This is a genomic window from Nostoc sp. UHCC 0252 (assembly GCF_034931145.1).
Taxonomy (GTDB): domain Bacteria; phylum Cyanobacteriota; class Cyanobacteriia; order Cyanobacteriales; family Nostocaceae; genus Nostoc.
The window spans coordinates 32,786-90,456 of the sequence record NZ_JAYGHE010000004.1; the positions used below are offsets into that span (position 1 = coordinate 32,786).

Consider the following 57,671-nt stretch of genomic DNA (forward strand, 5'->3'; position numbering starts at 1 on the left):
TGCCCCCTGCCCCCTGCCTCCAAACCCATAGCCTTGTACTTCATGCAAAAAAACTGCTCTAATTCTCCTGACTTGTCACCTCACCTTGCGAAAGCTGATTGCAGACAATTAGCGATCGCAATACATTATCGTTACCCAAGTCCTCATTAACCAGATCAACTTTTTAGGATTATCAGTTCCATTATGCCCAGTTCCAAAATCTTAGCCCAATCTTTCGACTATTATGGAGTTTATCCCTGCCCAGTCTGTCGGATAGGTAAGATTTCTCACATGCCATTGATGGAAGCGATGGCTTGTGACTTTTGCCAAGAGATTTTTACAGTCAATTTAGAACTACAGCAAATCAAGATGCCTTCTAGACAACCACCGTTAATTTGGCGTTGGAGTGGTTTTAGTTGGACTGAAGGCCAGTTGGAAGGTGTAGAGTTAGGTTGGGGTTATGGAATAGCAGCAGCAGTTTTTGTAATTCTTCCCACTACTCTGATTGGCATAGTAGCTTACTATTTCCCTGCTGATATTAAGGAACCTATTACCTGGATGCCATATATTTGGACGATATTAACTTTCCTATCACATTTATCAATTATTGTTTGGATTGTTATTGAAATTTATCAGATTCCAGTTGCAGCATATTTAAGAGCGATCGCTCGATGGAGAAATCGGGAGATGGGAAGATGAAGAAACAGGGGAGTGGTAAAAGATGCAGCGAATACATGGCTTCATCACTCATAATTAAGTTGATTGTCCACCAAAATATCGTATGAGCGATCTGGAGCGGTACTATAGAGTTTTGGAATTAGAGCCTGGGGCAACACTTGAGGAAGTGAACCAGGCTTACAAAGATTTAGTCTTTGTTTGGCATCCCGATCGCATTCCCAAAGAAAATCTCCGTTTACAGCAGAAAGCACAAGACAAGCTGAAAGCCATAAATGAAGCTCGTGAAAAGTTGCGTTCTCTAAAAACCAAACATCAAACCACATCTCAAACCAAACATCAAACCACATCTTATTCACCTTCACCCTCACCTCAATACCAAACACCATCTCAACCAACCCAGCCACCACCGAAGCAAAACTCAGACTTGAGTGGCAAAGACTATAGTCGGGCAAATTTGAGCAACAAAGATTTATCTGGCAGAAATCTGAGTTATGCCAACTTGAGCGGCGCTAATCTCAGCGACACTTTTATGCACAAAGTCAACCTCAGAGGGGCGAATTTATCTGAAGCAAATTTATTTCGGGCAAACCTCCTTTTAGCGGATCTTAGGGAGGCGAATTTACGTGGTGCTAATTTAATTGGTGCGGATCTCAGTGGAACCGACTTACGAGGAGCCGACTTAACAGGAGCGCGGATTCGTTCTGGTGAGCGCCTTTTGGTTAAATTAATTGGTGCTAACTTAGCTGGGGCAATTATGCCTGATGGGGAAATTTATCAATAACCGATGTTGCACTACGACACATCAGGTAGCACAGGTGTGCTACCTAATTTTTTGAGTATAAGTACCAATACATTTCAGAGAACACCAAAACACTTGTAGAGACGGCGATTTATCGCGTCTCGAAAACCAAAAATTTCTGCCAATAGCCCTTAACTGAACCCTATTAGTATGGGTACTTAGATTGACATGCACAAGTAATACTGTGCCATTGCTTTGCGGCTAAATAATTAATTGCGATCGCCTAGTCAGTTCTACGGGAACACAATAGAAAATATTTAGTCATTAAGCAAGTACAGATTCAATATCTAAGGCTTGACTAAGAAGTTAGAAGTCAAAAACTAGAATTAATTCGCGCAAAAAATATCGCTAATTGTAGATTGCTAAATATTTTATTTAGTGAGGAAAAATTTTGTCTTTTATTTAGCAATCATACATCAATTAGATATTTTTCTGAATAACACTACTGAATTTATTTTAGAGACTTCTATAAATAATTCAGTTAAATTCTAGTTGCCTAAAATTCAATACGCAGATGTAGATTCGGTAGGTTAAATAGCTAACTTTTCGGTAGTTTTGAGATATGAAAAATTACTTTAATAGTCTATTTTTCGACTTTCTGAGCTAATTAGTCCAGTTTGCAAATTTATACTTGCCCTATTAATGCGTTAATTATTTCACCGGAAATAAGTTGATTAGGAATTCTTTATCCATATCAGGAAGGCAGAAAAGGTTATAAGTTATACATGGGTTTTATTTCCAGCTTCAAATATAGTTGATACTGATTTTTTTAACGATCAGTTTTCCGAAATCAGCCGCAACCAATTTGGAACTAACATTATCCAAAATACTCAAAACAGGTGAGTTATGAATAACCAAAATCTCAAGACAACATCTATCAACTCTATCAAAGCTTTTTTGGCTGCAACAACACTAATAACAGCTTCTGTCGGCCCTGCGTTTGCTAACGACAAAGTGGAAATTATCAGTGCAAAATATGGTGGTAATGGCTGCCCTGAAGGATCTGCTAGTGTAAGTGTCAGTCCCGATGGTCAAGAGTTAAGTATTCTATTTGATAAGTTTATAGCTTTAGGGAATCAAGCAGAAGAAAGACGCAAAAACTGTAACTTAAGTATTCCGATCAAAGTCCCCCAAGGCTTTCAAATTTCCCTATACGATGCCGATTATCGGGGTTATGTTGCTCCTGCTACAACTGGCAGACTAAGGTCAGAGTACTTTTTTGCTGGTCAGCGTGGCCCCGTTTTTTCTCGGACATTTAACGGCGAAAGTGATTACAACGTCCGCGATCAATTAGTTACTGTGGGTGATGTTTGGTCACGCTGTGGTGACAGTGTAAATATGCGGGTGAATGCTGCGATGACCGCCAGTGGTAAAGGAATGGCAACTGTTGACTCCTTCGACCTAGCCCATCGCGGGTTAGTTTATCACATCAAATATCGCCAGTGTCGTTAAGTCTTTTCAAAGCGAGAGCAACAAACTCTTAGGTTCAAAAAAATCTAAGCCTCGTAGGGGCAATTCATGAATTGTCCCTACATTTCATACATAATTGATGCGTAATACCAATTTTAAAAAACAATACGACAAATAGACCTTTGTAGAGACGCGATGCATCGCATCTAGGTCATAAGTATTATGTCCCGGCGAATAGAATTCACGGCTATACATACAAAACCCACCTCCGTGGGTTTCAAACTCCTACAGTCTGCACAGGCGGACTTGCTTTGTGTAGCCGCGATTGATATCGACTTTATACGATGGTAATTACGAATTACGAATTATTACAACCTAACTGTAAAATTAAATATGATACTTTAAGACTTTTAAGCTCTGTGAACTTTTTTATCGGTTGTGCTGTTTGGGCATATAAAAGTTGGGTGGGCGAACTCTATCCTCAAGGTACTCGCGCTACCGATTTTCTCCATCTTTACAGTCGTCGCTTCACTACTGTAGAAGGTAACACCACTTTTTATGCAGTGCCTAACCAAGAAACTGTAACCCGTTGGGCTGCCGAAACACCAGCAGGGTTTGAATTTTGTCTAAAATTACCGCGAGATGTTACCCATCAAGGATTGTTGCAACCTAATATTCCCACCGCTTTAAAATTTCTGGAAGGGATGCGCCCATTAGGTAAACGTCTTGGCCCAATATTTGCCCAGTTACCACCCAGTTATGCACCTGTATTACTTGACGATTTGACCAGTTTTCTGGAGGCTTGGCCGCGCACAGATGCACCCTTAGCCCTGGAAGTTCGCCATCCCGACTGGTTTAGGGAACCTCATACTAGTAATTTGACGGCGCTTTTAGAAAAGTTAGGTGTAGGACGGGTACTGTTAGACTCCCGCCCTATTTACACTGGAGATGATGACCCCCAGTTGCAATCAGAACGGCGTAAACCCAAATTACCGTTGCAATTGAGTGTGACAGCACCTTTTACTATGATTCGATTTATTTCCCATCCAAATTTATCAGTGAATCAGCCGTTTATGGAAGAGTGGGTAAGGCAGATTCAGCACTGGTTACAGACGGGAGTGCGAATTTATTTCTTTGTTCATTGTCCAATAGAAGCGCGATCGCCTAACATAGCGCGTCATTTCCAACAGCTACTAGAACAGAATGATACGCCAGTTCCACCCTTACCTTGGAATAATCTTGAGTATCCCCCTAATCAGCTAAGTTTATGGTCTTGAAGCAGTTACACCAAAGGAGGTTAACATGAGTCGTCTTCTTTATGAAAGTTCAGTCTCATACAAAGGGTATCTCATTATTCCATTCGTTTTTGGAAAAGTTGATAATCACAATATTTATTCGTATAAATTGCTATCTGAAATTGGGCACAAAAGCCAATTTCATAAAGCAGAAAATCCATCAACAATTTATGGATGTAGCATTAGTAACATTGTTGATATTGCTAAAGAACATCTCGATCAAAATTCCGAATTTATTAGCCACAGGGATTGTTTTAAGTCTCGATATGTTTACCGGAACCATTTGATTATCATCTCTCAAGAAGGAGACAAATGCTTTTACGATCATTATCCACCAGAGTTATTAAATAATATTGCAGCACCAAAATTATTTAAATCTGAATATGAATGCCTGAGTTGGATTAAACAAGGGCTTGATGGGCAGCAGATGCGGCAAAGAGCTATTTAAGACTAATTAACGTTATACCAATTTGAAAGAAGAATGTGGCAAATAGACCATTTGTAGAGACGCGATGAATCGCGTCTTTACCCAAGAACGTGTTGCAGTCACTAATTGAATTGGTATTAAATGGGCGGTTAAAAAGCGCATCTACACAGACGAAATCCACGGAGGTGGGTTTCGAACACTCAATTTTTCTTTAGTCCGCGCGGGAAGCCGCAAAGCATCTATGTTTATGTAGCTGCGAATTCCATTGGTTGGGGCTTACTATTGTTTGTGTAAATCCCAATCCGGTTGGGTTGAGGGCTACTGGCAAAATTTTGGGTTTTTGAGACACGATAAATCGCCGTCTGTACAAGTGTTTTGGTCTTATTTGACCTGTATTGGTATAAATTCTGGAGATGCAAAATAATAAATCATATTTTATTTGTAAAACATTAGTTTTAAATACTTTTATCAAATAGTCAAAAGTATCTATCTGCACAAATTAGCTATGAACAATAATTTCATTAACTGGTAACTTATGAGCGCGTAACTTATGACTATTAAAGATTCTAAGGATAATACTATGGTGAGTAAATAAATAATTTGAGATTAGGCAAATAAATCGCTGAGATGTATGTTATGGTTTTTATAGGAATCAAAACAGTGAAAACACAAAAAGACTTCAAGACAATTTTGAGGCAAGCTCAATAAAGTTTTTTTGATCTGGTAAGTCTCCTTCAATTCGCTACATCTTTCTGTAACAAAAATCTAAAACTAGATTGAGTTGGATAGTAGCCTTTGTAACAACTTGAAGTCAATCGAAATTTATCTGGGTATGAGCCAATAAGAGTTGGCTAACCTAGCTAGAGCATTACCCAAGAAAGGCAATTACTCTTGGAGTCTGGGAAGAAAGACTCTTAGTACAGCCTGACAATTTCATAGAAATACAGAATGTTTACGAACTTAGTCTTGCGGAAGCGAATATTTTCAGCCGCAAACTAAGGTGAAGCAGTTGCTGACTTTTGGAACGAAAATTTCCAGCAGAATGGTATCATTCCACAATTTTGAGGAACTTAACCATACTGTCAAAGTTCACGAAGATATTATCTAAGTGAGAGTGTTAGGGATTACCTGTGCAGGCATTATACTGCACCTATAACTACCACTTTGATCCTGGGATTTATCCTGCTGCATCAATCACGAAACAATAAGCGCTATTGAAGTTTTTGGTAATTTGACATCAGCAAAATCAAAGAAGTTGCAGTAACCATTTAGAGTGGATTGCAATGTGGTTGGTTGTGTGGTTCAAGGAACAAATCTGCGTTCATTTGAATTCCTGCTGCAACCACTCTGAGGCTTGAGCAACCATTTGGGATTCTGTTGCTACAACTGACAATGCTGAAGTCAAAGCTTTTAAGGCTTCGTTATGAGGAGATGGAGATTTCTCTATCCCTTGAGCGATATCTGAGGATAAGTAGCTCTACGTCTACGTTTTGTGTGTAAATCTGTTCTGATTTTAACTGTTTTTGTCGGGGTGCAATGTTTAGCGACAAGTTGCTACACGTTAACGCCAATAGGCTTTACTTCCCTACGTTCCAAGAGTGAATATTTTCTATCAAGCTTCCGACCCATCAATTAAATCATTGTAGGAAACACAACCATGACTGACGAAAAGATTAGACAAATAGCTTTCTATGGTAAAGGCGGTATTGGTAAATCTACCACCTCTCAAAACACCCTGGCAGCTATGGCTGAAATGGGTCAACGCATTCTAATTGTCGGTTGCGATCCTAAAGCTGACTCTACCCGTTTGATGCTACACAGTAAAGCTCAAACAAGCGTTTTGCAATTAGCTGCTGAAAGAGGCGCTGTTGAAGATATTGAACTTGAAGAAGTAATGCTGACTGGTTTCCGTGATGTACGTTGCGTGGAGTCTGGTGGCCCTGAACCCGGTGTCGGTTGCGCTGGTCGTGGTATTATCACTGCTATCAACTTCTTAGAAGAAAACGGTGCTTACAAAGATGTTGATTTTGTAAGTTACGACGTTTTGGGTGACGTTGTGTGCGGTGGTTTTGCTATGCCTATCCGTGAAGGCAAGGCACAAGAAATCTACATCGTTACCTCTGGTGAAATGATGGCGATGTATGCAGCTAACAACATCGCTCGTGGTGTTCTTAAATATGCTCATACTGGCGGTGTGCGCTTGGGTGGCTTGATTTGTAACAGCCGTAACGTTGACCGAGAAATCGATTTAATCGAAACCTTGGCAAAACGTTTGAACACCCAAATGATTCACTACGTTCCTCGTGACAACATTGTTCAACACGCAGAATTGCGCCGGATGACTGTTAATGAGTATGCACCTGATAGCAACCAAAGCAACGAATATCGGATTTTGGCTAAAAAGATCATCGACAACGATAAGCTTGCTGTTCCTACCCCTATTGAGATGGAAGAGTTGGAAGAATTGTTGATTGAATTCGGTATTCTCGAAAGTGATGAAAATACTGCAATGCTTGTTGGTAAAAGTGCTACTGAAGCACCTGTCAAGTAGTACTAATTAAATAATGGTTTAGGGTGGGCAATCAGCCCACCTTTTTTGGTTTCACTCCAATTAACGGGACTTAAATAATAATTAAGACCAAATAAGGCCCAAACTGGCTTTATAAGCAGCAAATACGTCACAAGGGTCAACCAATCGAAAAATCGATAAGACATAGCCCTTCTAAAGGCTTCCAAGGCTTCAGTAAAGGTGTTCAAAGGTTTTGCCAAGGTTTCGATTTGTAAGATTGAGTGGTCAATGTCAAAATGAGCATGAAGTGCTTCACAGGTGTTGGTGAGAAAGCGATCGCTGTTGCTCACTGTGCAAACTCATAGTTAATCTCTGCAATCTTTCCCTGGAAATAGAGCCGAGTGCCTTCTGGATGCTCCCATCCCACTTCACCTTCTAAGGGAATAAGCATCCCATTCTGAACTGTATAATCCCAAAACCTACCATTCCAGGGCATGGCAGTCAGCTTGTCATCATCCATTCGATAACGAGCCTCAGCCCGAATAGTAGCGATCGCTCCTTCAGTATTAAACTGAAATACTAGCGAGACAGTGGTTGCACCATCAGTCAGAGTACCACGAGCAGAGGTGTCATCGATTGCTTCCCAGCATACGCCCTGACTGGGTAATAGAGCAGTGGGATACCAAACTGCTTCCGCAAATAACCTTAATAATTCACCTTGATTTAATTCAGGTGTAACGCTCGTTTTCATAACAGTGAAAAGACCGAGTAATGATGCGTGCAAATTGCCTTCTCCTAACAGATATGTATCATGAACAAATGCATTTAGTCCTGGAGCCATTTGGATACGTGCATCCCAATCAAAACCCAAACGTTGAGTAATCACAAGTTGGGTGGCAGTAAATGGACTCCACTTAGCTTCCGTTTCACTCATATTGAACTTTCCTTGCTGAGAGAATTTGACCGCAGCCACGATTGCTTGTCCATCCTTAAGTACTGTCTTGAAAAATCGCTGTACAGGGTCTGGTAAGCCTTCAATTTCTTTTTGATCGTAGATTTGGGGCTTAATTGTCCGCCGTCCATTTGTTAATTTGGCGCGTAATTTATCAGTATCCAACTGCCACCGATAGCCACCATAAATGGCAGCAATTCCCAGGCAGACTATAATAAAAATACCTATAATTGCAATCCATTTTATCCACATAATACTTACCCATATTTGTTAATTCATAGTTTGATAGATGCTGATTGCTTCAATTATCAATAAATGGTATTAGCTAACGTTTCTTGACTGACCCCACGCCCCGCCGAGATTCCCGAACTTGAGGAGAGCCAATATACTCTATTGAACCCACGCCGGATACAGTCGCATCTAACTGCTGAGTGACATTAACCACAGCACTCCCCACGCCGCTATTGCGAACCGTAGCCTGCTTAGTCTTGAAATTCTCACCTTGGAAACTTCCCACCCCGGAAAGATTGAGTTCCAGCACATCAACACTTCCGGCGATCGTCATGCTACCCACCCCATCAAGGGAAATCGACAACTGTTTACCTTGGATATCCTTTACCTCAACACTACCAACACCATCTATATTCAAGCTTTCTAGGCTCTTCACCTCCACAACGAACTCAATGGGCTTGGTGGGATTCATATTGGTATCTTTCATGATGGTGAGATACAGAACATTGTCAGCTACACGACTTTCTAGCAACGGCAGAATGTTATCGTCGGCGGTGATCGTGAGGGACTCTTTTCCCGTCTGCTGTATCGTGATTTTACCTACGGATTTACTAGAAATGGATGAGAATCGACCTACTTCTCTAGATTCGGTCTTAACTATTCCAGAGCCTCTAAGCCCACCCAAACTGAGAGAGCAGCCTGTTAATAGACTCAAAGCTGTTAAACACGCAACCAAACCGTATAGCTTCGATCTCATTGTTTTGCCTGCTATATAAATCCTGATTCGTTCACTTTTCATCCAAAAGATTTCTGGAAAGCTTCTGGCTTAACACGAGGCGATTCTTGTATTTCGTATAAGCAAAGTAACTAGCAATAATCATCAGAAATGCTGGAGCCGCAAGCCATAACCAGAAACCAGGAAGTAACTTAGTTAATAGAAGATGACTATAGGGATTACTACCATTGGGTAACGCCAGCCAGTATGCTGATATTGTTCCTGTAAAGCCGACAATAATTGCAATAAAAGCAGAAACTATTGAGAATTTGTATTTTTTCTGTACAAACAATTTAAAGGAAAACCAATAAAGGGGATTGGCTAACCAGCCAATAGCTGGAATTTGAAGAAAGAATAATCCAAGTAGTCCCCAAATTGTAACTTCAGCCCCCTTCATAACAGAAATAAAACTTGTCTGCTTTGTCTGGTTGTCAACTATATCAAAAGCAAGTGCTGGCAAGCTCAGTGCTATTATGTAGAGCAACAAAGATATTCCCAATAGAACCAAGCGTTTATCAAATAAAAGTGGTTTTTTCATGGGTGCATTTTGATTGCGATAGCTGCGCTCGCCGAAGGCATCGCGTCTTTCTATTAATTCAACATCCTTAACACCAAGATTGCTCTCCCGAAGGATTGTGCAGTAACTCCCGGATATTGGCTTCGATGACCCGATAGCCCACATTACCGTTGAGTTTCTGCCGTCCTTCATTAAAAATCAGGGTGGGGCTGACTGTAACTGTATGCTCTTTAACTAATTCAAAATCCTGGGATAGCTGGGCATAAGCCTCACCGCTATCGATTTGAGCTTCGATAGCTGCGATCGGTAGTTTTAACTCCTCTGCAATTCCAAATTGCACCTTGCGGTCAGAAACATCTGCCAGTTTGGTAAAAAATGCCTCCCGAAATGCCCAGGTTGCTTTTTCAAATACCTGTTGATTTCGCTCTACTAAACCCTTCGTTTCTAGTAGTTGAATTGCATGGAGAAACAAATGACATGATGTGGATGAAAATGGTGTAACGTGAGTCCAAATATCAGGATGAACGGTGATGTGATCGAACTTTTTCGCAACTTCTTGGACATGATCGCTGTATCCTTGCAATCCCCCGCGATCGCGCCATCGGTTTTCCAGTTTTTCACGAGCAACACCAAAGACGGGGACAAAGTGCTGTGCGATCGCAATCTTGTCTTCAAAGGTTGTTTTTAACTCATCCAAACGAATCTGAGCAATATAAGCCCAAACACAGAGAACATCGGAAAAGTAAAAAATACGAATCGGTTCCATATCACTTCATCCTTAGACCCACCAGGGCTTCTTTCCAGTGCGAGGATCAGTTTCCGTCCACGGCGAGATTAAAATGCTGTTATCGATCACTGCAACCTGGACAATCTTAAGCGGTAGAGGAGCCGGGCCACGCATCACCGACCCATCAGGGGCATAGCGAGAACCATGACAGGGACATTGAAACTGCTGATCTAGGGCGTTCCAGGGGAAGGTACAACCAAGGTGAGTGCAGTTATCAACAAGCCCGATATGATCCAGGGTGTGATCTTCTTTGACAATCAGATAAGTGGGTTCTCCTGCCAAACCTGCAACCAGGGCGCGGGTTTCGGGCGGTTCAGCCAGAATTTGCGAGGCGGGGATTTGTTTCCCTAGAATATCTTTAGCAAGAATAGCACCTCCCACTCCTGTTTTTTCTGCTGGAGCAATAAAGAATTTGCCCGCAGGATAGAGCGCAGTACCCGCAGTGGCAGCAATAGTTGCTCCGGTAATAAAGTTAAGTAGCTGCCGCCGTGATAGGGATGGACTTTCGATTGGAATACTATTGTCCATTATGGATCTCCTTAAAAGTTGATGATTAAAGTTGATTGTTGATCTGGCTGGTATGAATTCCCATGAGGCGATAAAGACCGCAAAATCCTACTAAAGCTGTCACCAGCAATACGCTACCTGCAACGACAAGACCAATACCCAATCCTGTACTGCTGTAAGGGAAAAGTCCTAGATAAAATAACGCCGAAGCCAACAACAAACGGATCAGGCGATCTAACGAACCAACATTCGTTTTCATAACTGTAATCTCCAATATTGAATGGGCTACAAAACCCTTGAAAAAATCTTTAATGGGCTGCAAAACCCTTAGAAATCCCTTGGTGCAATTATGCAAGAAGCAACTATCAAGGGATTGCATTTTTTTATCTTCTCTTTCATTATAACCTCTAAATAGCTGGGAATTTTTAATGTCAATATTCATATATTTTTATGACAATTCATACAGTTTATCCAGTATTAAAACATGATTTCAAACAACAGGATGTCATACTTTTTTTGTGATTAATTCTCTATAGCTAATTTGGAAATACCTGTTATGAGTTCAGAAACTTTAGCGGCTCTCAAGCCCTACCTCAGTTTTTTTCACCCTGTTACTATGTGGATCTTGCTGGTCGTTGCGCTCTATGCCATGTACCTGGGTGTGCAAGTCAGACGGACGAGGCTGGCAGATGGCGATATCAAAAAAGAAATGGTCAAAGGTCGATTCGCCATCCGCCATCACCAAATTGGCTCTATCCTCTTGGCATTGATGGTAATGGGTGCGATCGGGGGAATCATTGTTACCTACCTCAATAATGGCAAGATTGTGATTGCCCCCCATTTGTTTGCTGGCTTAGGGATGGTGGGGTTGATTTCCACTTCTGCGGCGCTGGTTCCCTTTATGCAAAAGCATGACTGGGTTCGCAGCGTCCACGTTTCGCTAAACCTGATTCTGTTGGGATTGTTTGGCTGGCAAGCTGTGACAGGGGTGCAAATTGTACAAAAGATTGTTACCCAAATGATGAAGAATAGTGCAGCGTGAGAAAGTTCTATCGGATATCGGTATAAATCTTTATCAATCTACTATCACACTGAGTTAAAACACCTGCGAGTGCTACCCACGTTAGGATAAATTTATGAAGTTTAAAAAGTCAATCCAAAATCTACTGCTCGGAATTGTTTTATTGTTCTGTTTCTTTTTAAGCATTCAACAAAACTTGATGGCATCGGAAATTTCCACCTCATCAGACTTAATGGTTGAAACCGCTATTCAGTCAGATCAGAAAGGATTTCCTAAATTGGAATCAGCCGTAGATCAGTATCTCATGTCAATACCATCGGGATATTACACGATCGCTAAGGTTGAAGACTTAAAAAGTTTGATGGCAAACCGTCAGCCGTTATTAGTTGATGTGCGAGAGCCATCAGAGTATCGGTCTGGTCATATCCCTGGCGCAACCAATATTCCGCTCCGAACGCTAGCTCGTAATTTAAGTAAGATTCCCAGCGATCGCCCTGTGGTGATGTACTGTTCTACTGGCTATCGTTCTTCTATGGGAGTGATGACGTTGCATCTGCTTAATTATGATAATGTCCAGGGTTTTCCACCTAGCTTTGCAGGTTGGAAAGCTTCAGGGGAGGCGATCGCCAAGTGAAGAGAGGCAAATCCGATCGGGACATAATTACTCAACCTTAATAAATCCATGCCGATTAGCTAACAAGTTCCTTAATTAATTCTGCAACAGACATCATACATTCGGCGCGTCCAGCATTACTGCCGGCAAAAACTAGACCGTTTTCCACATCACCACGAGCAGCTTTATCTAATGCCTGAATAATACAATAGGTTTCTTGATGATCTCGGCATTGGCAAACCTCTAAGCAGTTAGCGATACAGCGTTTTTCTAAATCTGGAGAATGAGCGATCGCTTTTTTCACAAAACTATTTTTTAATGCCCTTCCCGGCATTCCCACGGGAGAAGGGACAATTACCACATCTTCGGGACTGGCATGAAGATGAAACTCTTTATAATTAATATCTGCATCACATTCATCGGTGGTAATAAAGCGAGTCCCCATTTGTACCCCTTTCGCACCCAAAGCCAACATCCGATCAATATCAGCACGGTTCCAAACTCCACCTGCTGCAATCACGGGAATATCTTTACCCACTTCCGAACGCAGATATTCTACCAATTCTGGAATTACTTGCTCTGCATTTAAGGCAACATTACCTAATTCTTGGTATTTTGCACCCAAATGACCCCCTGCTGTATTCGGATTCTCCACCACAAAGGCATCAGGTAAACGTCCATAATTACGTTCCCACTTCCGGCAAATCACCTTAGCAGCGCGGGTACTGGAAACAATCGGCACTAATGCCACATCTGGATAGCTCTCTGTATATTCCGGTAGATGCAATGGTAAGCCAGCACCAGAAATTACTAAATTCACACCATGTTCCACTGCTGTACGTACCAGAGTTTCATTATCTCGCGCTACCACCATCGAGTTAATCCCAATCACCCCATTTGGACTGATTTGACGAGCTTTCTGGAGTTCATCAATTAATGCCAAGCGATTTGCTTCAAATAACTGATGTTTTCGCTGTTTAAGCGCAAAATAAGGAGAATTAAGTCCTAATCCTACGGCGGATACAATACCAATCCCACCTGCATTAGCCACAGCCCCAGCCAGATTCGCGCCAGAAATTCTGATTCCCATTCCCCCTTGAATAATCGGGTAGCGGGCAATATGTTTACCAATAAGTAGCGATGGAAGTGTTGTCATATTTGATTTTTAAGTTCTTAACTATAAATACCGATTTTCGGCGCTCAGAATTTATCAAAACAGAATTCAGGAGTCAGGAGCCAGAATTCAGAATGAATTTTGAATTTAGCGGATGAATCAAGGGCGTTTTTGCACCCCCACTAAATCGAAGATTTAGTGGTCTTCAATCAGTGGCGGGTCTGAATCCCCCACTGATAGCGAAGCGTTAGCGAGTCATCGAGCGTCTTGATTCTGACTCCTGAATTCTGACTTCTGAATTCTTCTTTAAATTCCCGTCTAGCTTCCGGGGTAGGAATCTGTTCAAATTCATGCATTGCAGTGCCGCGATCGCTTGGTAAATTCATTGCCGAACGCGCAATCTTTCTCAATGCTTGCCCACCCGATAAATCTCCCATATAGCGAGTATAGGCATGAGCAATCAGTAACTCCGGTTGTGTGTTGGCAACTTCATGAATACGGTTAACATATATCTGTCCTGCTGGAGAGGGAACAATCTGCGATCGCCAATTTTCACCGTAATAAAAGGCTAAATCTTTCTCTAAACTTGCCTGACGATGCAGTTCGGGAAAATATATCATCCCAATGATCGGATGATGTTGATACCACTCTAGTTGTTCTTCTAAAGCACTGTAAACAAAGTAGAGATCCGCCAACAACTTCCGAAAATAGCTTTTTTCTACTACACCTTTGAGAAAGCATTTCATAAATGCAGTGTTTTCCGTCATTGTGTGAGAATGTTTAGTGCCTTCTCGCAAGCGAACATCTAAATGGCTGCTCATGATGAATACCTTGTTGCTAAAAATGTTGTTATTTTTGGACAAAAGTCACATTCGTCCAATCGTGGGGCTGGAGAAAAATTTCGGTGAGCCGTGCTTCGGGTGTACCTGGTTCTGGCTCATAGCAATATTCCCAGCGTGCTAGAGGTGGTAGAGACATTAGTATGGATTCTGTTCTCCCATTGGTTTGCAGACCAAAAACCGTTCCCCGGTCATAGACCAGATTAAACTCTGCGTAACGACCCCGACGGTACAGTTGAAACTGACGTTGGCGATCGCCATACTCTATTCCCTGTCGCCGTTCTACAATGGGCAAATAGGCGGGTAAAAATGCTTGACCGCAAGACTGGACAAAGGCAAAGATATCTTCCCAGTTCCGAGATACCGTTCCTACTTGCTGACTGTAGAGTGCTGCGGGACTATCTGTTTGAGAACCAACATAAAGCTGGCCACTAGCATCCTGATAATCAAAGAAGATGCCGCCAATACCCCGTTGTTCTTGGCGATGCTTCAAGTAGAAGTATTCATCACACCAGAGTTTAAAGGCTGGGTAATATTCTGGATGGTGGACATCACAGGCATTTTTGAGAGTCTGATGAAAGTGAATTGCATCCTCGGCAAAGGGGTAGTATGGAGTTAAATCAGCCCCACCACCAAACCACCAAATTGGGCCTGCCTCAAAGTAGCGATAGTTAAGATGTACTGTTGGTACATAAGGATTACGAGGATGTAATACCATTGAGGTTCCCGTAGCAAAAAACTCATGTCCAGCTGCTTCTGGACGTTGAGCCAAAATTGCCGGCGGGAGGCTATTTCCCCAAACTGCGGAAAAGTTTACACCACCCTGTTCAAATACCCGCCCTTCCCGAATTACGCGAGTACGCCCTTCTCCGCCTTCTGCTCGCTCCCAGTGGTCTTGTTGAAAGCGTGCTTTTCCATCAAGCTGCTCTAAGGCTGTGCAAATTTCATCCTGTAAGTTCTGCATGAATTGCTGCGATCGCTCCCGTGAATCCTGGGGTATTGTGTTGATGGATGATGCCAGCAATGTTGTATAGTTTCTAGATTCTTGCAGAGAATTATCCCAATGACGACCCATTTTAAAACCTCTGAAACTTTCAGTGAGTGCAAATAAACTCGTTATATAACCATATAGCGATGAAGAAGTTTTGGATAGAGAAGTTTCAAAACTTAATATATTATCTAAATCCAAGTCCTCAAATGCTCTTTGTTTGTACTTTAGTGCTTAGTCCTATTTGTACACGGTGCATTCTCTCATTTATTGAAGGGTTGTAAAGAGGTCTAGACAAATAACCATATCTGTTTTAGCTTAATGACTATATAGTTATTTATTCTGTTACCGCATTACAGATGGTTAATACTCTACCAAAGCCAGAAATTAAAACCCCCAGCAAAGAAACTGTACTTACGCCTCGGTTTTACACTACAGATTTTGAAACCGCAGCCAACCTGGATTTATCTGCCCAGGAAACTCAGTTGCAGGCGATGTTAGCAGAAATGCGGACAGACTACAACCGCCACCATTTTGTGCGTGATGAAGCGTTTGAGCAGTCTTGGGAACACATTGAGGGTGAAGCAAGGCAGGCATTTATTGAGTATTTGGAACGTTCTTGCATTTCTGAGTTTTCCGGTTTCTTGCTATTCAAGGAATTATCCCGCAAGCTAAAAAATCGTAGTCCAGTGCTAGCGGAAATATTTCAACTGATGGCGCGTGATGAAGCCCGCCATGCCGGATTTCTCAACAAAGCAATGGGCGATTTTAAACTCTCCCTTGATTTAGCGACTGTTACTAAAACGCGCACCTATACGTTTTTCCCCATTGAGTGGGTACTTTACACCGTTTACCTCTCAGAAAAAATCGGCTACTGGCGTTACATTATTATTTTCAGACATCTAGAAAAGCATCCAGAAAACCAGTTTTACCCGATCTTCCGCTACTTTGAGAGTTGGTGTCAGGACGAAAATCGCCACGGAGATATATTCAAAGCATTATTGCGTTCTCAACCGCAACTATGGAACACCTGGAAATCTAGGCTGTGGAGTCGCTTTTTCTTGCTATCGGTATTTGCTACCCACACCCTGACAGTTCATGAACGTTCCGGGTTCTACAAATCATTGGGACTTGATGCCACAGAATTTGATTTCCAAGTTGTCCGCAACACCAATGAAACTGCGGGACGGGCTTTTCCGGTGATGTTGAATACTGAACATCCCAAATTTTTCCCACGGCTGCAACGCTGTGCAGGTTATAACTTGAAAATTGCAGAGATTGAGGACAGTTCTGCGCCCAAGGTTGTGAAGGTGATTCGCAAACTACCTTTGATTGCGGCAATTGCTTGGAATCTGCTGTTAGTTTATCTCATCAAACCCATTGATACTGAGGCTTTACGGGGAACCGTGCGTTAGCTATTAAGTAATAAGCATTAGGGACTTCCAAAAAATAAATTATCCCAAATTATTTCTAGTAGGGGCGCGATATCTTGCGCCCCTACTACGTTTGCTGACTTGTTGAGCGATCGCTTATCCCGCATTTCTCACAAGCTGCTTTGCGTATAAGTAATAAGTAATGAGTAATAAGTAATAAGTTAAGAATTTTACTCATTACTCCTTACTCACTACTCATTACTCCTCCATTCGAGGTGTGGTGAGAAATCCGGGTTATGGATTTGTACCCTTGGTAGCTTAATTCATCCCGCAACTATGCAATCCCATATATTTCCTCACAAATTCCTCACATTTTTAGTTAAAAATACTTGTCAGTAAAGCTCGAACTGAAATTCCTATGGAATGTCACAAATGTAGATCACACAGTCAATCGTGTAAAAAACAATCATACAAGTTGCCATTCTTTCGCAAAAGTCAGCAATTTTTAACAAAGGAAGTTTCCTCAAATCCCCCAATTGCTCTGGTAGGAATGCCCAATGTTGGTAAGAGTGTATTGTTTAATGCCCTGACCGGAATTTATGTCACAGTTTCCAATTATCCAGGTACGACTGTAGAAGTCAGTCGGGGAGTGGCGCAGATTGGTACACAAACCATAATGGTAATTGACACACCAGGAATGTATTCACTGCTGCCAATCAGTGAAGAAGAAAAAGTTGCCAGAGATTTATTGTTAACAGAACCGGTCACAGCCGTGATTCATGTAGTAGATGCCAAGAACTTGGGACGAATGCTGCCTCTCACCTTTCAACTGATCGAGGCTGGACTACCTGTTTTACTTGCCGTCAATATCATGGATGAAGCGCGTCGTTGGGGAATAACTGTACAACCAGATGCGTTGGAGATGGAGTTAGGGATTCCAGTAGTCTGCATGGCGGCAGCTTTAAATCAAGGTTTAGACGAATTACGACACAGAATTACTCCATTCTTGCCGAAGCAGCCAGTCATGATCCCAGTGTAAGTATTTGAATGAGGCAAGGGCATGATTAGCCAAGTTACTTATCCAGAACCAATTGAAATTGCGATCGCCCAGCTAGAATCTTGGGGACAAACATTAGGCGATCGCTATTTATTTAGAAACTACTCACTTTCACCCCGCAGTCTGGCTCTGTTACTTTTGCAGAAAGACCCGACGTTATGGCAGACTTTGGAACAGGATCGAGAACAGTGTAGTTATCTAGAGATATTGATTACTGTTACTCAGAACCAATTAAAACAGCCGATTGGATTAGCGATCGCTAATACTCGTCAAAGTCGGGCTACTGCTATAGAAAGAGCAGTTGTGCATGAAACCAAACAGACTCGATCTTCACTTGCAGAAACACTCCACCAACTTACAGTCAACCCGATTACCGGATTTCCTATTCTTGTAGTCATCCTTTACTACGGAGTTTACAAATTTGTCGGTGAATTTGGCGCAGGGGAACTCGTCGATCGCATCGAAACGTTTTTTGAGGGACAAATCAACCCAGTCGTCAATTACCTCACTGCTCAAGTCATTCCCTGGAAAGCGATACAAGACCTCATTGCTAATGACTACGGCATTATCACCTTGGGTATTCGTTATGCTACAGCCATTGTTTTACCCGTAGTTGCTACCTACTTCTTGATGTTCTCATTTTTGGAAGATAGCGGCTATCTTCCTCGTCTATCTTTAATGCTCGATCGCTTATTCAAATCCGTTGGCTTATCAGGTAGAGCAGTGATTCCGATGGTATTGGGCTTAGGATGCGACACGATGGCAACAATTGTGACTCGCACCCTAGAAACTAAACGCGAACGGTTAATTGCCACATTCTTACTATCCCTCGTTATTCCCTGTGCAGCACAGTGGGGTGTAATTGTGGGACTATTGGCACAAAAACCCGCCGCCTTGCTTTTTTGGGGAGGCTTTATCACCCTTATCTTCTTAGTCGTTGGCTATCTCACAGCCAAATTTCTACCTGGTACTTCCGGCAGTTTTTACATGGAGGTTCCCCCTTTACGTCTCCCCAAATTGCGGAACATACTAACCAAAACCTGGGTGCGGATGAAGTGGTATTTTGTGGAAATCTTGCCTTTGTTTATATGGGCATCGGTTTTGATTTGGGTAGGACGGTTAACCGGATTATTTGACTTAATTATTCGGGCAATTGAACCTCTAACCTTGGCTTTGGGAATGCCGAAACAAGCAGCACCGATATTTCTCTATGGCTTCTTCCGACGAGATTATGGTGCAGCCGGACTGTTTGATTTACAGCAACAGGGAAGCCTGACGGGTAATCAGTTGGTGGTGGCTGCTATTGTCTTGACTTTGTTCTTACCCTGCATCGCCCAATTGCAAATCCTAATTAAGGAACAGGGAAGTAAAATCACTCTGGCAATAGTAATGTTTGTTTTTCCCTTCGCCTTCCTCATGGGATATATCGTCAACCACGGTTTAATTTTATTCGGAGTGAACTTTTAGTGTGAACGCTTTATCAACAGTCAAAATTGGTCAACCGCAAACAGTAGTGAGTTTAGAAACTCAAGATCATGCAGTGTTACAAAAACTCATGGCATTCGGCATTTTACCTGGAAGCAATTTGGTGCTGGAACAACGTTTTCCTTCTTATATCATCACAGTTGGGAGAACCCGCGCTGCCTTAGATCGGGAAACAGCACAAAGTATTTTTGTGGAATCGCGCTGAGTAATTTGTAATTGATTCCCAATGCCTGGAAAACTCTACAACCAAGCATGAACATCAATCTTTTCTCTTCTCTAGTTTCGATTTTCAAGACATTATTCCGAATTATCTTTGTCACAAATTAAAAAGGAGTCAGAAAGATGCTATCAGCAGCCATCATTGAACGATTGAACGAGCAAATCAACCTGGAAATGTATTCTTCACATCTTTATCTACAAATGAGTTCTTGGTGTGCCTACAAAGCTTTGGAAGGATGTGCTACCTTTTTGAGTCAACACGCAGATGAAGAGATGATGCACATGCGTCGCTTGCTCAATTATTTACATGAAACAGGTTCGCTAGCTGTGATAACTGGAATGCAGGCTCCACCTAGTGATTTTTCTTCTCTGAAGGAACTATTTGAACAAATCTATGAACATGAACAGTGTATCACTCACAAGATTAATGATTTGGTACATTTAGCAAATACGGAACCCGACTATTCCACCCTTCAGTTTCTCCAGTGGTACGTTGCTGAACAACATCAAGAAGAGTTTCTGTTCAAAGGGATTCTTGATAAAATTAATTTAATCGGGACAGAAGGACAGGGTATCTTTTTTATTGATCGAGAAATTTCCAATTTAACAGCCACGAAGGGAGTTCCAAAAAATCAAACAATCAAAGAATAAAGCATCTCGTAACGAGGGATAGCAGCTTGCTAGAGAGACTTAACGGGAATCAGGTGGATTAAAACATCTGGTGAAATTAAATACGCGTTATCTAGAATCCTTGTAGAGACGTAGCATTGCTACATCTCTACATTCATTTTTGGAGATGTCTAATACGGTTCGGTTAACATATTTATTCCTTTAATGCATATTTAGTATTTATTATCAATGCGTAAATCCTAAAAATTTGCACACAATATTTTACTTATACTTATCAACAAACTCAATCATGAACTGTACCATCGGGCATGATTGCTCCCTGAAAATCAACGTTAGTGAGAATAGCTCCGGTTAAATCTGCTCCTTGCAGATTAGCGTTTCGCAGAATCGCACCATTGAGGTCTGCATAGCTCAAGTCTGCTCTTTGCAAACTGGCTCCACTAAGATCCGTTGCCAAATTTCCCCACTGGATGCTTCGACTTAGGTCTGCCCGACATAACTTCGCTCCATCTAAGTTGGTATGATGCATACAAGCCGCTCTCAGGTCAGCGTAGCTCAAGTCTGCCCCAGTTAAAACCGCATATCCCAAATCTGTGCGTTGATTGGAACTAGGACGTAAGTCTGCTTGAATTAGTAGAGAACCAGAGAGTTTTGTACCATTTAAATTAGCACCACATAAACTAGCTTTGATTAAGTTGGCTTCATCTAGGCGTGCCTGAACCAGCTTTGCACCAGTCAAATCAGCTTCACGAAGAATGGCGCGATACAAGTCTGCTTCACTTAAGTCTATTCCCCAGAGAATCGCTTCACTCATGTTTGCCTCTCGCAAACATGCTTGGTTGAAGTTGGCTTTACCAAGTCGTGTCTGACGTAAATCGGCATTGCTAAAATCTGCACCTCTGAGGTCTGCATTCGTTAATTCTGCTTCTTGCAGATTCAGTCTTGGGAAGCTCCTTTCTCCAGCAGCATAAGATTTGAGAATTTCATTTATATCCATGTTAGAAATTTTAAGTTCAGGAGAGGGTTTTTCAGGCGATCGCTGTGTAATTCTTCATACGGAGTTTTGGGATGCAATCTGCAATTAAATTAAGTATAGGTGCTTGTTTCTGGGTCAAAGATTTGTCGAAATAACATCATGGCTAACTCCAAATAAAAATGTTTGATTAATCAATAGCATAACTATACAGTAATATAGTGTCCACACTGGAGTTAGTTTTTTGTGGCAGTTGCGATCGCCTACGATGGGCGCTTTGTGCGATCGCTTCCATCGGGGCATAGCCCATCGCCAAACAATGATTCTTCCCTAATAAAAACACCGTTTTGAGAAAAAAAGCAACCCGAAGCATTTTTTACTTGGGCTGCCTATACTGTTTTTGAGGAATTACAACGAACTGAAATTTAGAATTAATTAACCGTGAATAGCAGGAGCAACCAAAGCTACAGATTGAATATCTCCAGCAGCTAAATCTAAGGGGAAATTGTGAACGTTGCGTTCGTGCATTGTTTCCATTCCCAAGTTAGCGCGGTTTAAAACATCAGCCCAAGTATTAATTACACGACCTTGAGCATCAAGAACAGAGTTATTAAAGTTCAAACCATTGAGGTTAAAGGCGAAAGAAGATACAGCTAAGGCAGCACACCAGATACCAATTACTGGCCAAGCACCCAAGAAGAAGTGTAAAGCACGACTATTGTTAAAAGATGCGTATTGAAAGATTAATCTGCCGAAATAACCGTGAGCCGCAACAATATTATAAGTTTCTTCTTCTTGACCGAATTTGTAACCGTAGTTTTGGGATTCAATTTCAGAGGTTTCCCGAACTAAAGACGAAGTGACTAGAGAACCGTGCATGGCAGCGAATAAAGCACCACCAAAGACACCAACTACTCCCAGCATGTGTAATGGGTGCATGAGAACGTTGTGTTCCGCTTGCAGTACAAACATGAAGTTGAAAGTACCACTAATCCCTAAAGGCAAACCATCAGAAAAGGAACCTTGACCCACAGAGTAGACTAATAGTACCGCAGTGGCAGCAGCAACAGGTGCGCTGTAGGCGATAGAAATCCAAGGACGCATCCCTAAGCGGTAAGATAATTCCCACTGCCGACCCATGTAGCAGAAAATACCAATCAGAAAGTGGAAAATAATCAACTGGTAAGGGCCGCCATTATATAACCACTCATCTAAGCTAGCCGCTTCCCAAATGGGGTAAAAGTGCAAACCAATAGCATTGGAAGTAGGCACAACCGCAGCAGTAATGATGTTATTGCCATAGAGTAAAGCACCAGCGACAGGTTCCCGAATACCATCTATATCTACAGGTGGTGCGGCAATGAAAGCGATGATGAAACTTATGGTTGCTGTTAATAGTGTGGGAATCATCAGTACGCCAAACCAACCAATGTACATACGGTTGTCGGTACTGGTAATCCAATTGCAGAATTTCTCCCAAAGATTGTTACTACTTTGGCGTTGTTGCAGAGAAATAGTCATAATTTTTAATTCCGAGGTTAATCGTTGTTCAAGGCAAGTTAACCTTATGCTTTATATAACCATATAGTTATATATATTGTCAAGCAAATTTTCGTCTTGTTTTAAAGTTATTTTGATAGACAGTGAGTTTGAGGGGTGACAAACGGGCTGTAATCTAGGCTGGGCTTTCACTTTAATGACTGCTGAAAAGATGAGAATTAATTTTAGGGAACTCCAAAAAATAAGTTCTCCCAATTTCTGGACTTAATACGACTATTCCTCCCCCCTGCTCTTTTTCCTCTTGTTGACCCTGATTCAGCCTGCTTTTCCAAAAGTGATTACTGCTTATAGCGAGAACATACTTGTACCCTCTGCGGGAAAACAAAAGCAGGAACAGAGTCATGTTTTAGAAAAATTTAACAACTAATTAATTAAATTACTAGTTAGTAATATAGTAGAGTAGTAAGTAATGTTTCCTGAATCAAAACATTAACCAAGGCACTCAACACCTATCCTGAAACTAAGAGGTATAAAATCATGACAGAGAGTCTTCCTTTAGAAAGTCCCTCAATGTCGAGGCGACAATTGCTCAACTTTCTCACAGGTGCAGTTGTTGTCACTACAGCCAGCAGCCTACTGTATCCTGCGGCTAAATTCTTTGTTGCCCCCACAGAAGCGGGTGAAGATGGTTCTATCCTCGCTAAGGATATTAACGGAAATCTCATTCCTGCTAACCAGATTTTGGCTGAACCCCCTGGTACTCGTGCTTTAGTCGCAGGTTTGGGAGCAGAACCTACTTACCTAACAATACAGTCAGATGACACCCTACACCCTTGGGGAATTGTCGATAACTGCACCCATTTGGGTTGTACCTTTCCTTGGAATCCCAATGACAATCAATTTCAATGTCCTTGTCACGGTTCTCGCTACGATCCTGATGGGAGAGTAGTACGAGGGCCAGCACCTCTTCCCCTCAAGCTTGTTAGTGTTAACTTGGAAGGGGAGTATATCCGAATTTCTCCCTGGACAGAAATTGACCCCCGCACTGGGCAAAAACCTTGGTGGGTTTAGTAGTTTGATTTGATAGCAGGTTGCAATCTGCTATAGCTGGAGTGGCGGCAATTGGGGCTAGAAACTTGTACGGGTAAGTAATAATTTGGGTTTGATCGGGAGTTTTTTAATGACACCACACAGACAAATAACTCCAGACTGGTTAAAACGTCTGTTTGCTTGGGGAATGGCTAAAGCAAATACCGCAGATAACAGTGCCATCAAGTTGCAGGGTTGCAACAGTTATGAAACTATGGCACAACTCAAACAGGCTTTCTTTGCAGATTTAGACGGACGAGTTTTAGAAATTGGGCCGGGAGCAGGGGCAAATCTTTCTTATTATCCCACTGATATCCTTCTTATTGGCATTGAGCCAAATCCTTTTATGCATTCTTATCTCAAGGAGGAAGCCGAACGCTTTGGTTTGCATAATATTGAGTTACGTTTAGGATCGGCGGAAAGGTTAGAGATTGAAGATAACAGCATTGATGTTGTTGTCAGTACCCATGTTCTCTGTTCTGTAACTGACCTTGTAACTACCTTACAAGAAATCAGGCGGGTACTCAAACCTGATGGTCGTTTCTTATTTATCGAACATGTTGCAGCTGAATGCGGTACTTGGACGCGCAGAATTCAAGATGGAATTGAACCAGTCTGGAAGACAATGTTTGACAATTGTCACCCCAACCGTGAAACTGGGGAAATTTTAAAAAATGTTGGTTTTGAAAGCGTTGATTATCAACAGTTTAATCTTTCTTTTCCCATTGTCAGCCCTCATATTGCTGGAGTAGCTAGGAAGAAAACTGTCGAAATAGTTGAATAAGATTAAAAAAGTTTAATTAACACTTGTTGGGAGGAGAGAAGGGAAACTCACTCGAAACTTTTCCTTAGCTTGACTGAGAAAATAGTTATTTTGAGAGGGTGCTAAAGGCTTTAATTTGTTCAAATTCTTTAGCCCGTTTTTGTATTTGGTTGCCGATGCGATCGCAAACTAATTCGCATAATTCAAAAATCACAGGGTCACTGATCGCATAGTAAACGCTAACTCCCTTCTGCTCACGGGACACTAAACCTGCTTGAGTTAATACTTTTAAATGTTTTGAGAGATTCGCTTGTCCTAAACCTGTAGCTTCACCCATTTCGGTAACGTTCATCGGCCCGCTTCTGAGACAACTCAAAATCTGTAAGCGACTGGTTTCAGAGAGTACCTTAAAATACTCTGCAACGGGAGCAAGGATTTCTGAAGTATTTTTTGGAGAAGGGGTCTCTGACATAAGGATTCAATTTCATTTATAATTTATATTACTATATAGTTATAATTATAAATAATTTTCATTATGGTTATACACGTTTCGACCGCACATCGGTGGGAAATGAGAAGTTTTTACTCTCAACCCTTACCTCTGGCTGCAATTTATGTTTTGGGAGAACGTCAGCACTTGTTAGCAGCACCCAGCATAGAAGCAATTATTCCTCAAATTGGGTTAATGCAGCTAATCACCCACAGATATCCCCAATCTTTGCAGTTAGAGCGAGATATGCGATCTCTGACGGAACAATGGCTGAAAACCCTAAGTTTCTTCGTATTGGTGAAAAAGTTCTCAAAGCTAATCAACGTCGAGTTTCCAGAAGGGTAAAAGGTTCAAATAACAGAGGCAAGGCTAGACAGATTTTAGGTAAGCGCCACCTCAAAATAAGTAGGCAACGTAAAGACCATGCTGTGAAATTAGCACGGTGCGTAGTTCAGTCTAACGACTTGATAGCCTACGAAGACTTGAGGATTAAAAATATGGTGAAAAATCATTGTTTAGCTAAGTCTATTAATGACGCATCTTGGTATCAGTTCCGTGTCTGGGTTGAGTACTTTGGTAAAGTATTTAAGCGTGTCACGGTTGCGGTTAATCCGCAATACAGTAGCGCTGTTTGCTCTAGCTGTGGAGTCATTGTCAAGAAAACATTATCCACAAGAACCCATGTCTGTAAATGTGGTTGTGTGATGGATCGTGATGAGAACGCTGCTAGAAACATCCTTAGTCGAGGATTGGGTACAGTAGGGCATACTGGAACCTTTGCGCTAGACGCAAGCAACGCTTGGGGAGATGAAACCGCTACTCTTGTTGGTGCAAACCTGCAAGAGCAAGTTATGTCTTAGATTCAAGAATCCCCGTCGCTTCAGCGCGGGGAGTGTCAACCTTCCCGTAATCTCGAACAAAGTGATATTCGTCCTTATTTGAGTCAACTTAACAGCCCACAAGTAAATCGCATATATTTGGATGAATTGGGTAATATTCGTGAGTTACCTGTGTGGGTAGCATTGATGGTATTAACTACTCTGGAGGATGAGCAAGCAACCCAGGAAGCGAGGTATTTGTTGGCGAGGAATCGCAAACAAGAAACTCAAGTCGGAAATCGCGCCATAATAGAGTTAATCACAACGATAATGGTGTACAAGTTTGATAATAAAAGTCAACGGGAGGTCGAGGAAATGTTAGGAATTACACTTAAGGAAACAAGGGTTTATCGGGAAATTAAGGAAGAAGGAATACAGGAAGGAGAAGAACGAGGAGAACAACGGGGATTACAAAGAGAAAAATCGCTTATCCTCCGTCAACTAACTCGACGGGTGGGGGAATTACCACAGGATATTTGTCAACAGATTGAAACTTTACCTTTAGAACAATTGGAAAATCTTGGTGAAGCCTTGCTTGATTTTACCAGCATGGCTGATTTACAAGCTTGGTTTAACCAAGAAAACATTTAGTACAAGTTTGATAATAAAAGTCAACGAGAGGTCGAGAAAATGTTAGGAATTACACTTAAGGAAACAAGGGTTTATCAGGAAATTAAGGAAGAGGGAATTGATGTAATCGGAACAATCCCAGAAGGAGCATCGTTTCAATCCCTAATAGGGATTTAGACGAATTGCAATGCAAAGTGCTGGAAAAACGGTAAAGGCAATTCACTCGTTTCAATCCCTAATAGGGATTTAGATGAATTGCAATCAGAATGCTTTGGGCAGTATCATCATTGAGGCTGAAGTTTCAATCCCTAATAGGGATTTAGATGAATTGCAATCATAAACACTACTGGCAATATGTAGCTTTTCTGTGGTTGTTTCAATCCCTAATAGGGATTTAGATGAATTGCAATTTGGCTGTATTGTGGTGTCACCGACACGTGCATTAGTTTCAATCCCTAATAGGGATTTAGATGAATTGCAATTTAGAATGCTTGCTACGTATGCAGTGTAGAATGTTTTGTTTCAATCCCTAATAGGGATTTAGATGAATTGCAATTTGAAAAAATGATTGAGGAATGGCTGAATGAGCGCGATGTTTCAATCCCTAATAGGGATTTAGATGAATTGCAATTTGAAGACCCAGGAAAGTAAGAGAAAACGCGCTGTTTCAATCCCTAATAGGGATTTAGATGAATTGCAATTACTCAGTAATGGACGTTCTCACGGGTCGAGCCATGTTTCAATCCCTAATAGGGATTTAGATGAATTGCAATTCAGGCTTACTGTTGTTTGCAAATAATCCCACGTTGTTTCAATCCCTAATAGGGATTTAGATGAATTGCAATCTGTGGCAGTGGCGCGGGTGCTTGCTCCGGTTGCGTTTCAATCCCTAATAGGGATTTAGATGAATTGCAATAATACTTTCACCGTCGTTATGATAAGTGGCGATAAAGTTTCAATCCCTAATAGGGATTTAGATGAATTGCAATGCATTATCACTTGGCGTATGATATACCGTTTTTTTGTTTCAATCCCTAATAGGGATTTAGATGAATTGCAATATTCTGAATTTGAGGGTACAGTCGGACTGTTTCTGCTTCAATCCCTAATAGGGATTTAGATGAATTGCAATATCAGGTACTGGGAGCGATCGCCCCATCACCGCAATCGCTTCAATCCCTAATAGGGATTTAGATGAATTGCAATATTTACCTGCTGAAACTGTCGCCTTGATTGGTGGTAGCTTCTTCAATCCCTAATAGGGATTTAGATGAATTGCAATATTTTAGCTTATCATAAGTACGCGGAGCCTTGCCAGTTTCAATCCCTAATAGGGATTTAGATGAATTGCAATATATGAAAATGTATCATCATTGTCACCATCGCTTAAAAAGTTTCAATCCCTAATAGGGATTTAGATGAATTGCAATATGTTCATTTGCTATTTCTAATTCTTCTTCAGATAGTTTCAATCCCTAATAGGGATTTAGATGAATTGCAATATCTTCATCGGCATTGATGTCTCCATCAGGTAATTTTAGTTTCAATCCCTAATAGGGATTTAGATGAATTGCAATATTTTTCGCTTGTTCTGGTAAGTCACCCACAATTGTGTTTCAATCCCTAATAGGGATTTAGATGAATTGCAATATTTTAGGTCTTCTGAGTTCAGAATCGTAAGTTGTCAGTTTCAATCCCTAATAGGGATTTAGATGAATTGCAATATTCGTTCATCCTTTGGCTGAAACTCCATATCGCGCGTTTCAATCCCTAATAGGGATTTAGATGAATTGCAATATGCTGGATTATTTACTGATGGATTTGAAGCTAAATCACGTTTCAATCCCTAATAGGGATTTAGATGAATTGCAATATGGCTGGAGGCTGAAACCCAAGCTGTATTTAGTTTTCAAGGTGCAGTTGCGCGATTCTTGAGCGATCATAGCATTACAGAATTCGTTTGGAAAGAGTGCCAGGAAAATTTAAAGGCTGAAATCGTGTTTTGATAAGCATTTCAGAGATTGCGCGGATGATGATTAAGCAACTAATGGGTTGAAAGCCTTGCTGGGAATGGGATACAAGCACTTTTTTGAAGCTGGGGAATTTGTACACCTGCCCTTCCGCGCATTTGAGGTACAAAAACTTAATTATATGTGCCAATAGGTGCGGCTCGTGGCAACACTTACAGACAAAGAAGGCTTAGACAGCAAACGAATCTAAATAATACGGTAAACTGATTCATAAATTGTAATATTTTTTGTCGTACTACTGTACTGATAAACAACTATAAAGCTTTGGGCAATTTAAGGTAAAGATGATGAAAGAAATAACACGCCGCAAATTTATCGCAACCACCACTTTGGCGACGGGTTTTGCCTTAGCTGCACAACCTATTTATGCTCAAGTCACTACTACTGATGCCAAGGGGTTGGTAGCTGGTGCGGTGAAAATTCCAGTCAAAGATGGCGAAATTCCTGCTTATAGAGCCGCACCTGCAACTGGTGAAAATTTCCCAATTGTCCTGGTAATTCAAGAAATCTTTGGTGTACACGAGCATATTCAAGATGTTGCTCGTCGTTTTGCTAAGTTGGGATATTTGGCGATCGCACCGGAATTATTTATCCGTGAAGGCGATGTTACTAAGTTAAGTAGTATAGACGAAATTCGCCCAATTGTCGCCAAAGTACCAGATGCCCAGGTGTTATCCGATCTTGATTCCACGGTAAAATGGGCTGTGAAATCAGCTAAAGGAAATGCCGATAAATTAGGAATTACTGGTTTCTGCTGGGGCGGCCGCATTACTTGGTTGTATGCAGCACATAATCCCAAGGTGAAGGCAGGTGTAGCTTGGTACGGGCGACTTGTGGGCGATGCTACTAAACTTCAGCCCCAGTATCCCGTTGATATTGCATCAAAACTGACAGTCCCGGTTCTCGGACTCTACGGCGGCAAAGATACAGGTATTCCTGTTGATACAGTAGAGCAAATGCGCGATCGCTTAAAGTCCAGTAGCAGCAAATCTGAAATCATCGTCTACCCTGATGCACCCCACGCTTTTTTTGCTGATTATCGCCCCTCTTACCGTGAGGCAGAAGCTAAAGAAGGTTGGAAACGTCTTTTGGCTTGGTTTAAGAAATATGGTGTGTCTTAAATCAGAGACGCGTTGAAGAAGAATTCAGAAGTCAGAATTCAGGAGCGGAGCCGGAGACTCCGAAAGCTCCGGTCAGAATCAATCAGTCGGAGATTCAATCCGGTTATTCATCCGCCACCCACACAGAAAACATTGCTAAATTCTGACTCCTGACTCTTGAATTCTATTCGATAAATCAGAGACGCGATAAATCGCCGTCTCTACAAAAGACTGATTATTGTAGAGACGGCGATTCATCGCTTCTCTTGCCTTAACCGAACAGTATTGCGATCGCCTGTTGTTTGTTTATAGTTTCGAAAAACGGATTGAGTCAATTGATCAGTTGCGAAACAGAATTTATGTTTATAATACTGCTCTAAAACTGAAATTGAAGAGAGGAAGAAACTTAAGTCAGCTTTCTGAAAAGATGCTAATGGCGGTTGCTATCAAATACGGTAAAGACAGCCGAGAATATGAAATTGCGGGTAGTGTTCGCAGTAGCGATCGCGCTCGCAAAATTAGATCGATCCATTTGACAAATGTTTTAGAATAAGCATTAAATGAAAAATCTAAAATGGCATAGCATGTTGTGTTATTGCCAAGGCTAACGCACCGTACATCCAGAAATCCTATCTGATTTGTGAAAATTCTCAGTGTCCAGATCCCCGACTTCTTTAAGAAGTCGGGGATCTAACTTTTCACGAATGATTTAGGATTGCTATAGCATCCACTAAAAGCAACTAATGCCGCAAAATAACCAAAAAACTGCTGTCGAATTCCGCGATGTCACCTTTAGCCGCAATCATCGTCCTTTGGTGTCAAATCTTAATTTTACCATCTGCGAAGGGGAAGCACTGGTATTACTTGGACGCAGTGGTAGCGGCAAAACTACAACAATGAAGCTAATTAATCGCCTATTTACACCTACACAAGGCGAAGTTTTATTTGATGGTATTCCCACAATTCAATGGGATGAAATTAAATTGCGGCGAAAAATTGGTTACGTTATTCAAGAAATTGGTTTATTTCCTCATTTCACTGTCGAACGTAATGTGGGTTTAGTTCCGGCTTTGGAAGGTTGGCAATCTAAACAAATAAAAACGCGGGTTTATGAGTTGTTAAAATTAGTGGGTTTGGAACCAGGACAATTTGCAGGGCGTTACCCGCACGAACTTTCGGGCGGACAAAGGCAAAGAGTGGGTGTAGCCAGGGCTTTAGCAGCAGATCCGCCAGTGCTGTTGATGGATGAACCTTTTGGCGCACTTGATCCGATTACGCGCTTAGAACTGCAACAAGAGTTTCGGCGTTTGCAGCAAGAATTAGGCAAAACAGTTGTGTTCGTCACCCACGATATTCAAGAAGCTTTGGTTTTGGCATCGAGAATTGGTTTAATGGATGGCGGAGAATTAGTAGTATTAGGGACAACAGATGAATTTATGCGATCGCAACACCCCGAAAGTCTAGCCTTTCTTCAATGTCTGCGTCCTTTCCAAGACAATTTATGAAAAATTTCTTTCTCGTTAAGTATGCCCCTGAAATTCTTCAGCATACTTTAGAACATTTATTTTTAGTAGGTATCGCTATCGGTATTGCCATATTTATAGGCATTCCTTTAGGCATCCTGATCACACGTAAAACCTCTTTCCGTCAACCAATTCTTGGCATAGCGAATATTTTTCAAACTATTCCTAGTTTGGCGCTTTTTGGCTTACTCATTCCTGTTCCTATAATTGGCGGAATTGGTGCAGTTCCAGCAATTGTGGCTTTGAGTATATATTCTTTGCTGCCGATAATTCGTAACACTTATACAGGTATTACTAGTGTAGATCCTGCGATTCGGGAAGCTGGCAGAGGTATGGGAATGACTGATAGACAATTGTTATTGCAAGTTGAAATTCCCTTGGCAATGGGAGTAATTTTGGCAGGTGTGCGAGTAGCAACGGTAATTGCTATTGGGATTGCAACGATCGCAGCCGCGATTGGTGCTGGTGGTTTAGGAGTCTTTATTTTTAGCGGGATCTCAGTAGTGAATAGTCAGTTAATTTTAGCTGGTGCAGTTCCGGCGGCGGTAATTGCATTACTGGCTGACTTTGCAATTGGCTGGTTGGAAAATAAATTAAAGATTAAAAGTTAACTCTTGAAGGGCACACAAATCAAATTACCCCCCTCAATCCTCCTTTGGAAAGAGGAAAAAAACAAATCTAGTTCCGTAGCCAATGCATCGGGGAGGGTTAGGGTAGGGGAAAACCGATCGCATTTTGGGACTAAACCCAGAACAGCTTGTAGGGCAAAATCTACCTGCGATCGCTGGTGTCCAGATCCCCGACTTCTTTAATGAAGTCGGGGATCTAACTTTTCAGGCTCAAAACGCACAAATACGTCGCACTTCTATGAAATTCAAAAACCCTAGTTTATCCTTGGGTAGATTTTCATAAAATTGTCTTTTACAAAAAAATTATTTATAGCCAAAATGTTTGTGCAATCATGCCCCAAAATTTTGATTGCGATCGCCAATTTGCAGTTTATTATTTGAAATTAACCCATCCAGGACAACTATCTAAAGAGTGAAACTTTTTCTGCAAGTTCCAGCCATTAGTTAGTTGTATAATGTTACCAAAGGATTAATAATACACCATATTACCAAGACAAATTTATTTCCGAAATCTTGCGAAATATCATGATACATTGAGATTGGTGGCATTAACCCTCTTTGGCAATTATAGAGAGATGGCTATTCAAAGCCCATTACCTTATTGCTTGCTTGGGATTTTAAAGATCATAAAATCGCCTACTCGCATTAGTTACCTTTATTGTTGCAACATAGCATAATGCCACAGAAACACCGCTTATCGTTATTATTGGGATGTGCGGTTTTTGAAAAATCAAATAGGAATCCTAGTACTATGTGTGGTGAACATTTGGATAAATGTGATGAGATGTCAGAGCAGCTACTCATAATGTCCAACATTTTAATTTTCCAGAATTAACGGTTGTATTTGGTGGTTCCCATATAGAGATAAACCAAGCAGTCATCTGGATATTTGTATTCACTTAACCTTGCATCCAGCATTTTCCGGTAATCAATTTAACTAAGTATTTCAAAAGGGGATATTTCCATGTCTAGTTTTTCTCGTTGGCCATCAGCAAGGGTTGCTTTAATAGTTTTGGGAATGACAGCTGCGACAATAACTCCGATCGTAATTTCTGCCCCAGCTTCATCTCAAAATACTGTCCCATCTGCGACACCAACCCCAACTTCCACAGTTAACTTATCTGATGTCTCCTCAGATTATTGGGCGCGTCCCTTCATTCAAGCTCTAGCTGACAATAATGTGATTGCTGGCTTTCCTGATGGCAGTTTCAGACCAAACCAAGCTGTAACTCGTGCTGAATTTGCTGCTCTCATTCAAAAAGCTTTCCCTAACCAAAACCGAGTTCGGCAATTAAGTGCAGGTGGATTTAGCGATGTTCCGGCTGGTTATTGGGCGGCTCCTGTAATTCAGTACGCCTACGAAACTGGATTCCTGGCAGGCTATCCTGGGAACGTGTTTAGACCAGGTGAACAAATACCTAGAGTACAAGCGATCGTTGCTTTAACCAGTGGCTTGGGTATAGCTGGTAGCACCGCTGGAACCAGTACTGACCTCAGCACCTACTACACGGATGCCTCAGCTATCCCGGACTATGCTGTTAATAATGTGGTAGCAGCAACACAATCTAATATTGTTGTTAATTATCCAGATGTCAGACAACTCAATCCGCAACAAGCCCTAACTCGTGCAGAAGCTGCGGCATTTTTGTATCAAGCTTTGGCTAGACAGGGACGGGTACAACCCATTGCTAGCAATCTTCCAGCGAATCAATATATTGTCGGTGGAACTACTGGCGGCACTCAAACCGGTAGCGATATTGTTTCTCTTGCTGCATCCAGTAATTCTTTAACAACTCTAACTTCTTTATTAAAGACAGCTGGTTTAACAGATATTCTTCAACAACCTGGCCCTTATACAGTTTTTGCTCCTACCGATCAAGCATTTGCGGCTTTGCCTGCTGCGACATTACAGCAGTTACAGCAGCCAGAAAACAGAGATGCATTGGTTAAGATTTTGACATACCATGTCGTTCCTGGTGCAGTAACTTCTAATCAACTCGTGGCTGGAGAACTGAATACTGCTGAACAAAGACCAGTAAATATTCAAATCGATCGCGCTAACAATCAAATCTCGGTGAATAATGCCAGAGTTATCCAGGCAGATGTCCAAGCTAGCAATGGTGTTATCCATGCAATTAACCAAGTCCTTATCCCGCCCGATGTTAACATCAGTCAGTTAAATCAACCACCAACAGGAACTACAGATGGCACAACGCCTCCTGTTAGACCAGGCAGAACTACTCTTGGTGGCCCTAGCTACATCGGGGGTGGTGGCAACATTGGTTTGAGCGGTAACGACACAGCTTTGGGCGACACCAACTTTTCAGCGTTCAGCAAAATTGGTCTGACACGTAATATCTCAGTCAGACCATCAGTGATCTTTGGGGATGATACATTGTTTATGGTTCCCTTGACTTTGGATTTTACTCCTCGTGCAACAGCTGAAGTAGCTCAACGAACCTTTGCTATAGCTCCTTATGTGGGTGCTGGCGTAGCCATAGAAGCTAATCTCGATACTGATATTGGATTACTGCTAACTGGTGGTGTAGACATTCCTCTCGGTACTCGATTTACCTTAAATGGCGCTGTAAATGCTGCTTTTATGGATGAAACTGATGTAGGGCTACAATTAGGACTTGGCTATAACTTTTAATTGAAGATAGAAGTAGGGGCAATTCACGAATTGCCCCTACTCGGCTGTTGTTTGCGTAATTTATAGCCATTTTCAATCAGGTAAGGCACAAGTATGCAAATAGACCTAACCCCCTAACCCCCTTCCCGAAACGGGAATGGGGAAAAATTCAAAGCCTGAGAGAGGTTTGGAGAGGGGTAAAAATTGTACCTCACGCTTGTCGAGAACCGCTATATAAATAACTAGAAAATAAGTATATTAAGATCGCTTGATAGCTAAAGTCAGTCCATCAGCGATTGGGACAAGGGAGAGTGTAACCCGTTCGTCATGATGTAACTTTTCGTTGAGTGCCCGAATTGATTGGGTGCTTGCATCTTGATTTTGCGGATCGGCAACTTGTCCTGACCATAAAACATTATCAATAGCAATCAATCCACCTGGACGAATTAATTGCAGCGATCGCTCATAATATCCATCATAATTTTCTTTATCAGCATCAATAAAAGCAAAATCGAATGTCCCGGCTTCTCCAGTTGCCAACAATGCATCTAGAGTTTCCAAACCTGGAGCCAGCCGCAGATCGATTTTATCGGCAACTCCAGCTTGCTGCCAATATCGCCTAGCGATCGCAGTAAATTCTTCACTCACATCAGCAGCGATAATCTTACCATCTTCAGGAAGGGCTAGAGCAACTGAGAGTGAACTATAGCCTGTGAACACACCAATTTCTAGGGTTTTCTTAGCTCCAATCATCTGTACCAGTAGCCTCATAAACTGCCCTTGTTCTGGTGAAATCTGCATTGTGCTTCTGGGATGGCTAGCAGTTTCTTGACGCAACTTCAAAAGAATCTCCGGTTCTCGCAGCGAAACGGATAAAAGGTAATTGTAGAGTTGGTTATCAAGACCTAAAGACTGTTTTGGCATGACAGATAGGATAATTAAAAGAATCTACAGCTATACTATCGCCTAAGAGTGGTTTCTTAGGAATCACCAATATACCAATCAAGTTTGATTTTCTGCTCAATAAACTGTTACGCAAATAAGATTGCACATCAACTAGCGCTCTTTTATTACTCTCGTTAAATAAAAATTTATAACCCCTGATTGTTAAGGCTTTGATAAATTTACGAGGTTGGGTTGAAGAACGAAACCCAACACGAAAAATCCTTGATTCTGTTGGGTTTCACTTTGTTCAACCCAACCTACAAATATTTTATTTTTCTAGAGTAATAAAAGAGCGCTAAGGAAGTTGGTCAGTCAGCTAGGGGTTAAGATAGGTTTTATATATAGGAATCTGACTTGATAAATGAAATTATTTGCGTAGGTAGGGAGTAGGGAGTAGTGAATTAACCTTTTCGAGATTACGGAGTTTTTTCAGAAATCAAATAGGAGTCCTATAGGTAACTTGGATTGGGTTGCACCTTAATCAAGCAAAAATATATGACAATTCTCAACGCTCGTAATTTATCCTTAGAAGAAGTTCACCGTCTGTTTGGCTTTCAAAAATATTACAGTGACTCATTTTCTAACTACTTATCTCTGGAACCTCTCACAGAAGCAGAACAGCAGGAACTCAAACAAATTCAGCATGACTTTGATAGATACCTAACAGCAGGTAAAGTTTCTGAAGGTCAAGTAAAGTTTCTTGCAGTTGCTCCTTTATTAAGATTAGCTGGTTTTTATCGCTATCCTATCGAGATTGTTTTGGAGGAAAATATTGCTGATATTGAAGTTGAAGATGAAGATATCAGAATTAAAGGAAGATTTGATATTTTAGCTATTAGTAAAGCTAAACATACAAAACTTCAAAGATATTTTTGGGTACTGTTAATCGAATCTAAAAATAGTCAGATTGATATTTCAACAGGTTTACCTCAGCTACTCACATACTCTTATAAAAATTTAGATAATCAAAAATCAGTTTGGGGATTAACGACTAATGGTAGAAGTTATCAGTTTGTCTATATAGAACAAGGAAATCCCCCTATTTATTATCTGTTACCAGAATTAAATTTAATGGAAAGAGAGCGTTCAAGTCAGTTGCTACAAATTTTAAAAGCAATTTGTCAGCTTTAAAAGCGTTGATGATGAAGGCAACATACAAGCCAAGGTAACAATTTATGACTCAAGCCATACCCAAACTAGTAAGCTTTGAAGATTTTGCAGCTTGGCGGCCCGAAGGCGGAAGATACGAATTACATAATGGTGCGATTATTGAAATGCCCCAACCAACTGGTGAACATGAAGATGTTGTTGGCTTTATTGCTAGAAAACTAACTGTAGAATTTGACCGATTAAATTTACCTTATACAATCCCTAAAACTGCACTGATAAAACCTTTTAATTCAGTATCTGCTTATTCCCCAGATGTGTTGATATTAAATCGTCTTAATTTAGTGAATGAGCCGCTATGGAAAAAAGAATCAACTGTATCATATCCAGCATCAATTCCCTTGGTAGTTGAGGTAGTTAGTACCAATTGGGATGATGACTACTACACAAAACAAGGTAAGTATGAGGGTATTGGAATTCCTGAATACTGGGTTGCAGATTATCTGGGTTTAGGCGCTAAAAAGTTCACTGGCAACCCCAAACAGCCGACTATGTCTATTTATCAATTAATCGATGGTGAATACCAAGTTACTCAATTTAGAGGTACTAATCGCATCGTCTCGCCTACTTTCCCAGAATTGAATTTAACCGCAGAACAGATTTTTCAAGCTGGAGGTTTCCCAAGTAGTTAAAATTATCGAGATAGCTTTTTACAACTTGTCTAATTACGAATTACGAATTAGTACGATCGCAATAAACTTCACCAAAGCTATGATCGGCATTAATCTCAATCACTAGATCGACCACTGTTGCATCTTTTACCAACGGCTTGATGAATAATTCCGGGTGAAGCGATCGCCAAAAATAATTGACAAATTGCTCTATCTCTGCATTACTCATCCCCGATTTACCCGAAGCAATCATCTGCTGTTCTGCCTGTTTGCGCCACTCCAAAGAACAACGGTAATCGGTGGGATATAGCACAATTAAGCTGTCTAATCGCTCCCATAGTGGTAGATAATCTTGGAGGCGAAGATTCATATCACGGGCAAATGCTTTATCTTCATTTGTGAGAATTGGCGGTGGTGCAGTATCAAATACATCTGCGTTAATTGGGCGCACACCCACAAACCAACCTTCAAATAGTACAATATCTACATTCGTGACTATTTCTGGATTAGTGCGATCGCCAGCGCCTCCAAAAGCTGATTTATCAAAGCGGGGAATCATCACTGGGCTTTGCGACTGGCGGATTTTATCTAGTAGATTTAAACCTAAATCTACATCGTGGGTTCCTGGTGGGCCGCGCCAAATTAAGCGGGGATCTTGTTGTGTTAAAAGCAAGCGATCGCTGTAAGTTTTATATAAGTCATCCAAAGATAAACTCACAGTCTGGTATCCCAACTGATTCAGAATTAAGCTGAGAACTTTAGACATTGTAGTTTTACCAGTGCCTTGTCCTCCCAATATTCCTTGAATTAGAGGGCGTTCCAAGTGTTGGCGCTGCGATGCTAGTTTGATCCCTAAAGGCAGCCACAAGTCCCACAAAACTTGTAACATTTCCTTGGGTTCGATTTGGAGGGTAGTTTTGCAGAATTGGCTAAAAGCTGGGAAAACAGATTTTAGTAAATGCGATCGCCTTTCTATGGCTTCATCAATATTTTCCGGCGTGATTCCGAAAGCTTTTGCCCTTAACTTATCTGTTAGCGCCGCAACTCTAGCTTGCTGCTGCCAAGTTTCTCCCAGCCCATCCTTTACTAAAATTTCACCCAACCACCAACTCATAGCTTACCCTCCCCTGCCCCCTGCCCCCTGCCTCTTCTCACGATCCCAACTTAAAGGCTTCGAGAAATAGGCTGTAAATGAAACCAACTTTAAGGAGATTTAGTGAGTCTACCAAGAGCGATCGCCTTCCCAAAAAGCTGCGACTATAAAATATCCTACTGGTAATTTCCGTCAACAGTACTAAAAAAGCAGCTACCACAATATCTAATACACCCTCTTGACCAGCTGTAGTAGAAACTGCGTTTCCCAGAAAAAAACCAAACAAAAAACTAATTATTAGCAACGATAGCCGCCGCCAAGGATTTAAAAACCATTGACTCAAGCGTGTAGCAATGGCATCCAACAAGTTATTGATACGAGTGTTTTGCATCACATAGACTTCTGAGGAAAAGTCAAGATATCTTCAAATATCTCTATATTCAAATAGGATATTTGGTTTTAGTCTCAGCTTATTTGTTAATATTATAGATATATACTGGATATACAGTATTAATTCAAATTTGCATAAGTTATCATCTTTCAGAAAGTACAGTTCCTTAAAAAGGTGCTTATTGTAACGCAAGATGAAATATACATCTTAGATTTATCTAAGGTTTGGCAAAGAACGCCTTGTTGAAGCCGTTGGCGGTTTCAGGAAACTCTTATTTTTTGATACAAATCAAAAGGCTTGGCTAGATATCTGATTTTCTGGTTTTTATCCAAGCCTACGGTCATCACAGAAAGCAAAGGGTGTATGTATCCCTTGTTGAGCAAAGATCAAAAGAACTATTTCTTCCGAATATTTTCTCTTCAAAAAGATATTTATAATACATTCGTATCCCTAATTTTAGAAAAGTCTATATTAGGATACCTTCTATGATTGACTTTTGTGATAATAGGCTACTATTTGGTCAAGCCTAGACAAAATATTTATTTCTAATAACTATCAATCAATATGAAATCTTCAGTATATCGTAACGTCGGTATTACAGCTTCTTGCTTGGGACTGCTTGTTGCGCTGGTGGGATGCTTTGGAGTAAGTGTATCTTTTGAATCCACAAACCCAGATACATCTTTACAAGTGTCAACAGAAACTCAAGACTGGGAGACAACTTCATCTACACCTATTTCATCGGAAAAAGGAGTTACTGCTAATCTATCTACTCAAAGCAATCAAGCAGAACATAATAGTATTAGAGAAAATACTTATCCTGTGTTAGCAGAGCGTGATAAATCAACTAGCAAAGCCAAGGATGAAGGGACTTTGCGGATGAGCAATCAAACCAATCAGCCTGTGCGGTTGGCTTTACTGGCGCGGCAGTCGGTAGCAAAAGGCTCTGGTAGTAAACAGACTCACTATGATCTACCGGCACATTGGGATTTTGCGCCCCAAGAAGGTAGCGAGAAGGGACTGACTTTATCCCTACCTCAGAATAATTTAAAGCTGGAGAAGGGAGATATTTTAGTTGCTTTTGCACAAGATGGTTCCCGTCGTTATTGGGGCCCCTATGTTGTCGGTGAAACTCAATTACCTAAATGGAATTCTCAAAACAAGGAATGGCAACTAGTACTGAGTCCATAGATTAGTAATGCTGAGTACGGAAGCTATTTTTGCAGGGTGGGCATTGTTTACCGTTGGCTCAAACTTTTATTTTGAGATTGTAGGCAGTGTCTACCCTACAGTTGATAAAGTACTGAAGTAGAGGAGAATTGTTGAGTTAAAAACTCCGAAGAACAAAAGATAGATAACCAACGACTATTGAGTAGTGATTGTTGACTATTGACTAATGAGCATGAAATTGAGTGTTAAGCACACTGTTGATCAGTGGTTCAACGAAATAGCAAAGAATCCAGCCCTGAGTGTAACTGTGTCGATCTTGTGGTTGATGGTAGTTGGCTGGATAGCTTTTGGGTGGAATTTGGGCAACATTGGCTTAATTGATGAGACAGAGCCGCTATTTGCCGAAGCTTCTCGCCAGATGTTCGTTACAGGTGATTGGATAACCCCATTTTTCAATGGTGACACTCGTTTCGATAAACCTGCTTTAATTTACTGGTGTCAAGCGATCGCATATCATCTGATTGGCGTAAATGAGTGGGCTGTACGCCTTCCTTCTGCGATCGCAGCATTTGGCTTAACTTGTTTAGGTTTTTACACCGTCCAGTGGTATTTTGCCAAACAAGACCAATTAGAGCAAGTTTCACGTCCTACTCGCCGCTATTTAACATCTTTTATCGCAGCAGCGCTCATCGCATTCAATGGCGAAACCATTATTTGGGCGAGAATCGGTGTCTCTGATATGCTGCTCACCGGATGTATGGCATCAGCTTTGTTATGTTTCTTTCTAGGATATGCAGGGAAGGAAGGAAGCAGGGAGCAGGGGGCAGGGGGCAGGGAGCAGGGAGCAGGGGGCAGGGAGCAGGGGGCAGGGAGCAGGGAGCAGGGAGCAGGGGGCAGGGGGCAGGGGGAAAAATCCCAATTCCCAATTCCCAATTCCCAATTCCCCAATAAATGGTACTTAGCTTGTTATGTGTTAATTGCGGGCGCGATTTTGACTAAAGGCCCAGTGGGAATTGTCTTACCAGGGTTAATTATTTTCGCGTTTTTGCTTTATGTGGGAAGGTTTAGAGAGGTATTGCGAGAAATGCGCCTCTTCATCGGTATACTGATAATTTTAGGTTTATCAGTGCCCTGGTATGCTTTAGTAATTTGGCGCAATGGCTGGAATTATATTAATGCTTTTTTTGGTTATCACAACCTGGAACGGTTTACAGAAGTAGTAAATGGTCATTCAGCACCTTGGTATTTTTACTTTGTAATTGTGCTGTTGGGTTTTGCGCCGTACTCAGTGTATTTACCACTTTCGATAGTAAGATTAAAGTTTTGGCAGCGATCGCACTGGCGATCGCTTGAACGTTTCCAACAATTTGGTTTATTCGCCTGGTTCTGGTTTGCTAGCATCTTTGGATTTTTCAGTGTTGCTGTCACCAAACTTCCTAGTTATGTATTGCCTTTAATGCCAGCAGCAGCCATCCTTGTTACCCTATTGTGGAGCGACTTTTTTCAGGATACAAAAGATAGACAAACAATTGCTGTTTCCTCCTCTCCCACTCCTCCTATTTCCCCCTCTTTTCTCAGAGTCAGTGGTTGGTTGAATGTAATGTTTTTATCAGTTCTGGCAACAGCACTGTTTAACATAACCCAGATATTAGGTACTGATCCAGCTATAAGTAACTTCCATGAACTCATTCAAAAATCCGGTTTACCAGTAATCGCCGGCATGATGTGGCTAATTTGTGCCGTTTTAGTTGCGGGTTTCTTACTGAGTCGCCAATGGAACCACATTATTGGGATTAATTTACTAGGGTTTGCGGCATTTTTAATTTTTGTCTTAACACCTGCTTCGTTTTTTATTGATCGAGAACGTCAACTACCTTTAAGAGAATTATCTGCGATCGTCTTAGAAGCAAAACAGCCAAATGAAGAATTGATCATGCTTGGCTTCAAAAAGCCTAGTGTCGTATTTTACAGCCAAATTCACGTAAATTATTTAAGATTTACCAAAGAGGCTATAGAGCATATTCAAAACCAGGCAGCCAAGGGGCTACAACCTCCTTCACTGCTGCTACTGGCTGAACAGAAAAAGTTTTTACAAATGGACTTACAGCCAGATGATTACAAACATTTATCTACCAAAGGTGCTTATAACTTGGTTCGAGTTCCTTTTAAGAAAAAGAAAAGCGAAAAAATGGACATATCGTAATTGGGAATTGGGAATTGGGAATTGGGGACAAGGCGAAAGACTTGTTGTAATTTCTAAACTTTTGTCCCCTTGTCCCCTTGTCCCCTTGTCCCTCTGCTTCCCCTGCTCCCATTCCCCATTACCATTAACATTTGCCATTGTAACCATTGATAGCTAAGGCTTCATTAATCTGGGTTAAGAGGTCTTCCATTGATATCGATCGCGGTAATATTTGGGTAGCGATCGCATCAACAACAGTTTCTATCGATTCCAAACCATTTTTCTTCTGCTTGTCAACTCCCTTATAAGCTACCGTAGGCTGTAAACTGGTTTCTGGATGATTTAATCGCTGATTTAGTACCAAAATTGGTGGTAATTTGTCAGGCGAATTTCCCAATGTTTTCAAAGCTCTTAGCACATCTTTGTGGATAGCGGATTCTCCTAAACAAACTAGCAGCAAATCAACGCTTTGGTGGCGAATTTGTTGTAACACTTCTGCCCAACAGGGACTCATCGCCGCTTTAAAGCCTGCTGTTTGTAGATACTGAATTAAAGCTTGGAACCACTCAGATCCCCGTTCAGCAGTTTCACTACTAATTGAGCAATTTTTTGCTGTCCGATAACCCTTAGTTGGCTTACGTCTTCCCTGTGGAAAATCACGCAACATTGTCAAATCCACAACCAAGATGTTGGGAGGGCAGCAAATACCAGAAGCAATTTGTAGTACTGATAGTAAGGCATCTGTTTTCTCGATGCGACTGCTGTTGTCTTTGGTAAATGGTGTTAAGTAAGGAAATACAGACAACCCTGGTATTTTAGAAGCTATTAAGGTAGTTGCAACATCGCAAGTAACCAAGGGTACAGCCGCCAAACGTGGATGCTGAATTAGTTGTTGGAGATAAATTTGGGCGGTGGTACTTTCGACATCTAGCAAAATGACATCAAACTGCCATACCCGCGCCAAAAGCTCTGCTTGATCTAAATCATCTACTTCAATCACCCGATGTTCTCGAAGTGAGGGGTGGGGATTCACCGATTCTAACTGGGGATTCACTAACCGAAGAATTCGCAGTGGGGCTTTAGGTGGGATAATGGCGCTATTGTCTCCTACCTGTAAAACTGCTTGTGCAGTACATAATTTCTCTAAAACTGGTGCTAATACCTGATGCTCCACTGGCAAATTTAAGAAACCATCGGCTCGGTTAGCAAATGCTTTCTCCTTTTCGGCCCCCGTCGCGGTAACAATCACAGATATGTGACGGGTTGCGGTGTCAGATTTTAGTAAAGTTAGCACATCCCAGCCTGACAGCAGAGGCAGCAAGGGATTCAAAAATATCGCTATTGGTTGCAAGCGCCGAGCTTTTTCGACTGCTTCTGTCCCCGATCGCGCAATTACTACCCGATATCCTAAAGCTTTGAGTTTTTCAGTCAAATCTTCAATATATCGAGCTACTGCCTCGACTACTAAGACCAACCGTTGGGAACTAGCGGGATGATGTTGTGTGGTTGTAATGACATGCTGACGGGCGGCTGCGGGGTTTTCCCGTGTCTGTTGGTGTCGTGTTTTCTCCTCTACTCTGACGATCATATCTGGCTCAGAAAAGCCTGTTTTCGGGGGACTGGGCGGCAGAAGTAGTGTAAATTGGCTACCTTTCCCTTCACGAGATAAGAAGCTGACATCTCCTCCGTGGAGGCGAGCCAAGGCCCGGGTTAATACTAGCCCTAAGCCAGTGCCTTCAAATTGCCGGGTGAGGGGATTTTCTAGCTGCTGAAATTTTTGAAAAATTAGGTGTTGCTGGTGTTCTGGAATGCCAATACCTGTATCCCAAATTGTAAAGGCAATCCATCCTTCCCAACGACTCACCCGCAGCCCAATTTCGCCGGATATTTCGGTGAATTTAAAGGCGTTGGAAAGTAGATGTACTAGCATTTGGCGTAAGCGCAACTCATCTGCCACCATCTCATCTAAACCTAGTTCAATGGAAAGGCAGAATTGGGGAGCAGTTGAACGGATATTTTCTTGAGTTTGGGGCGTTGTTTTGGTAGTTTGGGTGTGGATGGCTTTGGCTTCCGATAAGGCGCGATCGCACACAGCCTGAATTTTTACCGGAGTCAGCGTCAAATCCATTTGTCCCGTTTCCATCCGAGTCAAATCTAAAATGTCATTCACCACACTCATCAGGTGGCGGCCACTTTGATGAATCAGTCCCGCATAACGAGCTTGACGTTCGTTAAGTTCTCCCAACTGCTGATCCACAAGCAAGCGCGATAAGCCTAAAACGGCAGTTAGGGGAGTTTTGAGTTCATGACTAATACAAGATAAAAACTCATCCTTCAAACGATTTAGTTGAATTAAATCGGCATTTTTTGCAGCTAATTCTTTGCAAAGCTGCTGCTGTTCAGTCACATCAGTAGCTAAAACTAACCACAAATCATTGCTGAGTACAACCTCCTCTTCAGCACTCAAACCTTTAAACTCAGGACTATCTAAGGGAATTTTGGTAAATTGCCAGATTCGCTCCTGACCATTTTGGATTTCCACAACGCAGGTACAAGTTCCCACTTGACTATCCAAATAGCAGCGACTGTATACAGCGTCTGGTGATGCTTCTTGTTGAGTCAGTTCCTCACCACCATGTTCATCCCTACTATGGGCATGAACCTTGATTGCTCGTTGGGTGGCATATTCTGATTTTTCGGAGGACTTAGGAATAAGTATTGCCTCCACCTGTTGCCTAACTCCTTCTGGATCTTTCAAGGCTCCTAATTGCTGCCACCAGGCGGGGTTTCGGGCTAATACTTCGCCAGTATCGGTTTCCAACATCAAAGGCCAAGGCAGTCTTTCCAGCAACAGGATCAGTGGCTGGTGTTCCAATGATTTCGCTTTATTTGGCGGCTGTACATCGGCATGATAATCATCTGATTGTAAGCCAGCCATGCGTTCCTTAGCCAGCGATCGCAATAGGCGTGAACTATCCAGCAGCGCCAGATATCGCCCATCAGAGTCAATCAGCGCCCAATCTAAGTTTTGCTGTTTTTCGGCTTGTGGATCGCCCAAATGCAAGCCCAATTGCTCGACACGCTGCGAAGCTGATATTGTCTGGATTGGCTCAATTAGACCTTGACTCCAAGTAAAGATAGATTGCTGTAAATTTAGATTTTTATCGTCACTATGTCCTAATAATTTTTGGATTAAACGGGCAGAATACAGCAATCCTATAGGGCATTGCTGCTGATTCACTACTACCAAGCGATCGCACTGCTCTTGCTCAAAAATCTCCAGCACCACTGCCAAAGAAGATGTTTGGAGGCAGCTAGGTACGGTTGCCTGAAAGTCATAAAGCGGGTAATCTAGCATTAACATAGGGCTTTGGGGGTCATTCTTCCAGTGGAAACCTCCGGCATTTCCATCTGCCAATTGATGGTTTTTTCGCCTGAAGCCATATCCTCTAAGAAGACTCATATAAGCAACTCTGGTTATTTCAACGCCATTAAATAAAACAACGGGACTTACCCTCACGGACACTTGCTTGTGGACGAGTGCATTTTTCCATTCATAGCAACTAGCCTCCTCAGGGTCTTACTGGTATTTAAACTCCTCATCGATAGCGACGGCTACAACAATTATGGCCCCAAAGATTCGCTTTAGAACCTTGAGGAATTATAATGATTTAGAATGCGACAATCCTTTAAGTTCGTTTAAGTATCTTATCAAGGAGCAAAATTAAAAAATCTATCTGTCTATTTACATAAATATGCAAACAATCAATTAGGTACTGTGTCTTGTTATGCCGACATATTACCCGATTATCAAAAACCTACCGCTCAGTTTCTGCACTAAGTTGTTGAGTAGCTAGCACAAGCAGGTATAAATAACTATCTAGTCGATCAAAGGTAAAAAGTTTAGTAAATGAGCTTCTGTAGTTCCTGCCTTTTACCTTCTTGGATTATCTACTAACACAAAGCGTTATTTTAGGGTAGAACAACCAGTCTACGAATGCACATCAAGTATTAGCCTAGAAACGTTAGCCAAACTTATCAGCCCACATTTCTTGGTCAGAGCGATCGAGGAGATAGATTAAAGAGTAAATGTTATTACCGATATTGATTCTGCAACCTGATGTTAACAAATGTTTAGATAATCTAGTTGACTTAGCCAAGCAAAAAGGTTGGATTGGGTGGGCGTGGAAATTGATTGACGCAATTATTGCCCAATTTTGCTACTTCCCTGAGACTGTAAATACCTCTGTAGAAATCAACTATTTACCAAATTGGCCACAACAAAATCTAAGTAAGCCATACACTAGCAAGTACGTCTATGTATTTGCCAGCCAGATGCAAAAAAGTCAACAGCATTTTCAAGAGATGAATCCAGCCGAAAGGCAAGGATTATTAAAACAGCTTAAATCTGATTACAGCCTAATCCTTATAAATTATTTTACCACAGACAAAACCCTAAAAGATAGTATTGATAAATTTATTAATACTATCTTTTATGCTAATATTCCTGTGCCCCAAATTATTGAAATCCACATGGAGGTAATTGAAGAATTTTCTATCCAGTTAAAATTAGAAGGAAGAAGCGATGAAGCCTTACTTGATTACCGCCTGACGTTGATAGATATCCTGGCTCACTTGTGTGAAATCTATAGGAATTCTATTTCTAAATAAATTAAAATTATTGATGTTAACTTTGAAAAGCTAACGCTGTTAGTTACTCTCAATGTGCGAACATATCCTGCCTTTTTGTAATCATAACTAGCCTGTAAAAATATGATTAAAGCCAAAAAAACCTACGTTCTCAAACTTTACGTAGCAGGTAACACCCCTAATTCAGTCCGAGCATTAAAAACACTCAAAAATATTTTAGAACAGGAGTTTGAAGGCGTTTATGCTTTAAAAGTAATCGATGTCCTGAAAAGCCCGCAACTGGCGGAAGAAGATAAGATATTGGCAACGCCAACATTATCTAAAATTTTGCCTCCACCCGTTCGCAAAATTATCGGCGATCTTTCAGATCGAGAAAGAGTATTGATTGGATTAGATTTGCTCTATGAAGAACTAAGTGAAGGAGATTTTGAAGAGTAAAATAATTAATGATGCAAGAGAGGATTGGTATAAACTTCAACTGTCTAGAGAAACCAGTATATTGCTCTAATCAAGATAGTTTTAGCACTCTTTATAGCGGTTCCCAACCTAGTGAGGTACGTTTTCAAAGCTACTAACCTTGGTAAACAAGATTTGGGTGTACCTCAGTAGACTAGGAAACGCTATATTTATCTGCATTACCGAAAAATATTTATTTTTGCTCTCTTATTAGTCAAATTGTGACTTAACACACTCTACTTACTTAATAATTGGCTTATAAATAGCCTCAAGAAAATCAAGTGCAAGCTTTATAAGTTAAAAAACCCGTTTTTAATACCCTTTTATTATCAAGCAATGAGTCAAAACGAGCCAGTAGAACTAAACAAAACACCGAAAAATGGAGGTGTAGAAAAAATTCGCACGATGATTGAGGGGTTTGATGATATTAGTCATGGTGGTTTACCAATTGGTAGAACTACCTTGATCAGTGGCACTTCTGGTACTGGTAAAACTTTATTATCTCTTCAGTTTCTCTATAACGGTATCACCTACTTTGATGAACCAGGAGTCTTTGTTACCTTTGAAGAATCGCCCAGTGATATTATTAAAAATGCCCATGTTTTCGGGTGGAACTTGCCACGCCTAATTGAAGAAGGCAAGTTGTTTATTCTTGATGCGTCTCCCGATCCAGAAGGTCAAGATATCGTGGGGAATTTTGACCTTTCTGCACTAATTGAACGTTTGCAATATGCCATTCGCAAATACAAAGCTAAACGAGTTTCAATTGACTCAATGACAGCCGTATTTCAGCAATACGAAGCGATGGGAGTAGTGCGGCGCGAGATTTTTCGCTTGGTAGCACGTCTCAAAATCCTGAATGTCACCACTGTAATTACTACTGAACGCAGTGAAGAATATGGCCCCGTTGCTTCTTTTGGTGTGGAAGAATTTGTTTCTGATAATGTAGTAATCGTTCGCAACGTTTTAGAAGGAGAACGCCGCCGTCGCACAGCTGAAATTCTTAAGTTGCGCGGTACAACTCACATGAAAGGCGAATATCCTTTCACAATTACTAATGAAGGAGTTAACATCTTCCCATTAGGGGCAATGCGTTTAACTCAACGGTCTTCTAATGTCAGGGTATCTTCTGGTGTCAAAATCTTAGATGAAATGTGCGGTGGTGGTTTCTTTAAAGATTCTATTATTTTGGCAACAGGAGCCACAGGTACTGGTAAAACCTTGTTAGTTAGTAAGTTTATTCAAGATGGTTGTCTGAATGGAGAACAGGCAATATTATTTGCTTACGAAGAATCACGCGCCCAACTATCTCGTAATGCTTCATCTTGGGGAATTGATTTTGAAGAATTAGAAGATCAAGGCTTACTCAAAATAATTTGTACTTATCCTGAATCAACTGGTTTAGAAGACCACTTACAAATTATTAAATCAGAGATTGCTATCTTTAAACCAGCCCGCATCGCCATTGATTCCCTATCAGCATTAGCTAGAGGAGTGAGCAATAATGCATTTAGGCAGTTTGTAATTGGGGTGACGGGTTATGCTAAACAAGAAGAAATTACTGGTTTCTTTACCAACACAACTGACCAATTTTTAGGAGCGCATTCCATTACTGACTCTCATATCTCTACGATTACCGATACAATTTTGATGCTACAGTACGTAGAAATTCGTGGAGAAATGTCGCGGGCAATTAACGTATTTAAAATGCGCGGATCTTGGCATGATAAGGGCATTCGTGAGTATAATATCACTGCTGACGGGCCCGAAATCAAAGATTCTTTCCGAAACTACGAACGGATTATTAGCGGTGCTCCTACTCGCGTTAGTATCGATGAAAAGGCGGAACTTTCTCGCATTGTTAGACGTTTTGAAGACAAACAGAGTTCCGAACCCTAAATTTAGTATCGTAGTATATTCTTTCCTAAATTTAGTATCGTGCTATATTCTGTGGTGAAGAAAGGTTTTCTGCCGCTAGAGTGATTTTCGTGTGAGGGATGCGGTGAAAGGACAGCAATTATTCTATAGCTTCTTGCCTGGTGTAACGGCAGCAGTTTTAACTACTCAGCCTGCTTGGGCTGGGACTGTAAAACTAACTAAGGTACAACTGGCTTCTTCTCCTAGTGTTTTGACTTCTACTTATGGTCAAAACTCGGTTGTGGACACGATGAATACACAACTGCCGAATTATGCCAATGTTAGTGTTCCAACTTTAGTAACTGGTTTTGGTTTCACTAAACTTAGTATGAAGCCTTTAAGTAATAACAGTATTCCAGTATTTACGGCTGAGGATACTTTTGTGCCAATAAAACAAGTACTTAAGAAGGATAAAAGTAGATTTTTCAGTTCGACACCTACCTCTAATTCTTCCCAACAGCTAGATGTCAGCCGTTCTACTCAAAATTCCCAAAAACAAAGTAACTCAAGCACTTCTGGGCAGAAATCAGAGAGTGTAGTAATTCCCAATTACACTTCAAAACCCTCTTTTGTCCAAAAGAAATTGCCCCTGTCTTCTGCACAGCAGCCAGTGGTTCAAAAGATAAATACTGTTACTGAGTTGCAAACATTTTTACAAGCAGCGACTGGTACAGAATCAGCAAAACTGTTGTCAGCACCAACGTGTTCACAGGAGTCAGGGAAAAGCAAGACTAATTCTTCATCTGCGCTACTGACTTCAAGCACCTGTTTACAACAAAATGCTGTTAGCGATCGCGTGGCTCAGAGTAATACCCCGATTCCCACAGATTCGACACCAGTTCCCATAGTACCAGGAAGCGTAACTCCTACACCAGAAGATTCAGTGCAACCTTCCACTGTGCCGAGAACCGTAACTCCTGCGCCATCAGGGGCGGTGCAAATTCCAGAGAACCTGATTCCTAGTTCAAATCCCCTGCAATTTCCCACCAAAACTGAGGAAGTGACACTTCAGGAAAATCAGCCGATTACTTTGGCACAGGCTCTAGAATTAGCGCGGCGTAATAATCGGGATTTACAGGTATCTCTTTTGGAGCTAGAACGCAATCGGGCGGGTCTGCGCGAGGCACAAGCTGCTTTATTGCCCACTTTGGGAATTAGCACCGATTTAACTCGTAGTCAGTCTGCTAGTAGTCAGCTGACAGACGAACTAAACGGGCGAAATGGCGCACTGTCTAACCAAGACGAACCCACTACATCTTTTTCTGGCCAAGCACAACTTTCGTATAACATCTACACTTCTGGGAGAGTGCAAGCTAGTATCAGAGCGGCACAAGAACAGGTACGTTTCAATGAGTTGGCTGTAGAAACTCAGTCTGAGACAATCCGTTTGAATGTTGCCACTGACTACTACAATCTGCAACAAGCGGATGAACAAGTACGTATTGCTCAGTCAGCTGTGCTGAACTCTGAAGCTAGTTTGCGTGATGCAGAAGCTTTAGAACGCGCCGGGGTTGGTACACGGTTCGATGTGCTACGCTCTCAGGTGAATTTAGCCAATGCCCAACAAAATTTGACTAATGCTAGATCGCAGCAGACAATTTCTCGTCGTCAATTAGCAACTCGCATAAGTTTGCCGCAGACGATAAATATCAGTGCAGCCGACCCTGTACAGTTAGCTGGTCTTTGGAACCCAACCCTAGAAGAAAGTATTGTGCTGGCTTACCAAAATCGTCCAGAATTGCAACAGCAGTTGGCACAACGCAATATCAGCGAACAACAGCGTAGACAGGCACTTGCAGAGTTAGGGCCTCAAATTAGTTTAGTAGGCAGTTACGACCTGTTAGACCAGTTTGATGATAATGTCAGTGTTACTGATGGTTATTCATTTGGAATTAGGGCAACCCTGAATTTATATGATGGGGGAGCAGCAAGAGCAAGGGCACAACAGCAGAGAGTTAATATTGCGATCGCAGAAACTCAATTTGCTGAACAGCGCAACCAAATTCGCTTTCAGGTAGAACAAGCCTATTCTACCCAGCAATCTAGTTTGGTGAATGTTCAAACCTCTAATACCGCTTTAGAACAAGCTAGAGAAGCTCTACGTCTAGCGCGTTTGCGGTTCCAAGCTGGTGTAGGCACTCAAACTGATGTCATCAACTCTGAAAACGACCTCACACAAGCTGAAGGTAATCGAATCACAGCAATTTTGGATTACAACCGTGCTTTAGCTCAGTTACAACGGTCTGTTACCCTCAGAGCGCTACGCTAATTGGCCAAAACTTAACCAACCGTCAATACTTTTGATTGCTGTTGTGTTTTGTAATGCATTTTGCAACCTGCCATCAGGAGATCGCAAAGCTCAGTAGCGTTTCTGAGCAAAAGCTTCCAGAAGCCTCATATTTTCAGTGTATTTGCTGAAAATATGAGGTTTTTTAGTACGAAAAGCAGTTTATAAGTCCTTACGGCGATGTTTGTGAATAACATCTACAGCGTTACCTTCTGTGCTTTTGATCAATAGAAAAGGTAAAAACCTCGCCCCTAGTGTCGGGCTTAGTTTAATTGCGAATTGCGTTCGCGGAGCGTGCCGGAGGCTCTATTGCGAATTGCGAATTGGTTTCATACCCTTGCTCTGAGCCAGTGAAAATGGTATCTTTATTTGCGCCATGCTGTACTAGTCTACTATCCGTCGATAAAAATCGGATATTTTGTGGTTTGGGTCTTCACCCTTTCTTCATCTCTAGTAAAACTTAGACAATATGTAATTTCGTAATCAAGTAGGTAAATACTTTGGCACAGGCTTCGTCTGATTGGCAGCAATTGATCAACCAAATCCCCAACTGGAACTGGTCGCATCCATTGTTCAAGACAAAGGGAGCTACAAAGCAGCAAAGATTTAAGCGTTTCTCTGGGCCTGGGGGCTTTCTTGGGTTCCTGACAATTTTTGTTGCAATGTTCTTGTGGAACTGGATGCTCCTATTGGCTCTCTTAATAGGCATTGGGGTAATGGTATTGGTTTACTCAATGCAGAAGTGGGACTGGCAATTGCACTGGTCTAAAATACGTAAGTTCTTAAACAGTTCAAATCATCGGTTAGCTTTAGCAGTCATAAGTGGTGGTCTTGCTACTGTCTGCACTTACATGGCCGCGGCAATTTGGGTTGACTCTCACAGTTCTTGGATCGCTGCTGGTGCTATTGTCCAAGGTGTAGGAACCCTGTTAACTTTAGTTTTATTGGTCTGGCAATTTGTCAACTTCTATGAAAATAGAGAAGAAGATCACCTTGATCAGTTGTTGGTAAATTTAACAGACAAAGATCCATTAAAACGGTTGATTGCCCTACGTCAACTAACTAAATTCGTCAGCCGTCAGCGAGTTGATCCTTCAGTGCAGCAAGATGTGGTCGAATGCTTGCAACTCCTACTCAGTCGAGAGGAGGAAGTTGCAATCCGAGACGCAGCTTTTAAAAGCTTACAAGCTTGCGATCGCCTCCGCTCGCTCGCAGACCATAACCTACAAGTTCTCCCCCCCAAAACAGCAGTACCTTTCGTACCCGTATCAGCAAAGATCAAACACCACGTTTATTAGTCATTTGTCATTAGTCATTTGTCATTAGTTGAATGATGAGATGAATCCTAATTAATTCCCAATTCCCCATTCCCCATCCCCCATCCCCAATTCCCCATTCCCAATACTTATTTCCGAGACAACAGTCCATCACGAACTTGCACTACCGGATGATTGCAGCGCCGCACCAATTGTTCATCATGGGTGGTAACAATTACCGTAGCGCCAAAGGAATTTAGCTTTTGGAGGATTTGGATCACTTGCCAGGAATTATCTGGATCGAGATTTCCAGTCGGCTCATCTGCCAACAGTAGAGGCGGTGTACCAACAATGGCACGAGCAATACTCACCCGTTGTTGCTCTCCTCCAGACAGTTGATCTGGGAAGCAGTCAGCTTTACTCAGCAAACCCACTAGCTTTAAAGTTGGTTCTAAACGTCGTTGAATTTCTTTACGGGTATACCCTTGAGCTTGCAGCACAAAAGTCACATTTTCTGCTACTGTTCGTTGGCTAATCAGTTTGTAGTCTTGAAACACAATACCAATCCGTCGCCGGAATAATGACAAGCGATCGCCCCGTAAACCCGCTATATTACACTCATCAACAATTACTTCGCCCTCTGTAGGCAACTCCTGGCCATACAACAGTTTCAAGAGTGTTGATTTACCAGAACCACTTGGCCCGGTGATAAAGAGAAATTCTCCCTTTTTGACCTCAAGGTTCGCATTCAGCAAGGCGTGAGTGCCGTTAGTGTAGGTCTTGCTTACAGATTGCAATGTCACCTTTGCAATTGTATTACTACTATGCTGTTGAGTTTTACAGTCCTCTCTATGAACGGATTTGTCTGTCTTAACTTGAGTTGTTAATACTGGCATTTTTAAATTTTCCTTATACCCACAACTAAACAGCTTGTCGTGCTTAGATGTGACATTCCTCTCAAAAATAAGGATTCCCAGGTTTCGCCTGGGAATTTAAAATTCAACAAAGAAAATTTAAAATTTTTGTAGCCTTTAAGATCAACCAAGTAATAACACTTAGAACTCCCACAGACGTAATCGCGTCTCTTAACTAATTGCCCCTTTTGCTGTCAACCGATAAACAAACGATTTTATTGCAAAAGCTGGCAAAGCCAACATTCGCCGCCAACGCCAAGGTTCTTGGTAAAGCCGATACAACCATTCCAAATTATTATTTCCTAACCAGGCGGGAGCGCGAGTTTTAGTTCCCGACCAAATATCAAGGCTACCACCAACCCCGATCCAAATTGCTTCAGGACATAAATGGCGGTTTTCGGCAATCCATAACTCTTGACGTGGCACGCCCAAACCGACAAAAATCACTTGCGGCTGCAATTGAGTGAGAGTTTGTTTCAATTGTGCTTCTTCTTCTGGGGAATGGTAGCCGGAATGAGTGCCTACTATACTCAAATCTGAAATTTGCTGCCGCCAAAAATCTGCCGCAGTTGAGGCTACTCCAGGCGCTGCTCCATAAAAAAATACCTTTGCTCCTGTCTTCTGTTGTCCAAGTTCTTGCAAAAGTTTTTCTGCTAATTCAATCCCTGGAAAACGCTGCACTTTTTGCCATAACAGCCATCGCAAATATAGAACAACCCCGGCTCCATCTGGAATTACTAGTTCAGCATTTTTAATGATCTGAGCGAGGAGTTGATTCTGCTCTGCCTGCATAGTCATTTCTGCATTGAGCGTTACAACATGAATTCCTCTGCCTTGCTGGAGACATTCTAACAACCACGCTGGATAGTTAGACATCACGTGGACTGGTATTCCCAATACTGAAAATGCTTGATTGCCTTTAGACATAGCCTATTGTTGAGTAACTCTCACACCAGATTTCCTTGCTTGAATGTTAAGTTTATCAAATTTTTTTATATTAGAACTTAAGTAATTAAAGATCCCCATTACCCTGCAAAAATAGAAAACTTGACATCCTCCCCACCTCAAACCTTGGCTCTATAAAGCTACGGTTGTGAAATTGGGATTCCTCAGAACCCTTGTGCTTGGGTTAAATCAGTGCAAATTTTATTATCAAGGTGTAATATCCACCCAGTATAAAATACTAAACTCGCAACTCTGGTTCCGGGAACAGAAGTCTCCACTATACTGCTTGCAGTGAGTGTGAAAGTATGTCACGAAATTCGACTTTATGGTTAAGGTAGTGTAACGGGCTGAAGTTGGCTATGAGTAAAATTCGTATTGTTTTGATTGAAGATCATGACCTCACTCGTGTAGGTATTCGGACAGCACTAATCCAAAAGGATGAACTTGAAGTTGTAGGTGAAGCTGCCAATGCTGTTGATGGGCTAAAAATGTTAAAAATGCTACAACCAGATATTGCTATTGTAGATATTGGTTTACCAGATAAAGATGGCATTGAGCTAACACGGGAGGTAAAATCTACTGCTAATGGGCAGCAGCTAATCACAAAGGTGTTAATTTTGACGTTGCAGGATAATAAAGAAGCTGTGTTGGCAGCTTTTGCTGCTGGTGCAGACTCTTACTGTATGAAAGATATAAAATTTGAGAATTTGCTGGAAGCAGTGAGAGTAACTTACAATGGCAACGCCTGGATCGATCCAGCGATCGCTCGAATTGTGTTACAACAAGCTCAACAAAATCCTCAAAAGTTGGAATCAGCTTTTGTAGATACGAAGACTATCGCCTCTAACCCCGATTCTGTCGAAAATCAGGAAGAAATTCAACCTTACACCCTGACAGAAAGGGAATTAGAAGTGCTACAGTTGATTGTCGAAGGTTGTAGTAATGCACTAATTGCCGAAAGACTTTATATCACTGTTGGGACTGTTAAAACTCACGTTCGCAATATTTTAAATAAGCTATGTGCCGATGACCGTACCCAAGCAGCAGTCCGCGCCTTACGTTCTGGGTTAGTTGGATAAAGGTAATTTTTATATGCAGCAATTGAGAACGACCAAGGGAAACTCACAACTTTGAGAATGATATTTTCAAAGTGAATAGCTTCTCTAGTTTTGTGTGATTTATCAGCTGAGATAAAATCACACTATATCGCCATTCAAATATCTGAAAATTAAAGTCCAATATGGCTGAAACAGAGGTCGAAAAACTTAAGCTCATGGTGGTAGATGATGAGCCAGATAATCTAGATTTACTCTACCGTACTTTTAGGCGAGATTTTCAAGTATACAAAGCCAATCATGCCTTTAGCGCTCTTGAAATATTAGATAAATTTGGCGAAATGGCGGTGATTATCTCTGACCAAAGAATGCCAGAAATGAACGGCACTGAATTTTTTAGTCGTACAGTAGAGCGCTTTCCAGACACAATTCGGATTTTATTAACTGGTTTTACTGATGTGGAAGATTTGGTGGATGCCATTAACTCTGGTCAGGTATTTAAGTACATTACCAAACCGTGGAATCCAGATAAACTCAAGGCATTAGTTGAGCAAGCTACTGATACATATCGCGTAGTTAAGAAACGCACGCAAGAGTTGCGGCGGGCCCTACAGCGAGAATCTTTGTTTAATGCCGTAACAACGGCAATTCGGGAGTCTTTAGACTACGACAGTATGCTGCAAAAGATTGTAGCAACCATTGGACAAACATTTGACGCTACCAGTTGCTTGCTCAGACCAGTAGAGGGCGATCGCCTGATTCAAGACCAGTTTTCATACCACGATTCAACATCTAATGCATTAGATTGCTTTTTCGACCCCAGTATTTTAATTGAAAAGGTACTGGAAACCCGACATTATCAACTTACTCAAGAAATATACGAGGGCAACCCCTGTCACAATTTGGTTGTGCCACTTAGCTACCAGCAGCATTTGTTGGCTGTGCTGGCTCTCCACCAATGGGGACGCGATCGCCCTTGGCAAGATGAAGATATCCAACTCATTGCGGGTGTTGCTGAACAAGCAGCCTTAGCTCTTTCTCAAGCCAAACTCTACCAGCGCCTCCAAGAAAAACAACAGCAGATTCATAATGAATTGGAAGTGGCTCGGCAAATTCAATACAACCTGCTACGCCAAAGTTTACCTGATATCAAAGGTGTAAAAGTACAAGCCTGTTGCTACCCGGCGCGGGAAGTAGGAGGCGATTTCTTTGAAGTTTTTGTTCATCCCAAAGGTGACTTGTGGTTGGCAGTAGGTGATGTCTCTGGTAAGGGTGTGCCAGCTGCTTTATTTATGGCTAGCATTATTTCAGTTTTGCGCCGAGAATTATCTCAAGAAACACCAGCCGAGCCAAATGTGGTTATGCAAAACCTCAATCACGCTCTGAGTGAAGATTTAATCAGCAACAATTACTTTATCACTCTTGTGTTAGCTTGTTATACCCCTAGTACTAAGGAACTCGTCTACACAAATGCCGGTCATATTTATCCACTATTATGGTCACGTCAAGACGCTTTAACGGACAATCCTAATTACCTGAAAGTCCGCAGCGTTCCTTTGGGAATTTTACCCAAGTGGCAGGCACAGTCCGGTCGTTTAGTTCTCTCTGCCGGAGACACATTGTTACTAGCCAGTGATGGAATTACAGAAGCAATGATCTCAAATGATTCTGATTTAACAATAAAAACCGGGGTTGGTGTTGAGGACGTGAGCCGTTCTATGCTAAATCAAGATGGTCTTTGGCAACTTTTACAACAAGAGGAACAACCACTTTCTCTTAACCATTTACTAGCTCGTATCCAGGCAGACAACCACGTTCAAGAAGACGATCAAACTATACTTTCACTGGAGATTTTGTAAGTGATGAAAAGCGAGCTTCATGTACCAAGCGACTTGAATTTTCTGAATATTGTCGAAAACTGGTTGCTAGGATGTTTGAAAATCCAGTTAGGAGAATCTGTAGATTGGTCGAGGCAATCAAGTCGTTTGAGATTGGCTTTGGTAGAAGCTTACTCAAATGCAGTCCGTCATGCCCACAAGGACAAACCAAATTTACCGATTTTACTACGTTTGGAAGTACAAGATCGGGATCTAGCTCTAGAAGTTTGGGACTACGGCGAAGGCTTTGATATGTCTAACTATTACGCTCCAAACCCCCTGGAAAAACAAGAAGGTGGTTATGGTTGGCTAATTATGAATCGTCTCATGGATAAAGTAGATTATAAGTTGCAGATTGATGGTGCTAACTGTC

Annotated in this window: 52 protein-coding genes, 3 pseudogenes and 1 CRISPR repeat array (1 of these 56 cut by a window edge); of the genes and pseudogenes, 35 read left to right on the plus strand and 20 right to left on the minus strand. The window is 41.5% G+C overall.

The features are described from left to right. Positions 1 to 183: 183 nt before the first annotated feature. The 6 genes from VB732_RS03475 (at position 184) to nifH (ending at position 7,139) form a co-directional block, all read left to right on the plus strand. On the plus strand, positions 184 to 678 hold the full coding sequence (locus VB732_RS03475) for a hypothetical protein (RefSeq protein WP_323229445.1): 495 nt from the start codon (positions 184 to 186) through the stop codon (positions 676 to 678). 82 nt (positions 679 to 760) lie between these two features. Next, positions 761 to 1,438, plus strand: coding sequence for a pentapeptide repeat-containing protein (locus VB732_RS03480; protein ID WP_323229446.1), 678 nt, complete (start codon positions 761 to 763; stop codon positions 1,436 to 1,438). 864 nt (positions 1,439 to 2,302) lie between these two features. Further along, positions 2,303 to 2,908, plus strand: coding sequence for a DUF4360 domain-containing protein (locus VB732_RS03485; protein ID WP_323229447.1), 606 nt, complete (start codon positions 2,303 to 2,305; stop codon positions 2,906 to 2,908). A 377-nt stretch (positions 2,909 to 3,285) separates the two neighbouring features. Next, on the plus strand, positions 3,286 to 4,143 hold the full coding sequence (locus VB732_RS03490; protein ID WP_323229448.1) for a DUF72 domain-containing protein: 858 nt from the start codon (positions 3,286 to 3,288) through the stop codon (positions 4,141 to 4,143). A gap of 25 nt (positions 4,144 to 4,168) precedes the next feature. Then, on the plus strand, positions 4,169 to 4,609 hold the full coding sequence (locus tag VB732_RS03495) for a hypothetical protein (protein WP_323229450.1): 441 nt from the start codon (positions 4,169 to 4,171) through the stop codon (positions 4,607 to 4,609). Positions 4,610 to 6,245: 1,636 nt separating this feature from the next. Then, positions 6,246 to 7,139, plus strand: coding sequence for a nitrogenase iron protein (nifH, locus tag VB732_RS03500; RefSeq protein ID WP_229464468.1), 894 nt, complete (start codon positions 6,246 to 6,248; stop codon positions 7,137 to 7,139). A gap of 81 nt (positions 7,140 to 7,220) precedes the next feature. Here nifH and VB732_RS03505 read toward each other — a convergent pair. From VB732_RS03505 to VB732_RS03535, 7 genes and pseudogenes are all read right to left on the minus strand, one after another. Then, a pseudogene (locus VB732_RS03505) lies at positions 7,221 to 7,351 on the minus strand (IS701 family transposase); the annotation flags it as partial. A 92-nt stretch (positions 7,352 to 7,443) separates the two neighbouring features. Then, positions 7,444 to 8,301, minus strand: a complete 858-nt coding sequence (locus VB732_RS03510) for a DUF6920 family protein (protein ID WP_323229451.1) — start codon at positions 8,299 to 8,301, stop codon at positions 7,444 to 7,446. A gap of 73 nt (positions 8,302 to 8,374) precedes the next feature. Continuing rightward, the gene (locus VB732_RS03515) at positions 8,375 to 9,037 is read right to left on the minus strand and encodes a GIN domain-containing protein (RefSeq protein WP_323229452.1); all 663 of its coding nucleotides are present in this window, start codon (positions 9,035 to 9,037) and stop codon (positions 8,375 to 8,377) included. A 31-nt stretch (positions 9,038 to 9,068) separates the two neighbouring features. Further along, positions 9,069 to 9,593 (minus strand): hypothetical protein, encoded by a 525-nt coding sequence (locus tag VB732_RS03520; RefSeq protein WP_323229453.1) that lies wholly within the window; start codon positions 9,591 to 9,593, stop codon positions 9,069 to 9,071. Between the two features lie 67 nt (positions 9,594 to 9,660). Then, positions 9,661 to 10,338, minus strand: coding sequence for a DsbA family oxidoreductase (locus VB732_RS03525; RefSeq protein WP_323229454.1), 678 nt, complete (start codon positions 10,336 to 10,338; stop codon positions 9,661 to 9,663). A gap of 12 nt (positions 10,339 to 10,350) precedes the next feature. After that, positions 10,351 to 10,887, minus strand: coding sequence for a cytochrome b6-f complex iron-sulfur subunit (petC, locus tag VB732_RS03530; protein WP_323229455.1), 537 nt, complete (start codon positions 10,885 to 10,887; stop codon positions 10,351 to 10,353). Positions 10,888 to 10,912: 25 nt separating this feature from the next. Continuing rightward, the gene (locus VB732_RS03535) at positions 10,913 to 11,125 is read right to left on the minus strand and encodes a DUF2892 domain-containing protein (RefSeq protein WP_323229456.1); all 213 of its coding nucleotides are present in this window, start codon (positions 11,123 to 11,125) and stop codon (positions 10,913 to 10,915) included. Positions 11,126 to 11,422: 297 nt separating this feature from the next. Between VB732_RS03535 and VB732_RS03540 the strand changes: the two genes are divergently transcribed. Together VB732_RS03540 and VB732_RS03545 are read left to right on the plus strand one after the other, a co-directional pair. After that, positions 11,423 to 11,908, plus strand: a complete 486-nt coding sequence (locus VB732_RS03540; RefSeq protein WP_323229457.1) for a DUF4079 domain-containing protein — start codon at positions 11,423 to 11,425, stop codon at positions 11,906 to 11,908. Between the two features lie 94 nt (positions 11,909 to 12,002). After that, positions 12,003 to 12,521 (plus strand): rhodanese-like domain-containing protein, encoded by a 519-nt coding sequence (locus tag VB732_RS03545; RefSeq protein ID WP_323229458.1) that lies wholly within the window; start codon positions 12,003 to 12,005, stop codon positions 12,519 to 12,521. Between the two features lie 55 nt (positions 12,522 to 12,576). Here VB732_RS03545 and VB732_RS03550 read toward each other — a convergent pair whose 3' ends face one another. The 3 genes from VB732_RS03550 to hemF all read right to left on the minus strand — a co-directional run bounded on the left by VB732_RS03550 (position 12,577) and on the right by hemF (position 15,528). Then, entirely contained in the window at positions 12,577 to 13,656 is a 1,080-nt protein-coding gene (locus VB732_RS03550) for a nitronate monooxygenase family protein (protein ID WP_323229459.1), read from the minus strand. Positions 13,657 to 13,823: 167 nt separating this feature from the next. Then, entirely contained in the window at positions 13,824 to 14,435 is a 612-nt protein-coding gene (locus tag VB732_RS03555) for a heme oxygenase (biliverdin-producing) (protein ID WP_323229460.1), read from the minus strand. 28 nt (positions 14,436 to 14,463) lie between these two features. Further along, on the minus strand, positions 14,464 to 15,528 hold the full coding sequence (hemF, locus tag VB732_RS03560) for an oxygen-dependent coproporphyrinogen oxidase (RefSeq protein ID WP_323229461.1): 1,065 nt from the start codon (positions 15,526 to 15,528) through the stop codon (positions 14,464 to 14,466). A 272-nt stretch (positions 15,529 to 15,800) separates the two neighbouring features. On the opposite strand from hemF, the gene acsF reads away from it, so the two are divergent. The 5 genes from acsF to ftnA all read left to right on the plus strand — a co-directional run bounded on the left by acsF (position 15,801) and on the right by ftnA (position 20,226). Continuing rightward, positions 15,801 to 16,856 (plus strand): magnesium-protoporphyrin IX monomethyl ester (oxidative) cyclase, encoded by a 1,056-nt coding sequence (acsF, locus tag VB732_RS03565; RefSeq protein WP_323229463.1) that lies wholly within the window; start codon positions 15,801 to 15,803, stop codon positions 16,854 to 16,856. Positions 16,857 to 17,289: 433 nt separating this feature from the next. After that, positions 17,290 to 17,853 carry a FeoB small GTPase domain-containing protein gene (locus VB732_RS03570; RefSeq protein WP_323229464.1) on the plus strand — a complete coding sequence of 188 codons (564 nt, stop codon included), beginning with the start codon at positions 17,290 to 17,292 and terminating at the stop codon, positions 17,851 to 17,853. A gap of 21 nt (positions 17,854 to 17,874) precedes the next feature. After that, on the plus strand, positions 17,875 to 19,338 hold the full coding sequence (locus VB732_RS03575; RefSeq protein ID WP_323229465.1) for a ferrous iron transporter B: 1,464 nt from the start codon (positions 17,875 to 17,877) through the stop codon (positions 19,336 to 19,338). 1 nt (position 19,339) lies between these two features. After that, complete coding sequence (locus tag VB732_RS03580) at positions 19,340 to 19,561, plus strand: FeoA family protein (protein ID WP_323229466.1); 222 nt, start codon at positions 19,340 to 19,342, stop codon at positions 19,559 to 19,561. Positions 19,562 to 19,698: 137 nt separating this feature from the next. Beyond that, entirely contained in the window at positions 19,699 to 20,226 is a 528-nt protein-coding gene (gene ftnA, locus VB732_RS03585) for a non-heme ferritin (RefSeq protein ID WP_323229467.1), read from the plus strand. A 262-nt stretch (positions 20,227 to 20,488) separates the two neighbouring features. Here the strand turns inward: ftnA and hetL are convergent, their stop codons facing one another. The 3 genes from hetL to psbA form a co-directional block, all read right to left on the minus strand. Further along, positions 20,489 to 21,202, minus strand: coding sequence for a heterocyst differentiation pentapeptide repeat protein HetL (hetL, locus tag VB732_RS03590; RefSeq protein ID WP_323229468.1), 714 nt, complete (start codon positions 21,200 to 21,202; stop codon positions 20,489 to 20,491). A 166-nt stretch (positions 21,203 to 21,368) separates the two neighbouring features. Beyond that, positions 21,369 to 21,551: a hypothetical protein gene (locus tag VB732_RS03595; protein WP_323229469.1), complete on the minus strand. Its 183-nt coding sequence runs from the start codon at positions 21,549 to 21,551 to the stop codon at positions 21,369 to 21,371. A gap of 62 nt (positions 21,552 to 21,613) precedes the next feature. Beyond that, on the minus strand, positions 21,614 to 22,699 hold the full coding sequence (gene psbA / locus VB732_RS03600; protein WP_323229470.1) for a photosystem II q(b) protein: 1,086 nt from the start codon (positions 22,697 to 22,699) through the stop codon (positions 21,614 to 21,616). 516 nt (positions 22,700 to 23,215) lie between these two features. Between psbA and petC (VB732_RS03605) the strand changes: the two genes are divergently transcribed. Further along, complete coding sequence (gene petC, locus VB732_RS03605; protein WP_323229471.1) at positions 23,216 to 23,749, plus strand: cytochrome b6-f complex iron-sulfur subunit; 534 nt, start codon at positions 23,216 to 23,218, stop codon at positions 23,747 to 23,749. Positions 23,750 to 23,858: 109 nt separating this feature from the next. Beyond that, positions 23,859 to 24,551: a class I SAM-dependent methyltransferase gene (locus VB732_RS03610; RefSeq protein ID WP_323229472.1), complete on the plus strand. Its 693-nt coding sequence runs from the start codon at positions 23,859 to 23,861 to the stop codon at positions 24,549 to 24,551. 85 nt (positions 24,552 to 24,636) lie between these two features. Here the strand turns inward: VB732_RS03610 and VB732_RS03615 are convergent, their stop codons facing one another. Continuing rightward, the gene (locus VB732_RS03615) at positions 24,637 to 25,002 is read right to left on the minus strand and encodes a metalloregulator ArsR/SmtB family transcription factor (protein ID WP_323229473.1); all 366 of its coding nucleotides are present in this window, start codon (positions 25,000 to 25,002) and stop codon (positions 24,637 to 24,639) included. A gap of 63 nt (positions 25,003 to 25,065) precedes the next feature. Here VB732_RS03615 and VB732_RS03620 point away from each other — a divergent pair, with 63 nt between their 5' ends. The 8 genes and pseudogenes from VB732_RS03620 to VB732_RS03655 all read left to right on the plus strand — a co-directional run bounded on the left by VB732_RS03620 (position 25,066) and on the right by VB732_RS03655 (position 34,403). After that, positions 25,066 to 25,365, plus strand: coding sequence for a hypothetical protein (locus tag VB732_RS03620; protein ID WP_323229647.1), 300 nt, complete (start codon positions 25,066 to 25,068; stop codon positions 25,363 to 25,365). Next, a pseudogene (locus VB732_RS03625) lies at positions 25,266 to 25,880 on the plus strand (RNA-guided endonuclease InsQ/TnpB family protein); the annotation flags it as partial. The gene VB732_RS03620 and the pseudogene VB732_RS03625, both read left to right, overlap by 100 nt. Positions 25,881 to 25,919: 39 nt before the next feature. Next, positions 25,920 to 26,489 (plus strand): annotated as a pseudogene (locus VB732_RS03630) (DUF2887 domain-containing protein); the annotation flags it as partial. A gap of 131 nt (positions 26,490 to 26,620) precedes the next feature. Beyond that, a CRISPR array of direct repeats spans positions 26,621 to 28,341; the repeat unit is 37 nt; unit sequence GTTTCAATCCCTAATAGGGATTTAGATGAATTGCAAT. Positions 28,342 to 28,785: 444 nt separating this feature from the next. Continuing rightward, on the plus strand, positions 28,786 to 29,619 hold the full coding sequence (locus VB732_RS03635) for a dienelactone hydrolase family protein (protein WP_323229636.1): 834 nt from the start codon (positions 28,786 to 28,788) through the stop codon (positions 29,617 to 29,619). Between the two features lie 722 nt (positions 29,620 to 30,341). Further along, the gene (locus VB732_RS03640; RefSeq protein ID WP_323229474.1) at positions 30,342 to 31,103 is read left to right on the plus strand and encodes an ATP-binding cassette domain-containing protein; all 762 of its coding nucleotides are present in this window, start codon (positions 30,342 to 30,344) and stop codon (positions 31,101 to 31,103) included. Beyond that, positions 31,100 to 31,732: an ABC transporter permease gene (locus VB732_RS03645; RefSeq protein WP_323229475.1), complete on the plus strand. Its 633-nt coding sequence runs from the start codon at positions 31,100 to 31,102 to the stop codon at positions 31,730 to 31,732. The genes VB732_RS03640 and VB732_RS03645 overlap by 4 nt, the downstream gene beginning before the upstream one ends. Positions 31,733 to 31,856: 124 nt before the next feature. Next, a complete protein-coding gene (locus tag VB732_RS03650; RefSeq protein ID WP_323229476.1) occupies positions 31,857 to 32,033 on the plus strand; it encodes a hypothetical protein in 177 nt (58 codons plus the stop codon). Positions 32,034 to 32,714: 681 nt separating this feature from the next. Further along, a complete protein-coding gene (locus tag VB732_RS03655) occupies positions 32,715 to 34,403 on the plus strand; it encodes a fasciclin domain-containing protein (RefSeq protein ID WP_323229477.1) in 1,689 nt (562 codons plus the stop codon). A 237-nt stretch (positions 34,404 to 34,640) separates the two neighbouring features. Here VB732_RS03655 and VB732_RS03660 read toward each other — a convergent pair whose 3' ends face one another. Further along, positions 34,641 to 35,306 (minus strand): class I SAM-dependent methyltransferase, encoded by a 666-nt coding sequence (locus VB732_RS03660; RefSeq protein ID WP_323229479.1) that lies wholly within the window; start codon positions 35,304 to 35,306, stop codon positions 34,641 to 34,643. Between the two features lie 516 nt (positions 35,307 to 35,822). Between VB732_RS03660 and VB732_RS03665 the strand changes: the two genes are divergently transcribed. Both VB732_RS03665 and VB732_RS03670 read left to right on the plus strand, forming a co-directional pair. Further along, the gene (locus VB732_RS03665) at positions 35,823 to 36,458 is read left to right on the plus strand and encodes a restriction endonuclease subunit R (RefSeq protein ID WP_323229481.1); all 636 of its coding nucleotides are present in this window, start codon (positions 35,823 to 35,825) and stop codon (positions 36,456 to 36,458) included. A gap of 44 nt (positions 36,459 to 36,502) precedes the next feature. Beyond that, a complete protein-coding gene (locus VB732_RS03670) occupies positions 36,503 to 37,126 on the plus strand; it encodes a Uma2 family endonuclease (protein ID WP_323229482.1) in 624 nt (207 codons plus the stop codon). A 40-nt stretch (positions 37,127 to 37,166) separates the two neighbouring features. Here VB732_RS03670 and VB732_RS03675 read toward each other — a convergent pair whose 3' ends face one another. Beyond that, positions 37,167 to 38,219: a glycerate kinase gene (locus VB732_RS03675; RefSeq protein WP_323229484.1), complete on the minus strand. Its 1,053-nt coding sequence runs from the start codon at positions 38,217 to 38,219 to the stop codon at positions 37,167 to 37,169. Between the two features lie 37 nt (positions 38,220 to 38,256). After that, positions 38,257 to 38,589 carry a DUF565 domain-containing protein gene (locus tag VB732_RS03680; protein WP_323229485.1) on the minus strand — a complete coding sequence of 111 codons (333 nt, stop codon included), beginning with the start codon at positions 38,587 to 38,589 and terminating at the stop codon, positions 38,257 to 38,259. Between the two features lie 564 nt (positions 38,590 to 39,153). Between VB732_RS03680 and VB732_RS03685 the strand changes: the two genes are divergently transcribed. Then, entirely contained in the window at positions 39,154 to 39,780 is a 627-nt protein-coding gene (locus VB732_RS03685; protein WP_323229486.1) for a hypothetical protein, read from the plus strand. 205 nt (positions 39,781 to 39,985) lie between these two features. After that, a complete protein-coding gene (locus VB732_RS03690) occupies positions 39,986 to 41,962 on the plus strand; it encodes a glycosyltransferase family 39 protein (protein ID WP_323229488.1) in 1,977 nt (658 codons plus the stop codon). A gap of 124 nt (positions 41,963 to 42,086) precedes the next feature. Here the strand turns inward: VB732_RS03690 and VB732_RS03695 are convergent, their stop codons facing one another. Further along, entirely contained in the window at positions 42,087 to 45,404 is a 3,318-nt protein-coding gene (locus VB732_RS03695; protein WP_416235726.1) for an ATP-binding protein, read from the minus strand. A 626-nt stretch (positions 45,405 to 46,030) separates the two neighbouring features. Here VB732_RS03695 and VB732_RS03700 point away from each other — a divergent pair. From VB732_RS03700 to VB732_RS03720, 5 genes are all read left to right on the plus strand, one after another. Beyond that, positions 46,031 to 46,612 carry a KaiA family protein gene (locus VB732_RS03700; protein WP_323229489.1) on the plus strand — a complete coding sequence of 194 codons (582 nt, stop codon included), beginning with the start codon at positions 46,031 to 46,033 and terminating at the stop codon, positions 46,610 to 46,612. A 102-nt stretch (positions 46,613 to 46,714) separates the two neighbouring features. Then, positions 46,715 to 47,029: a circadian clock protein KaiB gene (gene kaiB / locus VB732_RS03705; RefSeq protein ID WP_012409411.1), complete on the plus strand. Its 315-nt coding sequence runs from the start codon at positions 46,715 to 46,717 to the stop codon at positions 47,027 to 47,029. Positions 47,030 to 47,383: 354 nt separating this feature from the next. Then, positions 47,384 to 48,946 (plus strand): circadian clock protein KaiC, encoded by a 1,563-nt coding sequence (gene kaiC, locus VB732_RS03710; protein WP_323229491.1) that lies wholly within the window; start codon positions 47,384 to 47,386, stop codon positions 48,944 to 48,946. 103 nt (positions 48,947 to 49,049) lie between these two features. Then, the gene (locus VB732_RS03715) at positions 49,050 to 51,233 is read left to right on the plus strand and encodes a TolC family protein (RefSeq protein ID WP_323229492.1); all 2,184 of its coding nucleotides are present in this window, start codon (positions 49,050 to 49,052) and stop codon (positions 51,231 to 51,233) included. Positions 51,234 to 51,751: 518 nt separating this feature from the next. After that, positions 51,752 to 52,549: an armadillo-type fold-containing protein gene (locus VB732_RS03720; protein WP_323229493.1), complete on the plus strand. Its 798-nt coding sequence runs from the start codon at positions 51,752 to 51,754 to the stop codon at positions 52,547 to 52,549. 107 nt (positions 52,550 to 52,656) lie between these two features. Here VB732_RS03720 and ftsE read toward each other — a convergent pair whose 3' ends face one another. Both ftsE and VB732_RS03730 read right to left on the minus strand, forming a co-directional pair. Then, positions 52,657 to 53,403 carry a cell division ATP-binding protein FtsE gene (gene ftsE / locus VB732_RS03725; RefSeq protein WP_323229494.1) on the minus strand — a complete coding sequence of 249 codons (747 nt, stop codon included), beginning with the start codon at positions 53,401 to 53,403 and terminating at the stop codon, positions 52,657 to 52,659. A 189-nt stretch (positions 53,404 to 53,592) separates the two neighbouring features. Then, entirely contained in the window at positions 53,593 to 54,348 is a 756-nt protein-coding gene (locus VB732_RS03730) for a WecB/TagA/CpsF family glycosyltransferase (RefSeq protein ID WP_323229495.1), read from the minus strand. Between the two features lie 377 nt (positions 54,349 to 54,725). Between VB732_RS03730 and VB732_RS03735 the strand changes: the two genes are divergently transcribed. The 3 genes from VB732_RS03735 to VB732_RS03745 form a co-directional block, all read left to right on the plus strand. Continuing rightward, a complete protein-coding gene (locus VB732_RS03735) occupies positions 54,726 to 55,445 on the plus strand; it encodes a response regulator transcription factor (RefSeq protein WP_323229496.1) in 720 nt (239 codons plus the stop codon). A 161-nt stretch (positions 55,446 to 55,606) separates the two neighbouring features. Further along, on the plus strand, positions 55,607 to 57,280 hold the full coding sequence (locus tag VB732_RS03740; protein ID WP_323229497.1) for a SpoIIE family protein phosphatase: 1,674 nt from the start codon (positions 55,607 to 55,609) through the stop codon (positions 57,278 to 57,280). Positions 57,281 to 57,283: 3 nt separating this feature from the next. After that, positions 57,284 to 57,671, plus strand: partial view of an anti-sigma regulatory factor gene (locus VB732_RS03745; protein ID WP_323229638.1) — the 5' portion only. Its footprint extends 38 nt past the window's final position; the window shows 388 of its 426 coding nt (coding positions 1–388); its start codon is at positions 57,284 to 57,286; its stop codon lies off the right edge, out of view.

Excerpts from the sequence above, each read along its gene's own strand:
- nifH (WP_229464468.1), top strand. The coding sequence starts at position 6,246 with ATGACTGACGAAAAGATTAGACAAATAGCTTTCTATGGTAAAGGCGGT.
- VB732_RS03730 (WP_323229495.1), bottom strand. The coding sequence starts at position 54,348 with ATGTCTAAAGGCAATCAAGCATTTTCAGTATTGGGAATACCAGTCCAC.
- VB732_RS03660 (WP_323229479.1), bottom strand. The coding sequence starts at position 35,306 with ATGCCAAAACAGTCTTTAGGTCTTGATAACCAACTCTACAATTACCTT.
- petC (WP_323229455.1), bottom strand. The coding sequence starts at position 10,887 with ATGGACAATAGTATTCCAATCGAAAGTCCATCCCTATCACGGCGGCAG.
- VB732_RS03700 (WP_323229489.1), top strand. The coding sequence starts at position 46,031 with ATGTTATTACCGATATTGATTCTGCAACCTGATGTTAACAAATGTTTA.
- hemF (WP_323229461.1), bottom strand. The coding sequence starts at position 15,528 with ATGGGTCGTCATTGGGATAATTCTCTGCAAGAATCTAGAAACTATACA.
- VB732_RS03615 (WP_323229473.1), bottom strand. The coding sequence starts at position 25,002 with ATGTCAGAGACCCCTTCTCCAAAAAATACTTCAGAAATCCTTGCTCCC.
- VB732_RS03685 (WP_323229486.1), top strand. The coding sequence starts at position 39,154 with ATGAAATCTTCAGTATATCGTAACGTCGGTATTACAGCTTCTTGCTTG.
- VB732_RS03510 (WP_323229451.1), bottom strand. The coding sequence starts at position 8,301 with ATGTGGATAAAATGGATTGCAATTATAGGTATTTTTATTATAGTCTGC.
- hetL (WP_323229468.1), bottom strand. The coding sequence starts at position 21,202 with ATGGATATAAATGAAATTCTCAAATCTTATGCTGCTGGAGAAAGGAGC.
- VB732_RS03645 (WP_323229475.1), top strand. The coding sequence starts at position 31,100 with ATGAAAAATTTCTTTCTCGTTAAGTATGCCCCTGAAATTCTTCAGCAT.
- VB732_RS03520 (WP_323229453.1), bottom strand. The coding sequence starts at position 9,593 with ATGAAAAAACCACTTTTATTTGATAAACGCTTGGTTCTATTGGGAATA.
- VB732_RS03675 (WP_323229484.1), bottom strand. The coding sequence starts at position 38,219 with ATGAGTTGGTGGTTGGGTGAAATTTTAGTAAAGGATGGGCTGGGAGAA.
- ftsE (WP_323229494.1), bottom strand. The coding sequence starts at position 53,403 with ATGCCAGTATTAACAACTCAAGTTAAGACAGACAAATCCGTTCATAGA.
- VB732_RS03485 (WP_323229447.1), top strand. The coding sequence starts at position 2,303 with ATGAATAACCAAAATCTCAAGACAACATCTATCAACTCTATCAAAGCT.
- petC (WP_323229471.1), top strand. The coding sequence starts at position 23,216 with ATGACAGAGAGTCTTCCTTTAGAAAGTCCCTCAATGTCGAGGCGACAA.
- VB732_RS03480 (WP_323229446.1), top strand. The coding sequence starts at position 761 with ATGAGCGATCTGGAGCGGTACTATAGAGTTTTGGAATTAGAGCCTGGG.
- VB732_RS03575 (WP_323229465.1), top strand. The coding sequence starts at position 17,875 with ATGATTAGCCAAGTTACTTATCCAGAACCAATTGAAATTGCGATCGCC.
- VB732_RS03550 (WP_323229459.1), bottom strand. The coding sequence starts at position 13,656 with ATGACAACACTTCCATCGCTACTTATTGGTAAACATATTGCCCGCTAC.
- VB732_RS03690 (WP_323229488.1), top strand. The coding sequence starts at position 39,986 with ATGAGCATGAAATTGAGTGTTAAGCACACTGTTGATCAGTGGTTCAAC.
- VB732_RS03540 (WP_323229457.1), top strand. The coding sequence starts at position 11,423 with ATGAGTTCAGAAACTTTAGCGGCTCTCAAGCCCTACCTCAGTTTTTTT.
- VB732_RS03515 (WP_323229452.1), bottom strand. The coding sequence starts at position 9,037 with ATGAGATCGAAGCTATACGGTTTGGTTGCGTGTTTAACAGCTTTGAGT.
- ftnA (WP_323229467.1), top strand. The coding sequence starts at position 19,699 with ATGCTATCAGCAGCCATCATTGAACGATTGAACGAGCAAATCAACCTG.
- VB732_RS03680 (WP_323229485.1), bottom strand. The coding sequence starts at position 38,589 with ATGCAAAACACTCGTATCAATAACTTGTTGGATGCCATTGCTACACGC.
- VB732_RS03655 (WP_323229477.1), top strand. The coding sequence starts at position 32,715 with ATGTCTAGTTTTTCTCGTTGGCCATCAGCAAGGGTTGCTTTAATAGTT.
- VB732_RS03695 (WP_416235726.1), bottom strand. The coding sequence starts at position 45,404 with ATGAGTCTTCTTAGAGGATATGGCTTCAGGCGAAAAAACCATCAATTG.
- VB732_RS03665 (WP_323229481.1), top strand. The coding sequence starts at position 35,823 with ATGACAATTCTCAACGCTCGTAATTTATCCTTAGAAGAAGTTCACCGT.
- VB732_RS03610 (WP_323229472.1), top strand. The coding sequence starts at position 23,859 with ATGACACCACACAGACAAATAACTCCAGACTGGTTAAAACGTCTGTTT.
- VB732_RS03640 (WP_323229474.1), top strand. The coding sequence starts at position 30,342 with ATGCCGCAAAATAACCAAAAAACTGCTGTCGAATTCCGCGATGTCACC.
- acsF (WP_323229463.1), top strand. The coding sequence starts at position 15,801 with ATGGTTAATACTCTACCAAAGCCAGAAATTAAAACCCCCAGCAAAGAA.
- VB732_RS03595 (WP_323229469.1), bottom strand. The coding sequence starts at position 21,551 with ATGCTTCGGGTTGCTTTTTTTCTCAAAACGGTGTTTTTATTAGGGAAG.
- VB732_RS03535 (WP_323229456.1), bottom strand. The coding sequence starts at position 11,125 with ATGAAAACGAATGTTGGTTCGTTAGATCGCCTGATCCGTTTGTTGTTG.
- VB732_RS03635 (WP_323229636.1), top strand. The coding sequence starts at position 28,786 with ATGAAAGAAATAACACGCCGCAAATTTATCGCAACCACCACTTTGGCG.
- VB732_RS03475 (WP_323229445.1), top strand. The coding sequence starts at position 184 with ATGCCCAGTTCCAAAATCTTAGCCCAATCTTTCGACTATTATGGAGTT.
- VB732_RS03525 (WP_323229454.1), bottom strand. The coding sequence starts at position 10,338 with ATGGAACCGATTCGTATTTTTTACTTTTCCGATGTTCTCTGTGTTTGG.
- VB732_RS03620 (WP_323229647.1), top strand. The coding sequence starts at position 25,066 with ATGGTTATACACGTTTCGACCGCACATCGGTGGGAAATGAGAAGTTTT.
- VB732_RS03735 (WP_323229496.1), top strand. The coding sequence starts at position 54,726 with ATGAGTAAAATTCGTATTGTTTTGATTGAAGATCATGACCTCACTCGT.
- VB732_RS03555 (WP_323229460.1), bottom strand. The coding sequence starts at position 14,435 with ATGAGCAGCCATTTAGATGTTCGCTTGCGAGAAGGCACTAAACATTCT.
- VB732_RS03545 (WP_323229458.1), top strand. The coding sequence starts at position 12,003 with ATGAAGTTTAAAAAGTCAATCCAAAATCTACTGCTCGGAATTGTTTTA.
- psbA (WP_323229470.1), bottom strand. The coding sequence starts at position 22,699 with ATGACTATTTCTCTGCAACAACGCCAAAGTAGTAACAATCTTTGGGAG.
- kaiC (WP_323229491.1), top strand. The coding sequence starts at position 47,384 with ATGAGTCAAAACGAGCCAGTAGAACTAAACAAAACACCGAAAAATGGA.
- VB732_RS03670 (WP_323229482.1), top strand. The coding sequence starts at position 36,503 with ATGACTCAAGCCATACCCAAACTAGTAAGCTTTGAAGATTTTGCAGCT.
- kaiB (WP_012409411.1), top strand. The coding sequence starts at position 46,715 with ATGATTAAAGCCAAAAAAACCTACGTTCTCAAACTTTACGTAGCAGGT.
- VB732_RS03740 (WP_323229497.1), top strand. The coding sequence starts at position 55,607 with ATGGCTGAAACAGAGGTCGAAAAACTTAAGCTCATGGTGGTAGATGAT.
- VB732_RS03495 (WP_323229450.1), top strand. The coding sequence starts at position 4,169 with ATGAGTCGTCTTCTTTATGAAAGTTCAGTCTCATACAAAGGGTATCTC.